The organism is Rhodococcus sp. SJ-3 (assembly GCF_051918125.1).
GTDB lineage: Bacteria > Actinomycetota > Actinomycetes > Mycobacteriales > Mycobacteriaceae > Rhodococcus.
This window is the reverse complement of record NZ_CM123306.1, coordinates 5,786,157-5,833,229: the sequence shown is the minus strand read 5'-3', so window position 1 is coordinate 5,833,229 and position 47,073 is coordinate 5,786,157. Positions and strand designations below refer to the sequence as shown.

The window sequence follows — 47,073 nt, the reverse complement described above, 5'->3', positions numbered from 1 at the left end:
TCGGCGGACGCACCGCGTAGCATGCCGTAGCGATCTTCGAGCGTCACGGTCGGCGCGGCCGTCACAGCACCCGTTCCGGGATCGATCGGCAGTACTGCCACGGCCTTCCCTCTCGTGAGTGACACGGCGAGACCTTCGGGGGACGCGGCACATCCTGCGACTCCGGGCTTCTCCGGCCAGGTCCACGCGGGCCCGGCTGCTACCGCGCCGTCCATGCTCACCCGCTGCAACCGGTCCTCGAGCACGGTGCGGTCGGTGATCCACAGGTTGCCGCTCGGGTCCCGGCACACGTCTCCGCTTCCCCCAGCCCCGACAGTGTCACCGTCGGGCTGCCGACGCGCCGGGTGTGGGCAGTGGAAGCGACAGCAAGCTTGCCGGACAGCGACGAAGCATGTCTGCTGCGGCCGGATCTCCCGCATTGCCGGTGAGTACCGCGAGTTCGGTCGGCGAGACGAATTCGAGCGCACCTGCGTTCCCGGTGGTGCCGCGCGGATTCCGGTCAGGATGTCCTTGGGTACATCGCCTGCCGCGATCCGCACCACCCGATTGTCGGATGGCGTGGTGATGTAGGCGTAGAGCAGGCGGTCCTCGTTGAAAGTGGGCGACAGAACGACGTCGTGCAGCCCGCCGTCTCCCGAGCCGTCGACGGGCACGGTCGCCACTTCGACGGGTTCCTCACCGACGGTGACCCGCAGAATACGGCCCGTGCGACGTTCGGTCACGAGCGCGGAATTGCCGTCGGGGAGGGCGATCAGACCGCCGGTGGTATCGAGGCAGGTCGCGATCACTGCGGGATCGGGATCGACACACGGTCCAGGAGGGACCGGCGGTGTGCTCGGTGTGGTGGTCGTGCTCGGCGATTGCTCCGGCGCTACGCCCCCCGCGTCGAACGACGGCGCGGATGTGAACGGGGTGGTGGCTGCGTCGTCGAATCGTGCGCATGACGGAACGAGAAGCACCCCGATCGCCAGGGCCACCGCACTCGTACGCATCTTCCACGAACCTGCCGACCGCGCGCCCCTCGTCATGCAGCAGACGTTACCGGGACGACGCGCGGCGGCGCGTATGCCGGGTGGGAGGGGCACCGGGGACCTACGCTGGAGAGGTGACCCGCAATCCTTCGGCGCAAGTCCTGTCGTTCGCGGCCGGGACAGCCGATCTGTCTTTCTGGTGGTGTCGGTGGGTGCCTGTACGTTACGAACATGCAGCTCAGATACCGGTACCGGGTCTATCCGACGCCTGGCCAGCGGGACATGCTGGCCCGGTCGTTCGGGTGTGCACGGGTGGTGTTCAACGATGCGCTGCGCGCGCGGCAGGACGCGTGTGCGTCCGGGGTGAGCCTCTCGGACACCGACGTGCAGAAACAGGTGGTTACCGCAGCGAAGAAGACCCCGCAGCGGGCATGGCTTGCCGAGGTGGCGTCGGTTGCGTTGGTGTAGGCCTGCCAGGACGCGCGTCGCGCCTACCGGAACTGGTTCGACTCGATATCCGGCACACGCAAGGGCCGCAAGGTCGGTCCGCCTCGTTTCCGGTCCCGCAAGGACAACAGGAAGGCAATCCGGCTGACCCGCAACGGGTTCTCGCTGCGTTCGAACGGGAAGCTGTATGTGGCGAAGGTCGGCGAGCTGAAGGTCGCGTGGTCGCGGGACCTGCCGTCGGAGCCGTCGAGCGTGTCGATCATCAAGGACGCTGCGGGACGGTACTTCGCGTCGTTCGTGGTGGAGACGTCCGATGTACTACTGCCGGAGTGCGATGCGGAGGTGGGGATCGATTTGGGTTTGACGACGTTCGCCGTGCTCTCGGACGGGAAGGTCATCGAGTCCCCGAAATTCTTCCGCCGCGCCGAACGCAAGCTCCGCAAGGCGCAACAGAGCTTGTCGCGCAAACAGAAGGGCAGCAGGAATCGGGCCAAGGCCCGCCTCGAGGTCGCCAAAGCTCACGCGAAGGTGGCCGATGCCCGCGCCGAGTGGGCGCACAAGCAGTCCACGATGATCATCCGCGAGAACCAAGCGGTGTTCGTCGAGGATTTGTGTGTCGCGGGGTTGGCGCGGACTCGGTTGGCGAAGTCAGTGCACGATGCGGGGTGGGGCTTGTTCACCCGCTTGTTGGAGGAGAAGGCCGCTCGGTTCGGGCGGGTGTTTGTGAAGGTGGACCGATTTTATCCGTCGAGTCAGCTCTGCTCCGCGTGCGGGGTGCGCGACGGTCCGAAGCCGCTCTCTGTTCGCCGGTGGCAGTGCGCGGCGTGCGGGGTGGTGCACGACCGCGATCTGAATGCTGCCAAGAATGTCCACGCCGCGGGACGTGCGGAGTGGTTAAACGCTTGTGGAGGGGCGGTAAGTCCTTCCGTCTGATGGGAGGCGAGTCCCTGTGAATCAGGAACCCACCGGAGCGGCGCGTAGCGCTGCAGGAGGAATCCCGGATGTTCACGGCCGGGAGGACGTCAACGACAAGGAGACCGGCCGCACGCCGGACACAGGCTCGAGTCCCTTCGATGAACCGACGCTGCAGATGCGTCGGGAGCGTCCGTCGATGCTCGAATCCGAGGACGATCTCGGGTTCGACAATTCTGCGCTCACCCCTGGATTCGACAGTTCTGCATACGACAGTTCTGTGTACGGGGGCGCGGCGTACGCCGCACCCACCGAGCAGATCTATCGGCCCGATCAATCGGGAACTGCGCCCGCGGAGACCGCACCGGTCGTCGAAGCGCGTCGCGGAACCCTCGACCTGGGGCTTCTCGTCCTGCGGCTCGCGGTCGGCGGAATCCTCATCGTCCACGGGCTGCAGAAGCTGGTGGGACTGTGGGGAGGTCCCGGCTTGGACGGGTACGAGGAGTTGCTCCGAGAGGCGGGCTACCAGCAACCGGGCATCCTTGCGATCGTCGGTGCGGCCGGTGAGCTCGCGGCCGGAGCATTCCTCGTTCTCGGTCTGCTCACGCCGCTCGCCGCGGCGGCGATCGTGGCAATCATGATCAACGCAGTGTTGTTCAAACACGAGCTCGAACCCGGTGTCCAGTTCTTCGCGAGCGAACAGTCGGGGTTCGAATTCGAGGTGCTACTCGCGGCAGCCGCGGTGTCGCTCACACTCACCGGCCCGGGCCGGATCGCCGTGGACGGCCCGCGTAAGTGGGCGACCCGGCCGTTCGTCGGGTCGTTCGTCGCGCTGCTTCTCGGTGTCGCGGCGGGCGTGTGTCTGTGGATCTTCGGTCGCTGACACCGGCCGGACGAGACAGGCCGCCGCAATCGGATGATCGCGGCGGCCTGTTCTTCTGCGGAGTGGCCTACGGCACCTGTCGGACGGCGCCCTTGTCTGCGGACGTGGCCAGCGCCGCGTAGGCGCGAAGTGCCTTGGATACCGTGCGCTCGCGATTCACGGGCTGCCACGGACGCTCGGAGGCCTCCATCTTCGCGCGCCGCTCGGCGAGCACATCGTCGTCGACGAGCACCTCGAGGGCTCGGGTCGCCACATCGATGCGGATCCGGTCGCCGTTCTCGATCAGGCCGATGACACCGCCCGACGCTGCCTCGGGGGAGACGTGACCGATCGACAGTCCCGACGTACCGCCGGAGAAGCGTCCGTCGGTGATCAGAGCGCACACCTTGCCGAGCCCGACACCCTTGAGGAACGACGTGGGGTGCAGCATCTCCTGCATGCCCGGGCCGCCGGCCGGTCCCTCGTAGCGCACGACGACGACGTCGCCGGGCTTGATCTTCTTACCCAGAATCACCGAAACCGCTTCTTCCTGGGATTCGACGACGAAGGCGGGACCCTCGAAGTGGAAGAGGTCTTCGTCGATGCCCGCGGTCTTGAGGATCGCGCCGTCCGGGGCGATGTTGCCGCGCAGCACGACGAGTCCGCCCTCGACGGTGTAGGCGTGTTCGATGTCGTGAATGCAACCGCCGACGGCGTCGGTGTCGAGCGACGACCAGCGGTTGTCGGTCGAGAACGGTTCGGTGGTGCGCACTCCGCCGGGGGCGGCGTGGAAGAGTTCGAGTGCTTCATCCGTCGCCTTGCCGGAGCGGATGTCCCAGTCGTCGAGCCACTGATCGAAGCTCTCGGTGTGGACGGTGTGCACGTCGGTCTCGAGCAGTCCGCCGCGGCGGAGTTCGCCGAGGATCGCGGGGATTCCGCCGGCCCGGTGCACATCCTCCATGTGATAATCGGAGTTCGGCGACACCTTCGCCAGGCACGGCACCTTGCGGCTGATCGCATCGATCGTGGAGAGATCGAAGTCGACCTCACCTTCCTGCGCTGCGGCGAGGGTGTGCAGCACCGTATTGGTCGAACCGCCCATGGCGACGTCGAGGGCCATCGCGTTGCGGAACGCAGCGGGCGTAGCGACGTTGCGGGGCAGGACCGATTCGTCCTCGTCGCGGTAGTAGCGCAGCGCCGCCTCGACGACGGTGGTGCCCGCGCGCTCGAACAGTGCGCGGCGCGCCTCGTGGGTCGCGAGAGTCGATCCGTTGCCCGGCAATGCGAGACCGAGTGCCTCGGTAAGGCAGTTCATCGAGTTCGCGGTGAACATCCCCGAGCACGAACCGCACGTCGGGCACGCACTGCGCTCGACCTCGTCGAGACCGGCATCGTCGACAGCCTCACTCGCGGACGCGGAGATCGCGGTGATCAGGTCGGTGGGTGCCTGCGCCACACCGTTCACGACAACGGCCTTGCCTGCCTCCATCGGCCCGCCGGAGACGAACACCGTCGGGATGTTCAGGCGCATGGCCGCGTTGAGCATTCCGGGTGTGATCTTGTCGCAGTTCGAGATACACACGAGTGCGTCGGCGGTGTGTGCGTTGACCATGTATTCGACGGAGTCGGCGATGATCTCGCGGCTCGGAAGCGAGTACAGCATTCCGCCGTGGCCCATGGCGATGCCGTCGTCGACGGCGATCGTGTGGAACTCGCGCGCGACGCCGCCCGCTGCCCGTATGGCGTCGGCGACGATCTCGCCGACGTCCTTGAGGTGGACGTGGCCGGGAACGAACTGGGTGTACGAGTTCGCGATGGCGACGATCGGCTTGCCGAAATCGGAATCGGTCAGGCCGGTGGCGCGCCACAGGGAGCGCGCGCCGGCTGCATTACGTCCGACGGTGGTGGTGCGTGACCTCAACGGGGGCATGGGCTGACTTCCTTGACGGGGCTTGTGGTGCGGCGCATTGACCTGGTGCGCCCCGATTGCCGGGCTGTGACGGGGCCGGGGCGCGACGAATTCGAATCTACTCTCGTGCTATTTGCTACCCGGATCCGACTCGGGCTCGGCCGGTGTATCGGATATCACGTCGTCGTCCTCCGGTTCCTTGCCCGCTTCTTCCTTGTCCGCTTCGGCGAGCTGAGCCGCCCGGGCCGCCGCGTACGGGTCGGTGATCCGTCCGCCGCTGGCCTCGGCGAGTTGAGGCAGGCGCCCGAAAGTGACCACGGGAAGCGCTACCTCGGTGTCGTCGGTGAGGGTCGCACGCGCCCAGCCGCGTTTGGGGAATCGGATGCCTTTCAGCGAATCCCAGCCGATTTTCGTCGTCGAGAACGTCGCGCGCGCGACGATGCCGTCGGGGCCGATGACGGTGCGTACCCGCAGTACCCATGCGACGACGAGGAGTGGGATCACCAGCATCCACGAGAAGGCGGCGGGCCACGCCATTGCAGGGGACAGCACCGCGAGGAACAGGAGACCGCACGCGAGGAATGAAAGCCGCGAGATCTGGATGACCTGCGTCGTCGGTTCGGTCGTGGGCTCGGGAGTGTGGGAGGATGGGCTCGGTGGCACGGGCTGCTGTGGAGATGACACCTCACCATCTTCTCACCGCAGCCATGGCATCTCACATTCTGGGACAGTGACCGAACCAAGTTGACTGTTCTACTCCACGCGCCTACCGTCGACCGCGTGAATCAGAATGGGTTGCTCGTAATCGGCCGGCGCGTCGTCGCCTGAGCCGCTTATAGCAACTCGCCCACGACGCGCCACCCTCGTACAGCACCATGCTGACGAGGGTTTTTTGTTGCCCGGAGCCAGAATCAGAGGAATTCGTAGTGAGCGCACCAACCGCACGTCCTCAACCCTCGCCGCGGAAGCCGGGGTCTGCAAGCCCGACTTCCGCAGCGGCCGCGACGCAGCCCGCCGGCCGACGCTCGGTAGCCCCCGAGCGGGTCACCGGCGCCCAGGCCGTAGTCCGGGCTCTCGAAGAGCTCGAGGTCGACACGGTATTCGGTATTCCCGGCGGTGCGATCCTTCCCGTCTACGACCCGCTCTTCGACTCGAAGGGCGTGCGCCATGTGCTCGTCCGTCACGAGCAGGGTGCAGGCCACGCCGCGACCGGATACGCGCAGGCAACCGGCAAGGTCGGTGTGTGTATGGCGACGTCCGGCCCGGGCGCGACCAACCTGGTCACCCCGCTCGCCGACGCCCAGATGGACTCGGTCCCGGTCGTTGCGATCACCGGCCAGGTCGGGCGTCCGCTGATCGGTACCGATGCGTTCCAAGAGGCCGACATCTCGGGCATCACGATGCCCATCACCAAGCACAACTTCCTCGTCACCGAAGGCACCGACATCCCCCGCATCCTCGCGGAGGCGTTCTACCTGGCGTCCTCGGGCCGACCGGGCGCGGTGCTCGTCGATATCCCGAAGGACATCCTGCAGGCGCAGACCACGTTCAGCTGGCCGCCGGAGATGCACCTGCCCGGTTACCGCCCCGTCACCAAGCCGCACGGCAAACAGGTCCGCGAGGCCGCGCGCCTGATCGCCGATTCCAAGAACCCCGTCCTGTACGTCGGCGGCGGCGTGATCAAGGCCGACGCCTCCGCGGAGCTGCTCGAGCTCGCTGAGCTGACCCGGATCCCCGTGGTCACCACACTCATGGCGCGTGGTGCATTCCCCGACAGTCACGAATTGCACTGCGGCATGCCCGGCATGCACGGCAACGTCGCAGCCGTGGCGGCGCTCCAGAAGAGCGACCTGCTCATCACTCTCGGTGCCCGGTTCGACGACCGCGTCACCGGTCAGCTCGACACGTTCGCTCCCGACGCAAAGGTCATCCACGCCGACATCGATCCGGCGGAAATCGGCAAGAACCGGCACGCCGACGTGCCGATCGTCGGCGACTGCAAGGAAGTCATCGTCGAGCTGCTCGAAGCGGTCCGTGCCGACCTCGCGACAGGCACGAGGCTCGAATACGAGCAGTGGTGGGCCTACCTCGACGACCTCCGCAGCACCTACCCGCTGTCCTACGACCGGCACACCGACGGCACTCTGTCGCCGCAGTACGTGATCCAGGCCGTCGGCAAGCTCGCCGGACCCGACGCGATCTACTGCGCCGGCGTCGGTCAGCATCAGATGTGGGCTGCGCAGTTCGTCGACTACGAGAAGCCGCGTACCTGGCTGAACTCCGGTGGCCTCGGCACGATGGGCTACGCGGTGCCCGCTGCGATGGGCGCCAAGATGGGCAAGCCGGAAGCCGAGGTCTGGGCGATCGACGGCGACGGCTGCTTCCAGATGACCAACCAGGAGCTCGCAACCTGCGCGGTCGAAGGTGTGCCGATCAAGGTCGCGTTGATCAACAACGGCAACCTCGGAATGGTGCGTCAGTGGCAGACGCTGTTCTACGAGAAGCGGTATTCGAACACCGATCTGTCCACGCACAGCCTGCGTATCCCCGATTTCGTGAAGCTGGCCGAGGCTCTCGGCTGCGTCGGCATCCGTGTCGAGCGCGAGGAGGACGTCGAGGACGCGATCCGTCAGGCCCAGGCCATCGACGATCGTCCCGTCGTCATCGACTTCATCGTCGGCAAGGACGCCCAGGTGTGGCCGATGGTGGCTGCGGGCACCAGCAACGACGAGATCATGGCCGCCCGCGACATCCGTCCGTTGTTCGACGACGACTCCGCCGACGACCCCACTGTGATCCACGAGACCATCGAGCGCGACCGCGCGCGCAGCGAGCAGGCTGCCGCCGAGGAGGAAACCAAGTGAGCACGAGCCACACCCTCAGTGTTCTCGTCGAGGACAAGCCGGGCGTGCTGGCCCGAGTCGCATCGTTGTTCTCGCGGCGCGGCTTCAATATCGAATCGCTCGCCGTCGGCGGCACCGAAGTCCCGGAGATCTCCCGGATGACGATCGTCGTGACGGTCGACGAGTTCCCCCTCGAGCAGGTCACCAAGCAGCTCAACAAGCTCGTCAACGTCATCAAGATCGTCGAACAGGAGGACGAGGCATCTGTTGCCCGGGAACTCCTGCTGATCAAGGTGCGCGCCGACGCCAGCGTGCGCACGCAGGTCATCGAGACGGTGAACCTGTTCCGCGCCAAGGTGATCGACGTCTCGCCCGAGTCGCTGACCATCGAAGCCACCGGAACCCGGTCCAAGCTCGATGCGCTGTTGCGCATGCTCGAACCGCACGGCATCCGCGAGATCGTGCAGTCCGGAGTCGTTGCGGTCGGACGCGGTCCGAAGTCCATCACGGCGACCCGTTAGCCTGAACACACCCATATTTTCTGAAAGAGGTAACCACTGTGGCAGTCGAGATGTTCTACGACGACGACGCCGACCTGTCGATCATCCAGGGCCGTAAGGTCGCGGTCATCGGATACGGCAGCCAGGGGCACGCGCACTCGCTGAGCCTGCGCGACTCCGGCGTCGAGGTTCGTATCGGCCTGAAGGAGGGCTCCAAGTCGCGGGCCAAGGCCGAAGAAGCGGGCCTGACCGTCGGCACCCCCGCCGAGGTTTCGGAGTGGGCCGACGTCATCATGGTGCTCGCTCCCGACACCGCGCAGGCGTCGATCTTCAAGGACGACATCGAGCCGAACCTGAAGGACGGCGACGCGCTGTTCTTCGGCCACGGCCTCAACATCCACTTCGACCTGATCACGGCTCCGGCGAACGTCACCGTCGGCATGGTCGCGCCGAAGGGTCCCGGTCACCTCGTGCGTCGCCAGTTCGTCGACGGCAAGGGTGTTCCTGCTCTGATCGCAGTGCACCAGGATCCCAAGGGCGAGGGTCAGGCGCTGGCACTGTCCTACGCCAAGGGCATCGGCGGCACCCGCGCAGGCGTCATCAAGACCACGTTCAAGGAAGAGACCGAGACCGACCTGTTCGGTGAGCAGGCCGTGCTCTGCGGTGGCACCGAAGAACTGGTCAAGACCGGTTTCGAGGTCATGGTCGAGGCGGGCTACGCCCCCGAGATGGCCTACTTCGAGGTTCTCCACGAGCTCAAGCTCATCGTCGACCTCATGTACGAGGGTGGCATCGCCCGCATGAACTACTCGGTGTCCGACACCGCGGAGTTCGGCGGCTACCTCTCCGGTCCGCGCGTCATCGACGCCGGCACCAAGGAGCGCATGAAGGAGATCCTCGCGGATATCCAGTCCGGTGAGTTCACCCGTCGTCTCGTCGCCAACGTCGAGAACGGCAACACCGAGCTCGAAGGCCTGCGCAAGGCCAACGCCGAGCATCCGATCGAGGTCACCGGCAAGAAGCTGCGCGACCTGATGAGCTGGGTCGATCGCCCCATCACCGAAACCGCGTAGTCGGTCCGGTCTTCTCCGGCGGCCCGGTGCACCACGCGGTGCACCGGGCCGCTGTCTTTCTGCACCGCTGCCGATCCGGTACCGCTCTCGCGCATGCCGCGCGGAGGAGATACTGAGTTGATGTCGCTCTGGACCGCTCCCGGCAGGCTCCCTGGCGTAGCCGTGGCGCGCACCTATCAGCGTCGGTGGTTGCGCAGCGACATCACCGCCGGCCTGGTTCTGAGCGCACTCCTGGTGCCTGCCGGGATGGGATACGCGCAAGCTGCAGGCCTGCCTCCCTACACCGGTCTGTACGCGACGATCGTGCCGATGCTCGTGTACGCGCTCGTGGGACCGTCCCGAATTCTCGTTCTCGGACCGGATTCCGCACTCGCCCCATTGATAGCAGCCGCGGTGATTCCGCTCGCGTCCGGTGGCGATCCGCAACGTGCGATCGCCCTTGCCGGCGTCCTGGCGATTCTTGTCGGCCTGATATCGCTGCTCGCGGGGATCCTGCGTTTCGGGTTCGTCACAGAACTGCTGTCCAATCCGATCCGCATCGGTTTTCTCAATGCGATCGCGGTCATCGTCATCGTGGCGCAACTGCCGTTGCTGCTCGGCACAGAAGACGACGAATCCGGTGTGCTGCCCGAGCTCGCGGATGTCGTCGACGACGTGATCGAGGACGGCCCACAGCTGTTCGCGCTGTCGATGGGCCTCGCCTGCATCCTCACGATCGTCGCGGTGCGCAGATTCGTTCCGGTGATACCGGGCGTCCTCATCGCTGTCGTCGGGGCAGGGACGGTGACCGCGGTGTTCTCCCTGACCGACCGGATGACGATGGTGGGAGAACTACCCGCGGGCTTTCCCGCACCTGCGCTCGGTGGCGTCGGATGGGGCGACGTGGCCGAACTGCTCGGCCCGGCGGTTGCCATCGCGCTCATCGCGTACGCCGACACGGCGGTCCTGTCCCGGACGTTCGCGTTGCGGCACGGTGACGACGTCGACGGAAGTTCGGAGATGCGTGCCCTCGGTGCGGTCAACGTCGCGGCGGGCCTCACGGGCGGCTTCCCCGTGTGCGGGAGTGGCAGCCGAACGCCGGTCGTCGAGCATGCCGGGGGCCGCACACAACTCGTAGGGGCGGTGGGAGCGCTCACGGTTCTGGCTTTTCTTCTGATGGCGCCGGGATTGACGGCGTACCTTCCGCAGGCCGCGCTCGGTGCAGTGGTGATCGTCGCGGCGAGCGCTCTGATCGACGTGAGGGCCGTCCGGCATCTGTGGAAGGTCAGCAAGGTCGAATTCGGGTTGTCCATCGCGGCGTTCGCCGGCGTCGCATTCGCAGGAGTCCTGCAGGGCGTCCTCGTCGCAATCGGCCTGTCGCTGATCGTCGTCGTCGTGCGGGCCTGGCAGCCCCACCGCACCGAACTCGTGGAACTTCGCGACGTCGCTGGGTATCACGACATCGATCGGCACCCCGAGGGGCATCGGATCGAAGGGCTGGTGCTGGTCCGTTTCGATGCGCCTCTGTTCTTCGCCAACGGGGCGATTCTCACGCGATACGTGCGCGAGCGAGTCTCCTGCGCCGAACATCCCGTGAAATGGGTCATTCTCGCGGCCGAGCCCATCACCGATCTCGATACCACCGCCGTGGAGGCCCTCGAGGAACTCGACGAAGATCTAGAGCGCAAAGGGATCCGACTCGATTTCGCAGCAATGAAAGGACCGGTCAAGGACCGACTGCGGAGAATGGCCACCGGCGGTCGCTTCGGCGACGACCGGTTCCACCCGACGGTCCGGGCCGGAGTCATCGCGTTTCGTCACCGCAACGACGAGGGTGTCGGCCGCACCGAAGTCGACGCACCGCCCCGCGATGTTGTCGACGGTAGTCCTGTATCAGGGGACGGCAGCGCCGAATCCGGTGACGGCCAGGAGTGACCCGATGGATCATCGGTGTCCGGATTGTGACCGATGTTATTGGTGTGGCGTCGTTGTTACGGGCGCGCACGACCCTACGGTATCGCCATGGGACGAACTTCGAGAACTGTCGCGGGAGCAGCGATTCTTGCAGTGTTGTGCGCAAGCGGCACTGTGGTCACGGCACATGCCGGGCCCACGGTACCCGGTGTCGTCATACCCGGGATCGAGGTCCCCGAGATCGGCGGCCTCGTTCCCCCGGCGCAATCGGAGTTGTTCGGTGGTGGACGAAATCTGTTCCCCGACAAGCGATTCGTCGCGCTCTACGGCCACCCCAGCGGGCCGGCGCTCGGCGCCTTCGGGGAGCAGGACACCGCTGGTGCGATCGCACGGGTGCGCGACCTCGCGGCGCAATACCAACAATATTCGGCCGAGCCGGTGTTGCCGGCCTTCGAGATCATCGCGACGGTCGCGTCCGCCGATCCCGGTACCGACGGGCGTTTTTCGCGCATCACCCCGCTCGAGCAGCTTCGTCCGATCATCGACGAAGCGGAAGCGTCAGGCATCTACGTCGTTCTGGATCTGCAGCCCGGCCATACACACTTCCTCGAGCAAGCCCGGATCTACGAAGAGTTCCTCGCGCGGCCGAATGTCGGTCTCGCGCTCGACCCGGAATGGCGGCTTGCGCCGGGGCAGCAGCACATGGTGCAGATCGGTTCGGTCGATTCGTCCGAGATCAACGAAGTGGTCGCGTACCTCGCCGACCTCGTGCAGCGGCACGATCTGCCTCAGAAGATGCTCGTTCTGCACCAGTTCCGTAGTTCGATGATCACCGGGCGCGAACTCGTCGACGCAGGCAGGCCGGAGGTGTCGGTGGTACTGCACGCGGACGGACACGGCTCGCCTGCTCAGAAACTCGATACGTGGGGTGCGCTGCAGACCGGGCTCCCCCCGCAGATCCACATGGCGTGGAAGAACTTCTACGACGAGGATGTGCCCACATTCACACCCGAGCAGACCATGACTGTCGAGCCGAAACCGGTGTTCGTGTCGTTCCAGTGAGTACCGGCGAGTACTGCGGCATCCCCGTGGGCCCGCTGAGACCGCAGGGGCACTAAACTATGGGCGGTCACGGCTTGAACACGCCTACCGTCAGGTGCCCGCGCCGTCGACTGTTCACCACATACACGACACAGGGAGTTTGCACGTGAGCCAGAATGGCCGTCCAGTTGTCCTGATCGCCGACAAGCTTGCGCAATCGACCGTCGATGCCCTCGGTGACGGAGTCGAGGTGCGCTGGGTGGACGGCCCGGACCGCCCGGCCCTGTTGGCCGCGGTGCCCGACGCGGACGCATTGCTGGTGCGGTCGGCCACGACCGTCGACGCCGAAGTCCTCGCCGCAGCTCCGAAGCTGAAGATCGTCGGCCGCGCCGGTGTGGGTCTCGACAACGTCGACATCGCTGCCGCCACCGAGCGAGGCGTGATGGTGGTCAACGCTCCCACTTCGAACATCCACTCCGCCGCCGAGCACGCCGTTGCGCTGCTGATGTCGGCTGCACGCCAGGTGCCCGCAGCCGACCGCACGCTGCGTGAGCGCACCTGGAAGCGCTCGAGCTTCAACGGCACCGAGATCCTCGGCAAGACGGTCGGTGTCGTCGGCCTCGGCCGGATCGGTCAGCTCTTCGCGCAACGTCTCGCCGCGTTCGAGACCCACGTCATCGCGTACGACCCCTACCTGCCCGCTGCACGCGCAGCGCAGCTGGGCATCGAACTGGTCGACATCGACGAACTCGTCTCGCGCGCCGACTTCATCTCGGTTCACCTGCCGAAGACGAAAGAAACCGCGGGCCTGATCAACGCGGAGCGTCTCGCCACGGCGAAGGACGGCGTGATCATCGTCAACGCTGCGCGCGGTGGGCTCATCGACGAGGACGCGCTGTACGACGCGCTCACCTCCGGCAAGGTCCGTGCTGCCGGACTCGACGTGTTCAACACGGAGCCCTGCACCGATTCGAAGCTGTTCGACCTCGACAACGTGGTCGTCACCCCGCACCTGGGCGCCTCGACCGCAGAGGCGCAGGATCGCGCCGGCACCGATGTCGCCAAGAGCGTCCTCTTGGCTCTCGCCGGCGAATTCGTCCCCGACGCCGTCAACGTCTCCGGTGGCCCGGTCGGTGAAGAGGTCGCGCCGTGGCTCGAGCTCGTCCGCAAGCTCGGCCTGCTAGCAGGCACCCTCTCGCCCGAGGCCGTGCAGAACGTGCAGGTCGTGGCGAGCGGTGAGCTGTCCGTCGAGAACGTCGAGATCCTCGGTCTGGCTGCGCTCCGCGGCCTGTTCTCGGCCAGCAGCGACGAACCGGTCACCTTCGTCAACGCTCCGCAGCTCGCAGAGCAGCGCGGTGTGAGCATCGAGGTCGAGAGCATCAGCGAGGCCCAGACGCACCGCAGCGCTGTCGAGGTGCGCGCTGTGGCGGCCGACGGTGGCATCACCACCGTCGCGGGCGCGCTTACCGGCCTGCAGCAGGTCGAGAAGATCGTCAACATCAACGGACGCAGCTTCGACCTGCGTGCCGAAGGTCACAATTTCATCGTGCACTACCAGGATCGTCCCGGCGTTCTCGGCACCCTGGGCACCGTTCTCGGCAACGCGGGCATCGACATCCAGGCCGCAGCGCTGAGCCAGGACGCCGAAGGCCCCGGCGCGACGGTGATCCTGCGTGTCGATCGCGTCGTCGCCGACGCCGAGGTCGCGCAGATCGTCGACCAGCTCGAGGCACGTGTGGCGCAGGTCGACCTGTCCTGATCATCGCTTTGCACCGTTCGGTGGCCGCGACCGTCTGGCACGGTCGCGGCCACTGTCGCACAGGAAGAGAGCACAAATATGAAACTTGCGGTCATCCCCGGTGACGGCATCGGTGTCGAGGTCACGGCCGAGGCGCTGAAAGTCCTGAACAAGCTTGTTCCGGACCTCGAGACCACCGAGTACGACCTCGGCGCGCGCCGGTACCACGAGACCGGTGAGCTTCTGCCCGAGGCCGATCTCGCGGCGATCCGTGGGCACGACGCGATCCTGCTCGGCGCGATCGGTGACCCGTCGGTCACCCCCGGGATCCTCGAACGCGGCCTCCTGCTGAACATGCGCTTCGCGCTCGATCACCACGTCAACCTGCGCCCCTCGCGGCTGTACCCGGGGTCGAAGTCCCCGCTTGCTGCAAACCCCGACATCGACTTCGTCGTGGTGCGCGAGGGCACCGAAGGTCCGTACACGGGCAACGGCGGCGCGATCCGCGTCGGTACTCCGCACGAAATCGCGACCGAGGTGTCGATCAACACCTGGTTCGGCGCAGAGCGCGTCGTGCGCTACGCGTTCGAGCTCGCACAGACCCGCCGCAAGCACCTCACACTGATCCACAAGACCAACGTGCTGTCCAATGCCGGCGCGATCTGGACCCGTGCCGTCGAGACCGTCGGCAAGGATTTCCCGGAGGTCGAGACGGCCTACTGCCACATCGACGCGGCGACCATCTACATGGTCGACAACCCGTCTCGGTTCGACGTCATCGTTACCGACAACCTCTTCGGCGACATCATCACCGACCTCGCCGGTGCGGTCACCGGAGGCATCGGCCTGGCCGCCAGCGGCAACATCGATGCCTCGGGGACGAATCCGTCGATGTTCGAACCGGTTCACGGTTCCGCACCGGACATCGCGGGCAAGGGCATTGCCGACCCGACGGCAGCGATTCTGTCCACCGCGCTGCTGCTGCGTCACCTGGGCCGCGACGAGGACGCAGCGCGCGTCGAGGCCGCCGTCGAGGCGGATCTCGCCTCGCGTGGTGATTCGCCGATCGTGACCACGGAGATCGGCGACCGCATCACCGCGGCACTCTGATCACCTGTGCGCGGTTCCGGTAGTGCGTACTACCGGAACCGCGCACGACGTCAGTCCTGCTTGGGCACCACCGGTACCGCTGCCGCAGGGGCGATCGCCGAGAGTGCGAACGCTGCGGGAAAGCCGACCGCGGCGATGAGGGAACCGAACACCGGGCCCACAGCGGCGGCGAAGACGAACTGGCCGGTGTTCTGGATGCCGAGCGCCCGCCCACCCCAATACGGTCCGGCGATCTCGGCGACGGCGGTGAAGGCCAGGCCGTTGGGACTCGACGAGGCGACCGACGCGACGAGCAGCACGGCAACGGCGACGGGGGAGTCCGTGAGGGAGGTCGCCGCGAGCGCCACCATCGACACCGCAGTGATCACCGACACGCTCCTCAGCGGGCCCAACCTGCTCCCGACGCGATCCGACCACGCTCCGGCGACGACCCGGCCGAGCGCGCCGAGGATCTGTGCCGCGGTGATCACCAGTCCGGCACCGGTCTCGTCCCAGCCGCGGTCGACGATCAACCACACCAATGCGTATGTCCACACGACGTATTGGGGAATCACCAACAGGATCGACGCGACGTGGATGCGCGTCAGTGCAGCGCCGGTCCGATACGGATTCACCAACGCTCCGGTGCGCGCGGCCTCGGCCCTGTCGGGACGTGGCGGGTCGACGATCCCGATCGCGCACGCGACGGCAGCGATGCCGCACACGATCGCGGGAAACGCGAGGGCCCAAGAGATTCCGTGATCGCGTGCCAGTTGTGGCATGACGAGCGCGGAGGCTGCAACTCCGAGTGGCACCGACATCTGACGGATGCCCATCGCGAGTCCGCGCTGATGCACCGGAAACCAGCCGACGACCACGCGTCCGCTGGCGGCGTTGGCACTCACGGCGCCGGCGCCGCCGCACGCGAGCAGGACCGCGAGCGCGGCCGGTGACGTGGTGAAGGTCGCACCGGTGATCGCGGTGGCGGTGATCGCCATGCCGGCGGACAGGGCGAGGCGTTCGCCGAAGCGATCGGCAATTGCCCCCCACGCTACGAGGGTGAACATTCCGCCGAACAGCGGTGCGGCGGCAAGGGTCCCCGCTTGCGCCAGGGTGAATCCGGCATCGTCGTGCCAGGTCGGGATGAGAAATGCGGCACCGTTGACCACTGTCGCCTGCGCGGTTTGAGCGAAGACGCCCAGCGCCAGAATCAGCCATCGTCGGTTCCCGATCGTGAGCGTATCCATTGCTTCTCACTATCTGAGATATTAATCCCGTACTTTGAAACGTGAGCGAACTCTATACCCGCGGGGGCTGCGCGTCGATCGGAGGAGTCGGGCGACCGATAGACTCCCCGCATGCGCCTTGGTCGAATCGCTAGTCCGGACGGTGTCGCTTTCGTCAGCATCGAAGGGGAGGGAGACTCCGCGATCGCGAAAGAGATCGCCGAGCACCCGTTCGGTACCCCCACGTTCACCGGCCGGAGCTGGCCGCTCGCGGATGTGCGGCTACTCGCACCGATCCTGGCCAGCAAGGTGATTGCGGTCGGACGCAACTATGCGGCCCACGCGGAGGAGATGGGCAATGATGTCCCCGAGGAACCTGTGATCTTCCTCAAGCCCAACACCTCGATCATCGGACCGGGTGCGCCCATCGTGATTCCGCGGAACACGTCGCTCGTGCACCATGAGGCCGAGCTCGCGGTGGTCATCGGCCGCCCGTGCAAGGACGTCACCGCGGCGAAGGCCCGGGAAGCGATTCTCGGTTACACGGTCGCCAACGACGTCTCCGCCCGCGACCATCAGGCGAAGGACGGCCAATGGACGCGCGCCAAGGGGCACGACACGTTCTGCCCCCTCGGCCCGTGGATCGAAACCGACCTCGACTCGTCCGATCTCGAGATCTCCGCGGAGGTCAACGGTCGGCCTCGGCAACGCAGCCGGACTTCGATGATGGTGCACGACATTCCCGCACTCGTGGCGTGGGTATCTGCGGTCATGACACTGCTGCCGGGCGACGTGATCCTCACGGGCACTCCCGAGGGTGTCGGACCGATCGAAGCGGGCGACACCGTGTCGGTCACGGTCGAGAAGATCGGCACGCTCACCAACCCGGTTGTGGCGAAGGGCGCCTGAGCAGCCGGTCCGGCGTCTCCGCGGCGGTCGTGGGGTCTAGCCTGAGAGGGTCTTGAATCCCGTCCCTCGACCCGAGTGAGCCGATGACCACCAGCGAAGTTCGCGTCCGTTTCTGTCCGTCCCCGACCGGCACCCCGCATGTCGGCCTCGTGCGTACCGCCTTGTTCAACTGGGCTTTCGCGCGGCATCACGGCGGCACATTCGTCTTCCGAATCGAAGACACCGACGCAGCCCGGGACAGCGAGGAGTCCTACCAGGCCATCCTCGACGCGTTGCGCTGGCTCGGTCTCGAATGGGACGAAGGCCCGGAAGTGGGTGGCCCCTACGCCCCGTACCGGCAGTCGCAGCGACGGGATCTGCATCTCGACGTCGTCGCGAAGCTCCTCGCGGCCGGTGAGGCCTACGAGTCGTTCTCGACCCCGGAAGAGGTCGAGGAGCGGCACAAGGCGGCGGGTCGCGATCCCAAGCTGGGATACGACAATTTCGACCGCGACCTGACCGCCGAGCAGAGGCAGGCCTACCTCGACGAGGGGCGCAAGCCGGTCGTGCGGCTCCGGATGCCTGCCGAGGATCTGGCCTGGAACGACCTCGTGCGCGGTGAGACGACGTTCAAAGCGGGTACCGTGCCCGATTTTGCGCTCACCCGAGGAAACGGGATCCCGCTGTACACGCTCGTGAACCCGGTCGACGACGCTCTGATGAAGATCACCCACGTGCTGCGTGGCGAGGATCTGCTCTCCTCCACGCCTCGTCAGCTCGCGCTGTACGCCGCACTGCAGCGCATCGGTGTGGCTGATTTCACGCCGGAGTTCGGGCATCTGCCGTTCGTGATGGGCCAGGGCAACAAGAAGCTGTCCAAGCGCGACCCGGAGTCGAATCTCTTCCTTCACCGGGACCGCGGATTCGTTCCCGAGGGCCTGCTCAACTACCTTGCGCTCCTCGGCTGGGGTCTGGCCGACGACCGTGACGTGTTCTCGCTCGAAGAGATGGTCGCGGCGTTCGACATCTCGAAGGTCAACTCGAATCCGGCCCGCTTCGACCAGAAGAAGGCCGATGCGATCAATGCCGAGCACATCCGGTTGCTCGCGCCCGCCGACTTTGCGACCCGCCTGAAGGCATTCCTTGTCGAGCACGGGCACATCACCGCGGACGTCGACGACAGACTCTTCGCAGTGGCCGCAGACCTCGTCCAGACTCGCATCGTTGTCCTCAGCGATGCGTGGGGCCTGTTGAAGTTCCTGTTCGTCGACGAGGCGGACTTCGAACTGGACGAATCGTCCGCGGCGAAGAACCTCAAAGACGATGCCGCTGCGGTGCTCGACGCGACGATTGCGGCCATCGAGGGCCTCGACGCGTGGACCACCCCCGAGCTCGAGGGTGCGCTCAAGACGACACTGATCGACGATCTCGGCCTCAAGCCGCGGAAGGCGTTCGCGCCCGTCCGTGTCGCCCTGACGGGCTCGCATGTGAGTCCGCCGCTTTACGAGTCGATGGAACTGCTCGGTCGCGAGCGGTCGCTCGGGCGTCTGCGTGCGGCTCGCGCCACTATCGCTTGATCGGTCAGGCCTGACCGGATACGGCCTGATCGGTTCACGCTACGAGGAGGGCGCTCGCCATCACGGTGGGTGCCTTCCTTGCTTGCGTGCCGGGCGACCGGTCTTCGATAACTTAGCGAACTTATGGCTCTGACCAGGCGATTTGTAGTTCTGTACCCCCTTGGTGTTAATCTTCTTCTCGGTTCGGAACGGAGGCCGAGCGCGAACAGCGCAGGCCGAAGGAACAAGCCATTGGGGTATGGTGTAATTGGCAACACAGCTGATTCTGGTTCAGCCATTCTAGGTTCGAGTCCTGGTACCCCAGCTGCGATGCGGTGATTTGCTATCGTATCTCGGCCGGTTTAGGCTGGCTGAGCTTCCTCCAGGAAGCGCAAACAGAAGAAGATCCTGGCCCCGTCGTCTAGCGGCCTAGGACGCCGCCCTCTCACGGCGGTAGCGTGGGTTCGAATCCCATCGGGGCTACCATGGATCTCCTCCGACCTCCGGGTCGGAGGGATTCTTCTTCTGTAGGGTTCGATTGCCGGACACGGTCGATCGAGTCCGGGTAAGTTCTCGGCCCCGTCGTCTAGCGGCCTAGGACGCCGCCCTCTCACGGCGGTAGCGTGGGTTCGAATCCCATCGGGGCTACAACGAAGAAGACCCTCCGGATTCCCGGAGGGTCTTCTTTCATGTTCCATCACCCACTCTTGCGCCGGAACTGCCGATGATGATCGGCGTTCGCGTGCGGGCCGTGCGCCTTCGACGTCGCGTCGAGGTGTGCGGTACCGCCGTTCTTGTTCTGCTTCTTGCGCTCGAGTGCCGCGAGGAACTCTGCCCTGATGCGTTCTTTTGCCGGGTCGGTCATTGTTGTCCTACCTCCCTCCTGATGGCGAATGTAGCGCGACGGGAGCGGACTTGTCGCGTGAATATTGCCGTCAGCGACCGGCGTGAGGAAGATGCGCGGCAGTCGTGCCACCGAGGGGAACAGCAGGCATTCCGAGCTTGCGGTGGTCCCAGGACCGAACGCGTTGCGGTACCACCCGTACCACCACCCTCTTGTACATCATCTGTTCGACGGCTTGGCGCATCGCGTCGGTGTACGGGCCGGTGTAGCGCTCCCAGACATCTCGGCAGACGTCGAACAGCACGTCGTGGTCCTCGACGATCTGGGCGCGACCTTCGATCGAAACGCCGCGTAATTGGTCGTAGGTGTCGCCGGCTTCGACGAGTGCGGTGATGCGATCGTCGCGACGAAGATTTACGACCTTCTGCGATTTCGCCTTCGTCTCGAACCAGATTTCGCCGCCACGCACGGCGTACCACATGGCCACCAGATGCGGTGCGCCGTGCGGGCCCAGCGACGCCAGTGTGGCAATACGGCTCTGGTGTAGGAAGTCGTTTATTTCCGGTTCTGTCATCGCGATCTCTGCGCGGCGATTCGTTCCCATGCGCAGAACTGTGGCACACCCCGCCGGGGTGTGCCACCAACGCATCCAGCGTTGCGGCGACGCGAAACCCGCGGATTACAAACGCTTGTGCAGTGCCTCTGCGGCGGCGAGAAGGTCGGCGGCCCAGCGGGCTCCCGGCCGACGTCCCATTCTGTCGATCGGGCCGGAGACCGAGATCGCTGCCACCACTGTGCCATTGCCGTCACGTACCGGCGCAGCCACGGACGCCACGCCCGGCTCGCGTTCGGCTGCACTCTGCGCCCACCCCCGCCGACGGACCTCGGAGAGCACGCGTTCCCCGAATGCGGCATCGGGGAGGAGGGTGCGCTGGGTAGCCGTATCGGCCCATGCAAGCAGAACTTTGGCACCTGATCCGGCCGTCATGGGCAGACGCGCGCCGACGAGAACGCTGTCGCGTAGACCGGTCGGAGGCTCGAGCGCGGCGATACAGATGCGTTGGGTGCCGTCCCGGCGGTACAGCTGCACGCTCTCTCCCGTGATCTCGCGAAGGCGGGGGAGCACCAAGGAGGCCGCTTCGAGGAGCGTATCGCCCGCGCCCGCAGACAGTTCGGCCAGTCCGGGCCCCGGTCGCCATTGGCCGTCGCCGTCACGCATGAGCAGGCGATGGACCTCGAGCCCGACCGCGAGGCGGTGGGCAGTTGCGCGCGGTAGACCCGTGCGCGCACACAGCTCATTGAGGTTGCATGGCTGCTCTGCCACCGCATGGAGCACCGCCATAGCTTTGTCCAGCACACCGATCCCGCTATGCTGTCTCATAGGTCGATACATCCGTCTCGCATAGTGGGAAGCATAGCGCATCCGATTCGAGGCGGATACGGCACCAGGCGCGACTCGGGCAGCCCCGAGATCCGGGTTCGCGTACGGCACGTACGACAGGTGGAGAAGATGGCTGGAAAGACTCTGGCAGAGAAGGTGTGGGACCAGCACGTGGTTGTGCGCGGTGAAGGGGAGGGATCGGCGCGTAGGCCCGACCTGATCTACATCGACCTGCATCTCGTACACGAGGTCACGAGCCCGCAGGCGTTCGACGGTCTGCGGCTGGCCGGACGAGGCGTGCGTCGTCTCGATCTGACGATTGCGACCGAAGACCACAACGTCCCGACGATCGACATCGACAAGCCGATTGCTGATCCGGTGTCACGCACGCAGGTCGAGACGCTTCGCCGAAACTGTGAAGAGTTCGGCGTGCGTTTGCATCCCATGGGCGACCTCGAGCAGGGCATCGTCCACGTGGTCGGACCTCAACTCGGACTGACCCAGCCCGGCATGACGGTGGTGTGCGGCGACAGCCACACCGCCACCCACGGTGCGTTCGGCGCGATCGCGATGGGCATCGGTACCAGCGAGGTCGAACATGTTCTGGCGACACAGACGTTGTCGCTGCGCCCGTTCAAGACGATGGCGATCAACGTCGATGGCGAACTGCCACCCGGCGTCACGAGTAAAGACCTGATTCTCGCGATCATCGCTCAGATCGGCACCGGCGGTGGACAAGGTTATGTGCTCGAGTATCGGGGCGAGGCGATCCGCAAGCTTTCGATGGAATCTCGGATGACGATCTGCAACATGTCGATCGAGGCGGGTGCCCGCGCAGGAATGATTGCACCCGACGGCATCACCTACGAATTCCTCCAGGGGCGTCCGCACGCACCGCAAGGTGCCGACTGGGACGCTGCGGTGGCCGAGTGGGAGCAGTTGAAGACGGACGAGGACGCCGTTTTCGACGCCGAGGTCCACATCGATGCCAGCGCATTGACCCCGTTCGTCACGTGGGGAACCAATCCGGGGCAGGGGCTTCCGCTCGGCGGAGCGGTGCCGATTCCGGATGAGATCGCCGACGAGACGGAACGCCTGGCAGCCGAGAAGGCAGTGCGCTACATGGACCTCGAGCCGGGGATGCCTCTGCGCGAGATCAAGATCGACACAGTCTTCGTCGGATCGTGCACCAACGGCCGTATCGAAGACTTGCGGGCGGTTGCGGACGTTCTGAAGGGCCGCAAGGTCGCTGAGGGTGTTCGGATGCTCGTCGTACCCGGATCGATGCGTGTTCGTGCTCAGGCCGAGTCCGAAGGTCTCGGTGAGATCTTCGTTGCGGCAGGCGCGGAATGGCGTCAGGCCGGTTGCTCGATGTGCCTGGGAATGAACCCTGACCAGCTTGCGCCTGGCGAGCGCTCCGCATCCACGTCGAACCGCAATTTCGAAGGCCGCCAGGGCAAAGGTGGGCGAACGCACCTCGTGTCCCCGGCTGTGGCAGCCGCCACTGCCGTTCGCGGCACACTGTCCGCCCCGGCGGATCTGGACTAGAGCACGGGACGAGGAGAGAATTCGATGAAAGCCTTCACCACCGTAAAAGGCATCGGCGTTCCGCTACGCCGATCCAATGTCGACACCGATCAGATCATCCCTGCGGTGTATCTGAAACGGGTCACCCGCACGGGATTCGAGGACGGACTGTTCGCCGGATGGCGCACCGATCCGGCGTTCGTCCTCAACACGCCACCGTTCGACCGCGGAAGTGTTCTCGTGGCAGGCCCGGATTTCGGAACGGGATCTTCTCGGGAGCATGCCGTCTGGGCCCTGTCCGATTATGGGTTCCGGGTGGTGATCTCGCCGCGTTTCGCCGATATCTTCCGCGGCAACGCCGGAAAGGCCGGATTGCTCGCCGCTCAGGTGAGCCAGGACGATGTCGAATTGCTCTGGAAACTCATCGAACAGCAGCCGGGTCTCGAACTCGAGGTGAGTCTGGAGAACAGGACTGTGACCGCTGGAACAACCGTGGTGCCGTTTACCATTGACGACTACACGCGGTGGCGTCTGATGGAAGGTCTTGACGACATCGGCCTGACATTGCGCCAGGTAGAAGCGATTTCCGAGTACGAGAAGGCAAGGCCTTCTTGGAAACCGCGCACCATCTCAGCGCCCTGATCGAAGGCTTTCGACGCCGCATCACGAGCCCGAGCCGAACCGTTGTTCGGCTCGGGCCTGCCGTGTATTTGCATGAGAATTGGCGTGGCACATAGACTCTTGACCGTTTGCGGGGCTACCGTGGACTCGAGTCGGTCTGACGGTGGACCGTGATATGCGGAGGAAATCAATGAACAAGGCAGAATTGATCGATGTTCTGACCGAGAAGCTCGGTTCGGACAGGCGCACCGCGACGGACGCTGTCGAGCACATCGTCGACGCGATCGTTCGCGCCGTGCATGCCGGCAACAGCGTCACCATCACCGGTTTCGGTGTCTTCGAGCAGCGTCGTCGCGCGGCTCGTGTTGCTCGCAACCCGCGGACGGGTGAGACCGTCAAGGTCAAGCCGACGTCGGTTCCGGCGTTCCGTCCGGGTGCTCAGTTCAAGGCGGTCATTGCCGGGACGCAGAAGCTTCCGGCGAGTGGTCCGGCAGTCAAGCGTGGTGCCGCTGCTGCAGTGAAGAAGGCCGCTGCGGCGAAGAAGGCTGCCAAGAAGACCACGGCGGCCAAGAAGACCACGGCGGCCAAGAAGACCACGGCGGCAGCGAAGAAGACCACCGCGGCCAAGACCACTGCGGCCAAGACCACTGCGGCCAAGAAGGCTCCGGCCAAGACCACGGCGGCAGCGAAGAAGACCACCGCGGCCAAGAAGGCTCCGGCCAAGACCACGGCGGCAGCGAAGAAGACCACCGCGGCCAAGAAGGCTCCGGCCAAGACCACGGCGGCAGCGAAGAAGACCACCGCGGCCAAGAAGGCTCCGGCCAAGACCACGGCGGCAGCAAAGAAGACCACCGCGGCCAAGAAGGCTCCGGCCAAGAAGACCACGGCGCGCAAGGCCGCAGGCAAGAAGTAGGCCTGTCCGGTATCTGATCGGCCCGTACACTGTGGGCCGAGCACTCCGGCGGCTATCGGAAGTTCCGATAGCCGCCGGAGGTGTATCCGGCGGAAGTCGATCATCGGGATTCGCGCCGGCGAATTCCAGTAGCGCTCAGGGGCGATCGGATGCGAATGGAGTGTCCAGGTATTCGGCTGCAACGAGCTTCCCGTCGTGGAACGACAGGACCCACGTGCTTGCCTTACGGGTACGTCCCTCGGGGAGATCGAATCCCGACTGTTCCGACCACCACTGGAGCAGGCCCGGAATTACACCGCCCTGGCTGCACAGGACGAGTACCCTCCCGTTCTCGATGACGTCCGCAATCCGTTTGTGAGCGAGCGAGGGATCGGCTGCGTAGTCCTCCTCCGAGAGCATCGGCTCCAGAGCGATATCGAGGTCGAGGTGATCAGCGAGCGGCTCGATGGTTTCGATGCACCGCGTGCGGTCTGCGGAGAAGACGACGTCGGCGCCGAACGCGGACAGCTGGGGTACAAGTGCCGCGGCCTGTCTCAGACCCTTCTCCTCGAGCGGGCGGGACCGGTCGTCACCCTCGTAGTCCTTACGACTACCCGCCTTGGCGTGGCGCACCAAGAGCACTGTCCGAGTATCGGGAGGCAACTCCAGGAACCGGCGCAATACAGTGTGATCCATCGAGTACGACAGCTCGTCGAAGGCGATATCGGGCGAAACCCATCGGAGTATGTCCACTTCGTCGTTCGGGACGAACTCGCCCGAGGTACACCGCGCGGTCCAGTAATCGACCTGCTTGCGCTGATCCGTACCGGGCATCGGATAGGTGACTCGTCCGAGGCCACGTCCGAGCTCGGCCCGGAATCCGGTCTCCTCCTCGGTTTCCCTCAGCGCCGCAATGATCGCTGTCTCCCCGGGGTCGAGTTTGCCCTTCGGGAGAGTCCAGTCGTCGTACCTCGGCCGGTGGACCATGGCCAACTCCACGCCGCTCGCGCTGGGTCTCCAGAGCAGCGTCCCTGCCGCGAAAATGTCCGTGGGTGACGATTTGTCCGATGCCTTGGTCACCTGTCCTCCATTCACGAGGTGCGAATTCTCATGAGCTCGACCTGATGGTCGCGCGCGGCAGTTCCCCGCGCTGGGCTCGCGGACCAGACACCATCGGATTCCAAAGTCCAGCATCGAGTTGCAGGATCCAGCGCCGAGTCGAAGATCTGACCCAGCTGCAAGCACAGCTGGGGATCCTTCACCTGGACCATGACTTCGACGCGACGGTCGAGATTGCGGTGCATCATGTCGGCGCTGCCGATCCAGAACTCGTTGCTGCCACGGAAATGAAGGATGCGGGAGTGTTCGAGGAATCGTCCCAGAATGGAGCGCACGGTGATGTTCTCGCTCAGCCCCGGTACCCCCGGCTGAAGCGCGCAGATACCGCGAACGACGATCTCCACGGAGACGCCGGCACGTGAAGCGCGGTACAGCGCGTCGATGACCTGTTCGTCGACGAGCGCGTTGGCCTTGAGGCGGATTCCGGTGGGCTTGCCTGTCGCGTGATGCTCGATCTCGCGCTCGATGCGCTCGATGATGCCCTTCCGAACGCCGTGCGGAGCAACGAGAAGGTTGCGGTACCGCGCCTTTCGGGAGTACCCGGTGAGCGTATTGAACAGATCGGTCAGGTCGGAACCGATCTCGGGTGAGCATGTGAGAAGACCCACATCCTCGTACAGACGAGCAGTTTTCGGATTGTAATTGCCCGTGCCGATGTGGCAGTAGCGCCGGATCGTCGACCCCTCGCGGCGCACCACGAGCGAGGTCTTGCAGTGTGTCTTGAGCCCCACCAGCCCGTACACCACGTGCACGCCCGCCTGCTCGAGCTTGCGAGCCCACTGGATGTTCGCCTGCTCGTCGAACCTCGCTTTGATCTCGACGAGCGCGACGACCTGCTTGCCTGCCTCCGCAGCGGCGATGAGTGCGTTGACGATGGGGGAGTCGCCGGAAGTGCGATACAACGTCTGCTTGATGGCCAGCACCTGGCTGTCGGCAGCCGCCTGTTCGATGAAGCGTTGCACGCTCGTCGAGAACGACTCGTACGGATGATGAACGAGCACGTCGCCCTCACGCAGTGTCGAGAACACGCTCTTCGGGGTTTCGCGTTCGCCGAAGGCCGGGTGGGTCGCGGGCACGAACGGAGCATCCTTGAGATCCGGGCGGTCCACGGCGTGCACCTGCCAGAGACTGGACAGATCGAGCAGCCCCGGCAGTTGCACCACATCGGACGGATCCACATCGAGCTCTCGCAGCAGCAATTCGAGCATGTGCTCGGTCATGTCGTCGGAGACCTCGAGGCGCACGGGAGACCCGAAGCGCCGACGCGCGAGTTCACGTTCGAGGGCCTGCAGCAGATCTTCGTCGCGATCCTCCTCGACATCGAAATCCGCGTTACGGGTGACTCGGAAGGCATGGTGCTCGACGACCTCCATCCCGGGGAACAGAACGTCGAGGTGCGCAGCGATCAGTTCTTCGAGAGGGAGGAAGGCCGGAATCCGCTGTGTCGCGTCGACCTGGTCGACCCGGACATAGCGGTCGACGTTGTCGGGGACCTTCACGCGTGCGAAATGCTCGCCCGCTGAATTCAGGTCTTTCACAGTGACAGCAAGATTCAAGCTCAACCCACTGATATACGGGAACGGGTGGGCTGGGTCCACGGCGAGCGGAGTCAGGACGGGAAAGATCTGCTCGGCGAAATATCGTGTCAACCGTGTCTTCTGGGGCTCGTCGAGATCCGACCAACGGATGATCGAGATGCCTTCGGTGGCAAGGACGGGAAGCACCGATTCGAGGAAGACCTGGGCCTGGCGGCCGGCGAGCTCCTGTGTGCTGGACGCGATCAATGCGAGTTGTGCCCGCGGCGACAGGCCGTCGGCGGAGCGTACCGACAGACCTGTTTCCGCGCGCCGTTTGAGGCCTGCGACACGCACCATGTAGAACTCGTCGAGATTGGACGCGAAGATCGCCAGGAACTTCGCTCGCTCGAGAAGCGGTATCGACTTGTCCTCGGCGAGTGCGAGTACGCGCGCATTGAAATCGAGCCAGCTCAGTTCGCGGTTGAGGTATCGGTCGGCCGGGAGCCCCTCCGTGCCGAGGGTGCGATGTTCGGCTGCGGCGGGCGGGGCAGCGGGTGTAGCGGTGCCTCGCACTGATCGGGAAACGGCGCGGGCAGGGACTGCATCTTCGAATCCGACATTCGAGTCGGTGGTATCGCCGTGGGTCACTACCTCATTGTTGCAGGAACATCGTGGATCCGTGACCACACCGTATTCGGCGCGAGCCCGGTCGTTCACGACCGAGCTCGCCGATCCGTCGATCGTGTGCCGCCGGTGGTGTCGGTGCAGTGTGTCGCAAGGACAATCGGCAGTCGATCCGGCTCACCCGCAACGGGTTCAGCATCCGAGGCAACCGGAAGCCGTGTTCGGTGGGGAGTGCGACTCGTCGGAGGAGGAACTCACCGAGATGGCGTGTGACGCTGCGGCAGGGATCCGGTTGTTCGAGGCCGGGAGGACGTCACTCAGTGGACGCCGGGAGATCGCTCCGTGAGCGCGAACCCGATCCGGCCCAGAATTCGGCTCGTGGCGTCGCCGGTGCCGAGCCGGACGGCAGCCTCGAGATCGTCGAGGGTGTCGACGTCCATGCGCAATCCGTCCAGAGGTTGCGTCAGAGCCCTCGCCCCCGATCGGACGTGCCGTCGTGCGGAGTCGATGCCGAACATCGGCCCGAGCGGGCGACCAGGCGTGCATTGGAACAGCGCAGCAGTTCCGTCGCCGGTGTGGTCTGCGACGATCGCTCTGCCGAACCGCCTTGCTTCGGTGAGCGCAGCCGACAGTTCCGATGATCGCAATGCCGGAAGATCCGCGTGGAGCGCGACGAGCTCGGCTTCGGGTGATTGCGCGCGGATGCGTGCCGCTGCGACCCCGAGCGCCGCGTTGAGGGGATCGGATTCCCCCCGATACGCGGGATCGGGCAGGACTCGTGCGCCGTGTGCGAACGCGACCTCGGTTGCGACCGGGTCCGACGTCACCACGGTCGCGACGGAACCGGGTAACCCCAGTGCTGCAGCAAGGGTATCGATGAGCATCGCGACCACCAGGTCGGAGCGCGTGGCCGGGTCGAAGACGTGCGCGAGCCGCGTCTTCGCCAGGCCCAATGCCTTGACGGGGACGAGCACGTGCACAGCGGTCATGTCGTGGATTCTGCCAGTTCTGCCACCGGATGCATTCCGGCGTCCCGTCTCGCGGTGCACCCATCCCGTTTGGGCGATACTGGACGCACCCGTGGTGGAGACATGCATCCGGCGGGGCCGTGATGCGGTGAGACGACAGCGCAGCGAGACGACTGCACAACGAGACGAATGAGGGGGACCGTGTGACCAAAGCGGCGATTCTGGGGGCGGGCTCATGGGGTACGGCATTCGCGAAAGTTCTCGCCGAGGCGGGTACCGACGTGACCGTCTGGGCGCGCCGGGAGGAGATGGCACGTGCGATCGACGAGCGGCACGAGAATCCCGACTACCTCCCCGGTGTCCGTTTGCCCGCGACCCTGTCGGCGACCTCCGATCACCGGGTGGCGCTGGACGGAGCCGACTTCGTTGTCCTCGCAGTCCCGTCCCAGGCGCTACGCAGCAATCTCGCGCAGTGGCGGGACGACATTGCCTCCGGCACGACCCTGCTCAGTCTCGCGAAAGGGATCGAGAGCGGCACCCTGATGCGGATGAGCCAAGTGATCGGTCAGGTCACGGGGGCGGACCGGAACCGGATCGCGGTGCTGTCCGGGCCGAATCTCGCGCGTGAGATCGCCGCGGGTCAACCCGCAGCCACGGTGATCGCGTGCCCCGATTCCACCCGCGCAATGCAGATTCAGAAGTCCTCTGCCACAGGTTATTTCCGTCCCTACACGAACACGGACGTCGTCGGGTGCGAGATCGGGGGCGCGTGCAAGAACGTAATCGCACTCGCGTGCGGTATGGCTGCGGGTGTGGGGCTGGGAGACAACACGGTGGCGAGCATCATCACCCGCGGTCTGGCCGAGATCATCCGCCTCGGAACCGCGCTCGGGGCGAAGCCTGCGACGTTGGCGGGTCTGGCGGGGGTGGGCGATCTCGTTGCCACCTGCACCTCGCCGCTCTCGCGCAATCGAACCTTCGGTGAGAGGCTCGGTCGGGGAGGGACCCTCGAGAGCGCGCAGGAGGCGACGCACGGCCAGGTGGCCGAAGGAGTCAAATCCTGCACATCGGTGCGGGAACTCGCCGCCAGTTACGATGTCGAGATGCCTCTCACGGATGCCGTGCATCGCGTCTGTCACGAGGGTATGTCGGTTCAGGACGCGATCGGGTTGCTGCTCGGCCGCCGCGTGAAGCCGGAGTGACCCGATGCTCGGAGATTCGACCCGCTGTGTCGAAGCTGTTGCTGTAGCCGGTGTTCCGGGAGATCCGTTGCAGCCCGGCCCGGTGCTCGCGGCGCCCTATCGACTCGGTGAGGACGAAAGCGCCGCGTCGGATACCTACGCTCGCGCATCGAACCCCGGGTGGCGAGACCTCGAACGGGCGCTCGCGACCCTCGAGGGCGCCTCGGCGGCTCGCGTCGTCGGCTCCGGAATGTCCGCGATCACCGTCGCGCTCCGTTCGCTCGCGTGCCCCGGCGGAGTGGTCGTGGTCCCGTCGGACGGGTACTACCAGGTCCGTAAGTATGCGCGTGACTGTCTTGAGCCGTTCGGTGTGATGGTCCGCGAACTATCTGTGTCCGAGTTCGGTGACGGCACACTCAGCGCAGTGCTCGCGGACGCGCCCGCGGGTGCGCTGGTTCTCGTCGAGACTCCGTCCAACCCGGGTCTCGACACCGTGGACCTCACTGCGACCGCGGTGACGTGCCGTGCGGCAGGCGCCCTTCTCCTCGTCGACAACACCACCGCCACACCGCTCGGACAGCAGCCGCTCGGTCTCGGTGCCGACGTCGTGGTGGCGAGCGGTACCAAATCGCTCAGCGGGCACAGTGATCTCCTGTTCGGATACATCGCGGTGCGTGACGATGCGCTGCTTCCACGGCTCGACCGTGAACGGTTGCTGTCGGGGACGGTGTTGGGGCCGTTCGAGACCTGGCTCGCCCATAGGAGTCTCGGAACGGCAGGTTTGCGCTTCGAGAGGCAGTGCGCCAACGCGCAGGCCATCGCACAGATGTTGGCCGAGCATCCCGCTGTCGCGGACGTGCGCTATCCGGGCCTGCCGACGGATCCGGCCCACCCGATTGCTGCGGCGCAGATGCGCAGGTTCGGCCCGCTCGTGACCTTCCTGCTGGACGACGCCGACTGCTTCCACCGGTTCGTTCGAACGTCGGAGTTGGTGGTCTCTGCAACCAGCTTCGGCGGCATCCATACAACAGCGGATCGGCGTGCCCGCTGGGGCGATCCGGTACCTCCGGGGTTTGTGCGCCTATCGTGCGGTATCGAGGACACCGAGGATCTTCTCTCCGATCTCGACGCGGCGCTACGCGCCTCGTGAACGACGGGAAACCGGCTGGGGCGAGGACCGGTCCTACCGGTACCGTGTGTGCCGTGAGTAACCCCCGCACCCGGGTGGCTGTCGTGTTCGGCGGCCGCAGCAACGAACATTCCGTCTCCTGCGTCTCAGCAGGCAGCGTCCTCCGTAACCTGGACCCTGACCTCTACGAAGCCGTCCCGGTCGGGATCACCGAGGATGGTGCCTGGGTACTCGCAAGCTCGGATCCGGAGAAGCTCGCGATGGCCGGGCGGGAACTGCCCGTCGTCGACACGACCGGTTCCGCTCTTGTGCTCACTGCCGACCCGACCCGAAACGGCGACCTCGTGGCCCTCGACGAAGGTGACTTCGGCAAGGTTTTCGCATCGGTCGACGTCGTTTTTCCCGTGTTGCACGGCGCCAACGGCGAGGACGGCACCCTCCAGGGTCTATTGGAGCTTGCAGGAATTCCGTACGTAGGGCCGGGTGTCCTCGCCAGTGCGGCGGGTATGGACAAGGAATTCACCAAGAAGTTGCTCGCAGCCGAAGGTCTGCCGGTGGGCTTTCAGATCGTCCTCCGCCCCGGGGTCGCGACGCTCACCGACGAGCAGAAGGACCGCCTCGGCCTGCCTGTGTTCGTCAAGCCCGCGCGTGGCGGATCATCGATCGGTATCAGCCGCGTAACCGACTGGTCGTCGTTCGATGCCGCGGTGGACAAGGCACGCCTGCACGATCCGAAGGTCATCGTCGAGTCGGCGATCGTCGGCCGCGAGGTCGAATGCGGCGTCCTCGAGTTCCCCGATGGAGAAGTCCGGGCCAGTGTCGTCGCCGAAATCCGTATGCCGGATTCGTCGGGCAACCACGAAGCGTTCTACGACTTCGACACCAAGTACCTCGACGACGTGTGTGAATTCGACGTCCCGGCCAAGCTCGACGACGAGATGTCCGCCGAGATCCGCGACCTGGCGGTGCGTGCCTTCCGCGCACTCGACTGCCAGGGACTCTCCCGGGTGGACTTCTTCGTCACCGAGGACGGTCCGGTGATCAACGAGATCAACACCATGCCCGGATTCACCTCGATCTCGATGTATCCGCGGATGTGGGAGGCTGCAGGCATCGACAACCGCGAACTCGTCTCGACGCTGATCCGCACTGCACTCGCTCGGGGAACCGGGCTGCGCTGACCATCGACCTGGATTCGATACGGCCGGCGATCCGATACGGCCGGCCTGTCGGCTCCGTCACCGACGCGACTACGCTGTGGTCATGACTGCCGTGACCCCTGACTCCACCGCATCCGATTCCGCGGAAGCCCAGGCGATCGACACTCGCGAAGCGGTACACGCTGCCGCACGCGACGCCCGTGTCGCCTCCCGGCGTCTCGCCCTTCTCACCACCGCGCAGAAGGACGCTGCGCTCCACGCCGCAGCCGATGCGGTTCTCGCGGCATCGGACGCGGTTCTCGCCGCCAACGCGGCCGACATCGACGCGGCGCGTGCGGGCGGTACCGAAGAGTCGCTCCTCGATCGACTCCGCCTGACCGAGGCTCGTATAGAGGGCATCGCATCGGGTCTGCGCAACGTCGCCGCCCTGCCCGATCCGATCGGGGAAGTCGTGCGCGGATCCACATTGCCCAACGGCCTCGAGCTCCGCCAGCTCCGCGTGCCTCTCGGCGTGGTCGGCATGGTCTACGAGGCACGCCCGAACGTCACCGTCGACGCGTTCGGTCTCGCTCTCAAGTCGGGCAACGCAGCATTGTTGCGCGGCTCGTCGTCCGCAGCACATTCGAATGCGGCACTCGTCGAGGCGCTGCGGAGTTCGCTCGCCTCGCAGGGACTCCCCGAGGATGCCGTGCAGTTGCTGCCGAGCGCCGACAGGTCGTCGGTGACGCATCTGATCCAGGCCCGCGGGCTCGTCGACGTGGTCATCCCGCGTGGCGGCGCCGGACTGATCTCGGCCGTGGTCCGCGACGCGACGGTGCCCACCATCGAAACAGGTGTGGGCAACTGCCACGTGTACATCCACTCCGCCGCCGACCTGGAGATGGCCGAGAAGATCGTCGTCAACGCGAAGACACGGCGTCCGAGTGTGTGCAACACCGTCGAGACGATCCTCGTGGACAAGGCCATCGCCGACACCGCGGTGCCGAAGCTGCTGCAGGTGCTGCAGTCCCACAGCGTCACCGTCCACGGCGACCTTCCCGGACTGGTACCCGCAACCGAGGACGATTGGTCCCAGGAGTACCTCACACTCGATGTGGCGCTCGCGCTCGTCGACGATCTCGACGCCGCAGTCGGGCATATCGACACGTACGGCACCGGCCACACAGAAGCGATCGTCACGTCGGATCTCGCTGCGGCCCGAGAGTTCACCGCTCGGGTCGATGCGGCAGCCGTGATGGTCAATGCGTCCACCGCATTCACCGACGGTGAGCAGTTCGGGTTCGGTGCGGAGATCGGCATTTCCACTCAGAAACTGCATGCTCGGGGTCCCATGGGTCTGCCCGAACTGACCTCTACGAAATGGGTGGTGTGGGGCGACGGCCACACGCGTTCCGCCTGACCAGACCGATCAGCACGACGAAAGGACACAGCGTGGATCGTGCGCTGCCGACCACTCCGCCGATCTTTGCGGACGTCCAGGACGTGATCGACCGGCTCGCCGAGACCGGCTACCTCGCCGACAAGGCCACGGCCACGTCGGTGTTCCTCGCCGACCGGCTCGACAAGCCCCTGCTCATCGAAGGCCCCGCCGGCGTCGGTAAGACCGAACTGGCGAGGGCGGTTGCGCAGACCTCCGGTGCCGAACTGGTGCGGTTGCAGTGCTACGAGGGCGTCGACGAATCCCGCGCGCTCTACGAGTGGAACCACGCGAAACAGATTCTCCGTATCCAGTCGGCGGGGGCCGGCGCCGCAGCAGGCGAATCGTGGGATTCGACGAAGGAAGACGTCTTCTCCGAGGAGTTCCTTCTGTCGCGTCCTCTGCTCACCGCGATCCGGCGCGACGACCCGACCGTGCTACTGATCGACGAGGTCGACAAGGCCGACGTCGAGATCGAGGGGCTGCTCCTGGAGGTGCTCAGCGACTTTGCCGTGACGGTTCCCGAACTCGGCACCATCCGGGCGTCCCGTAAGCCGTTCTCGGTCCTGACGTCCAACGCGACCCGCGAATTGTCCGAGGCCCTCAAACGGCGATGCCTCTTTCTCCACCTGGATTTCCCGGATGCCGATCTGGAACGAAGGATCCTCGCGAGCCGGGTCCCCGAGCTGTCCGAAGCGATCGCCGAACAGCTTGTCCGCACCGTCCATGTGTTGCGCGGCATGCAACTCAAGAAGGTGCCGTCGGTCGCCGAGACGATCGATTGGGGCCGGACGTTGCTCGCACTGGGAATGAACACCCTCGATGATGCGGCCGTACGCACCACTCTCGGGGTCGTCCTCAAGCATCGGTCCGATCAGGACCGTGCGGCAGCCGAGCTCCGGCTGAACTGACATGGCCGACGCACCGACATCCGGTCCGGGTGCAGCGCTGAGGGCCCCGTACGGCATTCCAGGTCATCTCGTCGGTTTCGTCGAGGCGCTGCGCCGTCGCGGTATCGCGGTGGGTCCGTCCGAAACTGTCGATGCAGGGCAGGTCATGTCGGTGATAGACCTGCTCGACCGGGATATCCTCCGCGAGGGACTGGCGTGCACACTCTTGCGCAGGCCGACCCACCGCCCGACCTTCGACGCGTTGTTCGATCTGTGGTTCCCCGCGGCGACCGGCAGGCGTGGCGCCGACGGTGCAGAGTTCACCTTGCCTCGAACTCCCTCCGGCGAGATCGACCTCGAGGCCGTCCGCGACCTGATCGCCGAACTCCTCGCCGACGATTCCCCGGACGCGCTTGCCGCGACCGAGATGCTCACCGCACAGCTCGTCGAAGCGCTCGGCCAGTACAAGTCGTCGAACGGGCCGTCGTTCTCGGCGTACCAGACTCTGCGTGACGTCTCCCCGGAGACCCTGCTCACTCGAATTCTCGAGGGGCTCCTCGGCAACGGGTCGCGCGACGACCGCGACAGCGGTGACTACGAGACCGAGGTTGCGCGGCAGACCGCCGCACGCCGGATCGCCGACTTCCGGGCGATGATCGAACGGGAAACGCGTCGCCGCACCGCTGAACAACTCGGTCGCGAGCGAGTCGAGAAGTACGGGGTTCCGAAACTCGCGGAAGAAGTCGATTTCCTGCGCGCTTCCGACTCGGAGCTCGTTGCGTTGCGCCGACAGGTGATGCCGCTCGCTCGTCTTCTCGCGAGCCGGCTCGCCGCGCGGCGCCGCCGGAGCCGCGCCGGTGCCATCGATCTGCGACGCACGCTGCGCAAGTCGATGTCGACGGGTGGTGTGCCTATCGATCTGATCAATCGCAAGCCCCGCCCTGCGCGGCCGGAGCTCGTCGTCCTGTGTGATGTCTCAGGCTCGGTCGCGGGGTTCTCGCATTTCACGCTGCTGCTGGTCCACGCATTGCGCGAGCAGTTCTCGCGCGTCCGGGTGTTCGCGTTCATCGACACCACCGACGAGGTGACCCATCACTTCGCCACAGGCATCGACCTGGGGACAGCGATGTCGCAGATGCTGCGTGAAGCGGAGTTGATCACATACGATGGCCACTCCGACTACGGGAACGCCTTTGCCACCTTCAACGAGAGGCACGCGCACAGCCTGACCAGCCGCAGTTCCCTCCTGATTCTCGGAGACGGGCGCAACAACTACCGCAATCCCAACCTCGATGCCCTCGGGCACATGGTCCAGGTGGCGCGGCACGCGCACTGGCTCAACCCGGAGCCGCGTGGGCAATGGGGTGCCGGGGACTCTGCAGCGCGGGTGTACGGCGAGGTCATCACCATGCACGAATGCCGTTCGGCCAAACAACTGGCCGAGGTGGTGGCTGCTCTGCTTCCGGTCTGATCGGAAGGCCCGCGGGCGCACGCCGGTCGTTCACAGCCGGGGCGACCGGCCCCTCGCACCGCCGGCCGCGGGAGAAATCCCCGGTCAGTCATAGCGTGGTGGACGTCAACCCGTAAGCTGGACAACCGTGCCTCAGCCATCCGACCGACACCCGGGGTCCCCGCGACGCCTGGGCGTGATGGGCGGAACCTTCGATCCCATCCACAACGGTCACCTTGTCGCCGCCAGCGAGGTTGCCGCCAGATTCGGTCTCGACGAGGTGATCTTCGTACCGACCGGCCAGCCATGGCAGAAATCGGGTCGGCGAGTCAGCGCCGCTGAAGACAGGTACCTGATGACCGTGGTCGCGACCGCGTCGAACCCCCGATTCACTGTCAGCCGCGTCGATATCGATCGCGGTACTGCGACCTACACCGTCGATACCCTTCGTGACCTGCGAGAGCAGTATCCGGACTCGGAACTGTATTTCATCACCGGCGCTGATGCCCTCGCCTCGATCCTGTCATGGCAGGACTGGCCGACGTTGTTCGAGCTCGCGCGTTTCGTAGGGGTCTCCCGCCCCGGCTACGACCTCAGCGTCGAGCACCTCGCCCCGCACCTCGAGGGACTTCCGGCCGAAGCGGTGAGCCTCGTCGAGATCCCGGCGCTGGCAATCTCCTCGACGGACTGCCGTACCCGAGTCCACAATCACCGTCCGGTCTGGTACCTCGTGCCCGACGGTGTGGTGCAGTACATCAGTAAGCGTCACCTCTATGTGGATGCACCCACATCGAACCACGTGAACACCGAGAGAAAGAGCACGTAGTGAGCGCAACGGCAGAAGCCCTCGAGATGGCCCGGATCGCGGCCCTCGCCGCAGACGAAAAGCTGGCGACCGACGTCGTAGTGCTCGACGTGTCGGAGCAACTGGTGATCACCGATTGCTTCGTCATTGCATCGGCACCCAATGAGCGCCAGGTCAACGCCATCGTCGACAACGTCGAGGAGAAGCTGCGCGACGCCGGGCACAAGCCGGTCCGTCGCGAGGGCACGCGTGAAGGACGCTGGACCCTGCTCGACTACATCGACGTCGTCGTTCACATCCAGCACGAGGAAGAGCGCAACTTCTACGCCCTCGAGCGTCTGTGGAAGGACTGTCCGACGGTCCCGGTCGACGGAGTCGGCGGCCCGCGTTCCGCGGCGGACGATGAGACGGCGGACGATGATACGGAGCGTGGGTGAGTGCGCCGGTGCGGGTGCGGCACCTGATCCTGCTGCGCCACGGGCAGACCGAGTACAACGCGACCAGCCGCATGCAGGGCCAGCTCGACACCGACCTGTCGGACCTCGGTCGTCGCCAAGCACTGGCGGTGTCCCACACGGTCGCCGATTTCGACCCGATCACGATCGTCTCGTCGGATCTGCGACGTGCGTACGACACCGCAACGACAATCGGCGATCGCGCAGGTCTGCCGGTCGAGATCGATCCCCGGTTGCGTGAAACACACCTCGGACAGTGGCAGGGGATGACCCACGCCGAGGTCGATGCGAGTCACCCGGGCGCGCGTGCGCAGTGGAGAGGAGATGCGACCTGGGCGCCGCCGGGCGGTGAGAGCCGCGAGGACGTCGCCCGACGAAGCAGGCCCGTCGTCGACGAGTTGCTCGCCAAGCACGAGCAGTGGAGCGACCGGCCGATCGTGCTCGTCGCACACGGTGGGTTGATCGCCGCGCTGACCGCGTCGTTGCTCGACCTGCCGGTCGAGCGATGGCCGGTTCTCGGGGGGCTGGGGAACACCGGCTGGGTGCAGCTCAGCGGCTACGGTGATTCGCCGGCCTGGCGGCTCGATGTGTGGAACGCGTCGGCAACGGTGTCGCCCGATGACGCTCTCTGAACCCGGAACAGCCGCGCCGAGGCCCTCGCTGCTGGTGATAGGTGACTCCCTCAGCTATTACGGGCCCAAAGGCGGCCTGCCGGCCGACGATCCGCGAATCTGGCCCAATCTCACGGCAGCCGCCCTCGGGTGGGATGTCGACCTCATCGCCCGTATCGGCTGGACCACCCGCGACGCATGGTGGGCGATGACACAGGATCCACGTGTGTGGGCTGCCATTCCACGGGCGGGGGCGGTCGTGATCGCTGTCGGCGGAATGGACACCTTGCCCTCGCCGTTGCCCACAGCCCTGAGGGAAAGCATGCGGTACCTGCGGCCTGCCTCGCTGCGGAGAACCGTACGTACCGCGTACGGCTGGGCCCAGCCGCGGTTGTCGCCGCTGGGGTGGCCGGTCGCGCTCCCGCCGAAGGTGAGCGTCGAATATCTCGAAACCATCCGGGAATCACTCGCCTACATGCGACCAGACCTGCCGGTGGTCGGGACGTTGCCGTCCGTGCACGACAGTGAGCAGTACCGGTCGGTGCATCGTGGGCGGCGTCCTGCTGCCCGTGCGATTTCACAGTGGGCCGACGAAAAGTCGGTTCCCCTTGTCGATCTCGGCGAAGCTGTGCGCGAGAACATCTTCTCGGACGAGGCGAACCCCGATGGAATCCATTGGGGATGGGACGGACATCGCAAGGTTGCCGATGCGATGATCGACGCGGTGCGAATGGCTCGTCCGGATGCGCAACCCGCCTCCGACGGCATACGGTAGGTGCCGTGTCAGTAGTGGTGGTCACCGACTCGTCGTGTTGTCTCGATCCGAAGATGGCGGAGCGATACGACATCCGGATCGTTCCCCTGCACGTGATCTCCGAGGGGCGGGACTTTCGCGAGGGTATCGATGAGCTTCCCGAAGATCTGTCGGGGGTGACCACGTCCGGTCCGTCGCCGGCCGAACTGCTCGAGGTCTACTCGCGTGCGCTCGACGACAGCGACGGCGACGGCGTGGTGGCGGTACACCTGTCGCGACTACTGTCGGGCACCTGGGAGGCTGCGAAGCACGCCGCCGACTCGCTCGGCGATCGGGTGCGGCTGATCGATTCACAGAACACCGCGATGGGCTTGGGATTTGCCGCACTCGAAGCGGCGCGTGCGGCCGAATCCGGCGCCGATCTCGACGAGGTGTACTCGCGTGCCGTCGAGGTGGCCGCGTCCGGACGGACCCTGCTGGTGGTCGACCGACTCGACCATCTGCGCCGCGGCGGTCGAATCGGTACGGCCACCGCACTGCTCGGCACGGCTCTTGCGATGAAACCGGTTCTCCATCTCGTCGACGGGAAACTCGTGCTGCGTGAGAAGACGCGGACGATGACGAAGGCGCTTTCGAAACTGGTCGATGGAATTGTCGCCGAGGCCGGGCCTGCCCCACTCCTCGCGGTGCATCATCGCGGAGCACCTGAACGCGCAGATCTGCTGGCGGAGCAACTTTCCGGGCGGATCCCCGATGCGTCCGAACTTCTCATCTGTGAGATCGACGGAGTGCTCGGTGCGCACGTCGGTCCGGGGGCGATCGGAATCGTCGTGGCACGGCGCTGAACGGGAGGTTATCCACAGCCGCTCCATCCATCCACAGATTTCGCGTCACGGTGGTCCGCGAGCGCTTCACCGCCCGGGTCGGCGCTAGCGTCACGGCATGGGCAGCGACGGAGACCTCGCGAGAACGCGGCTGGACGCCATCGTGCGATCCGAGACGATCGGTCGGGTCGGGAACGACGAGCCGGACGAGTTCGACGACCTGCTCCCAGACCGTTCGCGACCTGATGAGGCCGGCGAGTCACTGAGCGTCCTCGAACGGATGCGTACCGCGCGCTGGGACGCCGGCCGCGGCGGTGGTAAGGCGCTCGCCGCGGTGGCTGTCGTGGCAGTTCTCGTCGCAGTCGTCGTCGTGTGGCGGGACCGTCCGGTACCCGAATCCGTTCCTCCGCTGCCTGCTGTCGAAGTGCTCGCGACATCGTCGCGTGCTCCGGTGCCCGAGCCGCAGGCGGAGGTGGTGGTCAGTGTGGTCGGGCTCGTGACCAAGCCGGGATTGGTGCACCTGCACCAGGGCGCGCGAGTCGCGGATGCACTCGACGCGGCGGGCGGAGCCGGTGACGGCGCAGACCTGCTCGGCCTGAACCTCGCTCGGCGGGTGGCCGATGGCGACCAGATCATCGTCGGAGTGGCGCCGCCGCACCCGGCTCCTGAAGGCAGCGCGGTGTCCGGGACGGGAGGCGGTGTTGCGGGTGGGGACGATGGTGGCCCTGGGCAGGGCCAGAATCCGTTGAATCTCAACACGTCCGACGAAGCTGCCCTCGATGCGCTGCCCGGTGTGGGTCCCGTTACCGCAGCGGCGATCGTCGCCTGGAGACGCGACAACGGACCGTTCACCGACGTCGAGCAGCTCTCCGAGGTGGATGGGATAGGCCCCGCCAGACTGGCCCGGTTACGCGAGTTGGTGGCCGTGTGACCCCACCGGTCTCAGTGGACGCCCGACTCCTGCCGTGCACCCTCGCAGTGTGGGCTGCAACCCTGGTCGGTCTCTGTTGGGGTTGGCGGATCTCGGTTCTCGTGACCGCGCTTGCCGTGGTGGGGGCACTGGTCGTCGCACTATGGGCGGCGGGTACGGGAGCCCCGTGTCGGCGAAAGCGCAGGGGGCATTCGTCGACACGGGGCTCGGTGATGCGGGGAGTGGTCGTCGTTCTGGTCGTCACTGCGGGATGCGGCGGTGCTGTCGCCGTGCGGATGTGGTTCGTCGAGAACCATCCGCTCGCGACGGCACCGGCCGATGCGTGGACCACCGCAGTGGTGGAACCGTCCGATGATCCACGGTTGATTCGGAGTTCACCGTTCGGTGGTGAACCACAGGTGCGTATTCCTGTCGCGATACGACACGTGACGCTGGGCGGTGAGTCGATGGCAGTCGGGGGCACTGCGGTGGTATTCGCACCCGCCGGCGGTTGGGAACATTTGTTGCCGGGGCAGCGAGTCACCATGCGGGGCAGGATATCCGAGAATGTGGCCTCGGGAGACATGGATCCGGGGACCTCGGTGGCGATCCTCCGGGCCGACGGCGCACCGCGCGCGACGGAAGCGCCTTCGGCTCTTGCAGAATGGGCAGGAGGAATCCGGGAGGATCTCGCCGAGGTGTCGGCACGAGCACTGGGTCCTTCTGCGGCCGGATTGTTCCCAGGACTGATCGTCGGTGATACGAGCCGACTTCCGGACGACGTGCGCGAGGACTTCCGAGTGTCGGGTCTGACACACCTGACCGCGGTGTCCGGCGCGAACGTCAGCATCCTGCTGGGGGCGATCCTGTTGCTGGTCAGGTTCGTCGGAATAGGCCCGCGGACGGGCGCTGTCCTTGCGGGTACGGCACTGGTGCTGTTCGTGATCGTTGTGCGTCCGTCGCCGAGCGTGTTGCGTGCCGCCGCGATGGGAGGGGTCGCGCTCCTGGCGCTCGTCGCCGGGAGACAGAGACAGGCACTTCCCGCACTGTGCACGGCAATCGGGTTTCTGGTCCTGGTGTGGCCGGACCTCGCGGTCGACGTGGGATTCGCGTTGTCTGCATCGGCCACCGCCGGACTCGTGCTCATTGCGCCGGTCTGGGTCGCGTCGATGCAGGCGCGTGGATGGCCTCGCGCGGTGGCCGAGGTGTGCGCGGTGTCGTGCGCGGCGTACATCGTGACCGCACCGATCCTTGCAGCTGCGACGGGGACCGTCAGTATCGTGGCGGTGGCAGCGAATATTCTGGTGACGCCGGTGCTTGCACCACTGACCGTTCTCGGTTCGCTCGTGGCGCTGTGTGCGTCGGTGGTCCCAGATGTCGCCGAGTTCGTCGCGCGCGGCGCAGCACCGATGCTGTGGTGGCTCATTGCCGTCGCCGCTCGCGCAGCATCGGTGCCCTCGGCGGAGTTCTCGCTACCGGACGGGCCTTGGGGAGCGGCGGTGATCTGCTGCGCGGCTATTGCTGGCTGTGTCCTCATGCGTTACAGGAGAATTCGGGATCTTGCCGGTGTCGCGTCGGTCTCGGTGCTCGCGGTGTGGATTCCACTACGCCTGTTCGCCCCCGGCTGGCCGGCGAACGAGTGGGTGTTCGCGGCCTGCGATGTGGGGCAGGGTGATGCAGTGGTGCTCGCGGCCGGTGACGGGAGTGCGGTGGTCGTGGACGCAGGACCGGAGGCCACACCGGTGGATCGGTGCCTGCGACGATTGCATATCGACTCGGTGCCGGTCGTGATCGTCTCGCACCTGCACGCCGATCATATGGGTGGTTTGCGCGGGGTGCTGCAGGGTCGCCGGGTGGGGGAGGTGATCGTGGGCCCGGGCGCGATGGGCCGAGACACGATGGGAGACCTTACCGGCCGGGCCACCGAGTTCGGAGTGCGAATCCGGGAAGCGGCAGCCGGGGAGGTACTGCGCGTCGGGTCGGTGACGATCCGGATCCTCGGTCCCCAGGCCGAACGCTCCGGCGACTCGGAGAACGACCTTTCGCTGGTGATGGTCGCCGAGACAGCAGTGGGACGCATCCTGCTTCCGGGTGACGCGGAAGCACCCGCTCTCGACGCGTTGATGCGCAGCGGGGTCGACGTGCGCGCCGATGTCCTCAAGGTTCCTCACCACGGCTCGCGGACGACGTCGGAAGCCTTTCTGGCTGCGGTGCGCCCCCGGGTGGCGGTGATCAGCGCGGGACGCGACAACACCTTCGGGCACCCGCACCCGGAGATCGTCGAGGCCCTGCACGAGGTGGGCTCCCGGATACTGCGTACCGACCTGCACGGAGATATTGCCGTGGTGCGCGCCGGGTCCGGGGCGCTGGCCGTCGTGTCGGACTCACGTGGCACGATCGGTCCGTGAGCGACACACCCCTGCACCTGGTTCTCGGCGACGAAGAACTCCTGGTGGACCGCGCTGTCACGAAGATCATCGCGACGGTACGTGCCCGCAGTGGTGCAGGCGCCAACCTTCCGGTCTCGCGGTTGCGCGCAGGGGATGCAGGTGTCCCGGAACTGGCCGAACTTCTGAGTCCGTCGCTGTTCGCAGAAGACCGGGTCGTCATTCTCGAATCCGCCGCCGACGCAGGCAAAGATGCGGTGGCCTTGATTCTCGACGCGGCTGCAGCACCCCCCGACGGGGTCACCTTGGTCATCCTGCACACCGGTGGAGGACGCACGAAGGCGATGGTGGGGGCGCTGCAGAAGTGCGGTGCCGAAGAGCACGCATGCCAGGCGCCCGACAAGGCAGGGGAGCGCGCGAAATGGGTGCGCGCGTTCGTGCACCAGGAATTCCAAGCAGCCGGTGTGCGGGTCGCAGGCGACGTCGAACAACTCGTGATCGACGCGGTCGGCTCGGATCTACGCGAACTCGCGGCGGCATGCAGTCAGCTGGTGGCCGATACCGGCGGCAAGATCGACGCGAACGCGGTCCGTCGTTACTACTCGGGCAAAGCCGAGATCACCGGATTCGACGTAGCCGAGAAAGCAGTGGCGGGAGATGTCCCCGGAGCGATGGAAGCGTTGCGATGGGCGATGCACCGGGGCGTCGCACATGTCCTGCTGGCCGATGCCCTCGCCGATGCCGTGCACACGATCGCGAAAGTGGGATCGGCCGGGCGGGGAGATCCGTTCTCCATGGCGTCGGGGCTCGGCATGCCGCCGTGGAAGGTCAAGAAGGCGCAGGGGCAAGCGCGTCGATGGGCACCGGAATCGATCGGAACCGCACTCGGTGTGGTCGCGGCACTCAACGCCGATGTCAAGGGTGCGGCGGCCGACGCCGACTATGCGGTGGAGTCCGCCGTCCGTACCATCGCGGAATTGGTCGCCTGACGACCCGTCATCGATACGACAGAAGGCCGCACCTCCGAAAAGGTGCGGCCTCGTGTCAGCAGAGCTTGCGTCCTCTACCTCGGAGCTGAGGGCTCAGAGCTTGTTGGCAAGCTTCGCGAGAGCAGACTTCTTGTTTGCAGCCTGGTTGGCGTGGATGACGCCCTTGCTGGCTGCCTTGTCGAGCTGACGGCTGGTGGCGACGAGGAGCTCGTTGGCCTTGTCCTTGTCTCCAGCGGCCGCGGCCTCGCGGAACGAACGGATCGCAGTGCGCAGCGAGGACTTCACCGACTGATTCCGGAGCCGGTTGCGCTCGTTGGTGCGAATCCGCTTCACCTGGGACTTGATGTTGGCCACGCGTAAAATCCTGTCGTCTTGCTGGTAGTTGATAGGAAAGCTCTGGGTGCGCTAGGGCACGACGGTCGACGATACCAGCGTTGGCCGTCAATGCCCAAACAGAGCCGGCGGTATCGCACTCGTGCGCCGGCAATCCGTGGGCCCGAAAATGTTGGCTATCTCACAACAATGTTGCGAGTCGGCCCCGCGTCACAGACATCGGCATGACACTGACGGCATGACGTCAGAACATGAAACTGCCCAGGAGGCGGCAGGTCCGAACGACTTCTCGGATATCAGGAAGTGCGTCGCCGAAGCCATCGGCACATTCGTGCTCGTATTCTCCGCAGTCGGAACTGCAGTGTTCGCCGGAGCGAAAGTCGGCAACCTCGGCGTTGCGCTCGCGTTCGGTCTGACGCTGCTCTTCCTCGTCTACACGATCGGCCCGATCTCGGGATGCCACGTCAATCCGGCGGTCACGTTGGGCCAGCTCATCGTCGGGCACGTCACGCCCGTTCGCGCTGTCGGCTATTGGATCGCTCAGGTCGCCGGAGGACTCATCGCCGGTGTCACGATCTTCGCGGTCGCGTCGTCGCTGCCGTCCTACGACCGGGCAGCCGACGGACTGGGAGCAAACGGATGGGGCCCGCACAGTCCCTCCGCGATCGAGGGACCACTCGGCGGAGTCATCGAGAACGGATACGGAATCGGCGCCACGATGATCATCGAGATCCTGCTCACCGGCCTGCTGGTCTTCGTGGTGCTTGCCAGCACCGATCAGATCTCCGATGTGCTCAACGCGGGACTCGCGATCGGATTCTCACTCGCGGTGATCCACCTGATCGCCATCCCGATCGACAACACCTCCGTCAACCCGGCGCGCAGTCTTGCAGTGGCGTTCTATCAAGACGGTGCGCTCGCGCAGCTGTGGCTGTTCATCGTGTTCCCGCTCATCGGAGGCGCGCTCGGTGCGCTCGTCTACACGTTGTTGTTCGGCCGTAACCAGGGATTGCGCGCGTCGTAGAGCAGCAGCCGGCTGGCCCGCACTGTATGTCCGGCTTTCTACGTCCAGTCGAAATCCGCGCGGAGGCGTGATGCGACCCGATCGAAACGGGAACGCTCGAGGATCGCGCCTTCGCGGCGGATGCCGTCTTCCGGAACATCCAGGATGCGATCGAGTCGGATCCAGCTCGGTCGGTTCTCGCGATCCCACGGGCCTGTGCCGATCCCGACCCAATCGGGGTGTCCGTCGCGGTCGCCGTTGGACGAGAGCATCAGGCCGAGCAGCGTCGAACCTTCGCGTCCCACGACGAGGACGGGACGGTCCTTGCCTTGGCTCGCATCTTCTTCGTACTCCACCCACGTCCAGACGATCTCGCCGGGATCGGCATTTCCGTCGAGATCGGGCGAGTACTCGATCGTGCGCGCACGCTGCGCCGTCGGGGTGGTGCGAGAAGCCACGGGGCGACCCGGAACAGGTACGGGCGCAGCCCGGCCGGAGTCCTGAGCCAGTGCGCCCTTCGCGCGGTCGAGTGCTCCCGACTGCTGCAACTGCTTGTACAGCCGTGGGCCGTGTTCGACCGCAAGACGCCCGAGTTGCTTGCCCATTTCCATCCACTTGCCAGCCACGATCGGCCAGTGTAACCACGCTTCCCGCGCATGAGCAGCCGTGCGGGTGCGCACGCGGTACCCACCTGTCGGCACAGCCGACGACCCGGCGATTGCGAGTCTTGGATATTCTTCAAGATGACCGCGGCCCCAGGCCGCTGCCGGCCCGAGTCAGGAGCACGACATCACCACGTTCGCCGACACCACCTTCACGGATCCCGCGAAGATCCGGAACTTCTGCATCATCGCGCACATCGACCACGGCAAGTCGACGTTGGCGGACCGGATGCTGCAGCTCACCGGCGTGGTCGAGGAACGGCAGATGCGCGCCCAGTACCTCGACCGGATGGATATCGAGCGTGAACGCGGCATCACGATCAAGGCGCAGAACGTGCGCCTGCCGTGGAAACTCGACGGTGAAGATTACGTCATGCACCTGATCGACACACCTGGCCACGTCGACTTCACCTACGAGGTCTCGCGCGCGCTCGAGGCATGTGAGGGAGCCGTGCTGCTCGTCGATGCCGCACAGGGAATCGAGGCGCAGACCTTGGCGAATCTCTACCTCGCACTCGACAAGGACCTCACGATCATTCCGGTTCTCAACAAGATCGATCTGCCCGCCGCCGATCCCGATCGGTACGCGGGTGAGATAGCCAACATCATCGGATGCGAACCCTCCGACGTCCTGCGTGTCTCCGGTAAGACCGGCGAAGGAGTCCCCGAGCTGATCGACGAGGTGATCCGGCAGATACCCGCGCCTGTCGGTGATTCCGATGCACCTGCCCGCGCGATGATCTTCGACTCGGTGTACGACACCTACCGCGGTGTCGTCACCTACGTTCGCGTCGTCGACGGCAAGATCATGCCGCGCGAGAAGATCAAGATGATGTCGACCGGTACGACCCACGAACTGCTCGAGGTCGGCATCGTGTCACCGGAGCCGAAAGCGACGACCGGCCTCGGTGTCGGCGAGGTCGGCTACCTGATCACGGGCGTGAAGGACGTGCGCCAGTCGAAGGTGGGCGACACGGTGACGCTCGCGCGCGGTGGAGCCTCGCAGCCGCTCACCGGCTACCGCGAACCGCGGCCCATGGTCTATTCCGGCCTGTACCCCGTGGACGGTTCCGATTACCCGGTACTGCGCGACGCCCTCGACAAGCTCCAGCTCAACGACGCCGCGCTCACCTATGAACCCGAGACCTCCGTTGCGTTGGGCTTCGGATTCCGGTGTGGATTCCTCGGTCTGCTGCACATGGAGATCTCCCGTGAGCGGCTCGAACGCGAATTCGGGCTCAACCTGATCTCCACTGCCCCGAACGTGGTGTACCGCGTCGTCCTCGAGGGTGGTGAGGAGGTCATCGTCACCAACCCGTCGGTCTGGCCCGAAGGCAAGGCCCGCGAGATCTACGAGCCCATCGTCAAGTGCACGATCATCGCGCCGAGCGAGTTCATCGGCTCGATCATGGAGCTGTGCCAGTCACGGCGCGGTGAGCTCGGGGGCATGGACTATCTGTCCGAGACCCGCGTGGAGTTGCGCTACACCCTGCCGATGGCCGAGATCATCTTCGACTTCTTCGACTCCCTCAAGTCGCGCACGCGCGGATACGCGAGCATGGACTACGAGGAAGCGGGTGAACAGGAAGCGGCCCTGGTCAAGGTCGACATCTTGCTGCAGGGAGAAGCGGTCGACGCCTTCAGTGCGATCGTGCACAAGGACGCCGCAGCA

At 65.7% G+C, this 47,073-nt stretch carries 41 protein-coding genes, 3 tRNA genes and 2 pseudogenes (1 of these 46 cut by a window edge); 34 read left to right on the top strand and 12 right to left on the bottom strand.

What is annotated here, in order from left to right:
• Nucleotides 1-545: 545 nt before the first annotated feature.
• Nucleotides 546-992: pseudogene (locus ACTDXD_RS27130) on the bottom strand (PQQ-dependent sugar dehydrogenase); the annotation flags it as partial.
• Between the two features lie 210 nt (nucleotides 993-1,202).
• Between ACTDXD_RS27130 and ACTDXD_RS27125 the strand changes: the two are divergent.
• The 3 genes and pseudogenes from ACTDXD_RS27125 to ACTDXD_RS27115 all read left to right on the top strand — a co-directional run bounded on the left by ACTDXD_RS27125 (nucleotide 1,203) and on the right by ACTDXD_RS27115 (nucleotide 3,213).
• Complete coding sequence (locus tag ACTDXD_RS27125) at nucleotides 1,203-1,439, top strand: helix-turn-helix domain-containing protein (protein WP_440125203.1); 237 nt, start codon at nucleotides 1,203-1,205, stop codon at nucleotides 1,437-1,439.
• A gap of 12 nt (nucleotides 1,440-1,451) precedes the next feature.
• Nucleotides 1,452-2,351, top strand: a pseudogene (locus ACTDXD_RS27120) (RNA-guided endonuclease InsQ/TnpB family protein); the annotation flags it as partial.
• 157 nt (nucleotides 2,352-2,508) lie between these two features.
• Nucleotides 2,509-3,213 (top strand): DoxX family protein, encoded by a 705-nt coding sequence (locus ACTDXD_RS27115; RefSeq protein WP_440127823.1) that lies wholly within the window; start codon nucleotides 2,509-2,511, stop codon nucleotides 3,211-3,213.
• Between the two features lie 67 nt (nucleotides 3,214-3,280).
• Here the strand turns inward: ACTDXD_RS27115 and ilvD are convergent, their stop codons facing one another.
• Nucleotides 3,281-5,122, bottom strand: a complete 1,842-nt coding sequence (gene ilvD, locus ACTDXD_RS27110) for a dihydroxy-acid dehydratase (RefSeq protein ID WP_440125202.1) — start codon at nucleotides 5,120-5,122, stop codon at nucleotides 3,281-3,283.
• A gap of 108 nt (nucleotides 5,123-5,230) precedes the next feature.
• The gene (locus tag ACTDXD_RS27105) at nucleotides 5,231-5,764 is read right to left on the bottom strand and encodes a PH domain-containing protein (RefSeq protein ID WP_440127822.1); all 534 of its coding nucleotides are present in this window, start codon (nucleotides 5,762-5,764) and stop codon (nucleotides 5,231-5,233) included.
• 263 nt (nucleotides 5,765-6,027) lie between these two features.
• Between ACTDXD_RS27105 and ACTDXD_RS27100 the strand changes: the two genes are divergently transcribed.
• From ACTDXD_RS27100 to ACTDXD_RS27070, 7 genes are all read left to right on the top strand, one after another.
• On the top strand, nucleotides 6,028-7,965 hold the full coding sequence (locus ACTDXD_RS27100) for an acetolactate synthase large subunit (RefSeq protein WP_440125201.1): 1,938 nt from the start codon (nucleotides 6,028-6,030) through the stop codon (nucleotides 7,963-7,965).
• On the top strand, nucleotides 7,962-8,465 hold the full coding sequence (gene ilvN, locus ACTDXD_RS27095; protein WP_169686092.1) for an acetolactate synthase small subunit: 504 nt from the start codon (nucleotides 7,962-7,964) through the stop codon (nucleotides 8,463-8,465). The genes ACTDXD_RS27100 and ilvN overlap by 4 nt, the downstream gene beginning before the upstream one ends.
• Nucleotides 8,466-8,515: 50 nt before the next feature.
• Entirely contained in the window at nucleotides 8,516-9,517 is a 1,002-nt protein-coding gene (ilvC, locus tag ACTDXD_RS27090) for a ketol-acid reductoisomerase (RefSeq protein WP_206039570.1), read from the top strand.
• A gap of 120 nt (nucleotides 9,518-9,637) precedes the next feature.
• Complete coding sequence (locus tag ACTDXD_RS27085; protein ID WP_440125200.1) at nucleotides 9,638-11,431, top strand: SulP family inorganic anion transporter; 1,794 nt, start codon at nucleotides 9,638-9,640, stop codon at nucleotides 11,429-11,431.
• Between the two features lie 87 nt (nucleotides 11,432-11,518).
• On the top strand, nucleotides 11,519-12,472 hold the full coding sequence (locus ACTDXD_RS27080; RefSeq protein ID WP_440125199.1) for a hypothetical protein: 954 nt from the start codon (nucleotides 11,519-11,521) through the stop codon (nucleotides 12,470-12,472).
• A gap of 145 nt (nucleotides 12,473-12,617) precedes the next feature.
• Nucleotides 12,618-14,210, top strand: coding sequence for a phosphoglycerate dehydrogenase (gene serA / locus ACTDXD_RS27075; RefSeq protein WP_440125198.1), 1,593 nt, complete (start codon nucleotides 12,618-12,620; stop codon nucleotides 14,208-14,210).
• A gap of 78 nt (nucleotides 14,211-14,288) precedes the next feature.
• A complete protein-coding gene (locus tag ACTDXD_RS27070) occupies nucleotides 14,289-15,299 on the top strand; it encodes a 3-isopropylmalate dehydrogenase (RefSeq protein ID WP_440125197.1) in 1,011 nt (336 codons plus the stop codon).
• Between the two features lie 50 nt (nucleotides 15,300-15,349).
• On the opposite strand, the gene ACTDXD_RS27065 is transcribed toward ACTDXD_RS27070, so the two are convergent.
• Entirely contained in the window at nucleotides 15,350-16,525 is a 1,176-nt protein-coding gene (locus ACTDXD_RS27065) for an MFS transporter (RefSeq protein WP_440125196.1), read from the bottom strand.
• Nucleotides 16,526-16,636: 111 nt separating this feature from the next.
• Here ACTDXD_RS27065 and ACTDXD_RS27060 point away from each other — a divergent pair, with 111 nt between their 5' ends.
• From ACTDXD_RS27060 to ACTDXD_RS27040, 5 genes are all read left to right on the top strand, one after another.
• Nucleotides 16,637-17,413, top strand: a complete 777-nt coding sequence (locus tag ACTDXD_RS27060) for a fumarylacetoacetate hydrolase family protein (RefSeq protein ID WP_440125195.1) — start codon at nucleotides 16,637-16,639, stop codon at nucleotides 17,411-17,413.
• Between the two features lie 83 nt (nucleotides 17,414-17,496).
• Nucleotides 17,497-18,969: a glutamate--tRNA ligase gene (gene gltX / locus ACTDXD_RS27055; protein WP_440125194.1), complete on the top strand. Its 1,473-nt coding sequence runs from the start codon at nucleotides 17,497-17,499 to the stop codon at nucleotides 18,967-18,969.
• 232 nt (nucleotides 18,970-19,201) lie between these two features.
• A tRNA-Gln gene (locus tag ACTDXD_RS27050) sits at nucleotides 19,202-19,273 on the top strand.
• A gap of 85 nt (nucleotides 19,274-19,358) precedes the next feature.
• Nucleotides 19,359-19,434 (top strand) — tRNA-Glu (locus tag ACTDXD_RS27045).
• An 89-nt stretch (nucleotides 19,435-19,523) separates the two neighbouring features.
• A tRNA-Glu gene (locus ACTDXD_RS27040) sits at nucleotides 19,524-19,596 on the top strand.
• A 49-nt stretch (nucleotides 19,597-19,645) separates the two neighbouring features.
• Here the strand turns inward: ACTDXD_RS27040 and ACTDXD_RS27035 are convergent.
• The 3 genes from ACTDXD_RS27035 to ACTDXD_RS27025 form a co-directional block, all read right to left on the bottom strand.
• Nucleotides 19,646-19,813, bottom strand: a complete 168-nt coding sequence (locus tag ACTDXD_RS27035) for a DUF5302 domain-containing protein (RefSeq protein WP_169686107.1) — start codon at nucleotides 19,811-19,813, stop codon at nucleotides 19,646-19,648.
• Between the two features lie 70 nt (nucleotides 19,814-19,883).
• Nucleotides 19,884-20,396 (bottom strand): pyridoxamine 5'-phosphate oxidase family protein, encoded by a 513-nt coding sequence (locus ACTDXD_RS27030; RefSeq protein ID WP_440125193.1) that lies wholly within the window; start codon nucleotides 20,394-20,396, stop codon nucleotides 19,884-19,886.
• A 75-nt stretch (nucleotides 20,397-20,471) separates the two neighbouring features.
• The gene (locus tag ACTDXD_RS27025) at nucleotides 20,472-21,173 is read right to left on the bottom strand and encodes an IclR family transcriptional regulator (protein ID WP_440125192.1); all 702 of its coding nucleotides are present in this window, start codon (nucleotides 21,171-21,173) and stop codon (nucleotides 20,472-20,474) included.
• 129 nt (nucleotides 21,174-21,302) lie between these two features.
• Between ACTDXD_RS27025 and leuC the strand changes: the two genes are divergently transcribed.
• The 3 genes from leuC to ACTDXD_RS27010 all read left to right on the top strand — a co-directional run bounded on the left by leuC (nucleotide 21,303) and on the right by ACTDXD_RS27010 (nucleotide 24,234).
• Nucleotides 21,303-22,721: a 3-isopropylmalate dehydratase large subunit gene (gene leuC, locus ACTDXD_RS27020; RefSeq protein ID WP_440125191.1), complete on the top strand. Its 1,419-nt coding sequence runs from the start codon at nucleotides 21,303-21,305 to the stop codon at nucleotides 22,719-22,721.
• Between the two features lie 24 nt (nucleotides 22,722-22,745).
• Complete coding sequence (gene leuD, locus ACTDXD_RS27015; protein ID WP_440125190.1) at nucleotides 22,746-23,342, top strand: 3-isopropylmalate dehydratase small subunit; 597 nt, start codon at nucleotides 22,746-22,748, stop codon at nucleotides 23,340-23,342.
• 169 nt (nucleotides 23,343-23,511) lie between these two features.
• A complete protein-coding gene (locus ACTDXD_RS27010) occupies nucleotides 23,512-24,234 on the top strand; it encodes an HU family DNA-binding protein (RefSeq protein WP_440125189.1) in 723 nt (240 codons plus the stop codon).
• A gap of 135 nt (nucleotides 24,235-24,369) precedes the next feature.
• Here ACTDXD_RS27010 and ACTDXD_RS27005 read toward each other — a convergent pair whose 3' ends face one another.
• From ACTDXD_RS27005 to cofC, 3 genes are all read right to left on the bottom strand, one after another.
• Entirely contained in the window at nucleotides 24,370-25,293 is a 924-nt protein-coding gene (locus ACTDXD_RS27005; RefSeq protein WP_440125188.1) for an NUDIX hydrolase, read from the bottom strand.
• 11 nt (nucleotides 25,294-25,304) lie between these two features.
• A complete protein-coding gene (locus ACTDXD_RS27000; protein ID WP_440125187.1) occupies nucleotides 25,305-27,497 on the bottom strand; it encodes an RNA degradosome polyphosphate kinase in 2,193 nt (730 codons plus the stop codon).
• A 293-nt stretch (nucleotides 27,498-27,790) separates the two neighbouring features.
• Entirely contained in the window at nucleotides 27,791-28,462 is a 672-nt protein-coding gene (cofC, locus tag ACTDXD_RS26995; RefSeq protein WP_440125186.1) for a 2-phospho-L-lactate guanylyltransferase, read from the bottom strand.
• Nucleotides 28,463-28,644: 182 nt separating this feature from the next.
• Here cofC and ACTDXD_RS26990 point away from each other — a divergent pair, with 182 nt between their 5' ends.
• The 14 genes from ACTDXD_RS26990 to holA all read left to right on the top strand — a co-directional run bounded on the left by ACTDXD_RS26990 (nucleotide 28,645) and on the right by holA (nucleotide 43,403).
• Nucleotides 28,645-29,643 (top strand): NAD(P)H-dependent glycerol-3-phosphate dehydrogenase, encoded by a 999-nt coding sequence (locus ACTDXD_RS26990; protein WP_440125185.1) that lies wholly within the window; start codon nucleotides 28,645-28,647, stop codon nucleotides 29,641-29,643.
• 4 nt (nucleotides 29,644-29,647) lie between these two features.
• Nucleotides 29,648-30,772 (top strand): cystathionine gamma-lyase, encoded by a 1,125-nt coding sequence (locus ACTDXD_RS26985; protein WP_440125184.1) that lies wholly within the window; start codon nucleotides 29,648-29,650, stop codon nucleotides 30,770-30,772.
• Nucleotides 30,773-30,825: 53 nt separating this feature from the next.
• Nucleotides 30,826-31,932, top strand: a complete 1,107-nt coding sequence (locus ACTDXD_RS26980) for a D-alanine--D-alanine ligase family protein (protein ID WP_440125183.1) — start codon at nucleotides 30,826-30,828, stop codon at nucleotides 31,930-31,932.
• An 82-nt stretch (nucleotides 31,933-32,014) separates the two neighbouring features.
• Complete coding sequence (locus ACTDXD_RS26975; RefSeq protein ID WP_440125181.1) at nucleotides 32,015-33,310, top strand: glutamate-5-semialdehyde dehydrogenase; 1,296 nt, start codon at nucleotides 32,015-32,017, stop codon at nucleotides 33,308-33,310.
• 32 nt (nucleotides 33,311-33,342) lie between these two features.
• Nucleotides 33,343-34,239, top strand: a complete 897-nt coding sequence (locus ACTDXD_RS26970) for an AAA family ATPase (protein WP_440125180.1) — start codon at nucleotides 33,343-33,345, stop codon at nucleotides 34,237-34,239.
• 1 nt (nucleotide 34,240) lies between these two features.
• A complete protein-coding gene (locus tag ACTDXD_RS26965) occupies nucleotides 34,241-35,689 on the top strand; it encodes a vWA domain-containing protein (protein ID WP_440125179.1) in 1,449 nt (482 codons plus the stop codon).
• Nucleotides 35,690-35,816: 127 nt separating this feature from the next.
• The gene (nadD, locus tag ACTDXD_RS26960) at nucleotides 35,817-36,494 is read left to right on the top strand and encodes a nicotinate-nucleotide adenylyltransferase (protein ID WP_440125178.1); all 678 of its coding nucleotides are present in this window, start codon (nucleotides 35,817-35,819) and stop codon (nucleotides 36,492-36,494) included.
• Nucleotides 36,494-36,910: a ribosome silencing factor gene (gene rsfS / locus ACTDXD_RS26955; protein ID WP_440125177.1), complete on the top strand. Its 417-nt coding sequence runs from the start codon at nucleotides 36,494-36,496 to the stop codon at nucleotides 36,908-36,910. The genes nadD and rsfS overlap by 1 nt, the downstream gene beginning before the upstream one ends.
• Before the next feature lie 71 nt (nucleotides 36,911-36,981).
• Nucleotides 36,982-37,560 carry a histidine phosphatase family protein gene (locus ACTDXD_RS26950; RefSeq protein ID WP_440127821.1) on the top strand — a complete coding sequence of 193 codons (579 nt, stop codon included), beginning with the start codon at nucleotides 36,982-36,984 and terminating at the stop codon, nucleotides 37,558-37,560.
• Complete coding sequence (gene octT, locus ACTDXD_RS26945) at nucleotides 37,547-38,314, top strand: diglucosylglycerate octanoyltransferase (protein WP_440125176.1); 768 nt, start codon at nucleotides 37,547-37,549, stop codon at nucleotides 38,312-38,314. Before ACTDXD_RS26950 ends, octT begins: the two co-directional genes overlap by 14 nt.
• A 5-nt stretch (nucleotides 38,315-38,319) precedes the next feature.
• Complete coding sequence (locus ACTDXD_RS26940) at nucleotides 38,320-39,138, top strand: DegV family protein (protein WP_440125175.1); 819 nt, start codon at nucleotides 38,320-38,322, stop codon at nucleotides 39,136-39,138.
• A gap of 97 nt (nucleotides 39,139-39,235) precedes the next feature.
• Nucleotides 39,236-40,048 (top strand): ComEA family DNA-binding protein, encoded by an 813-nt coding sequence (locus ACTDXD_RS26935; protein ID WP_440125174.1) that lies wholly within the window; start codon nucleotides 39,236-39,238, stop codon nucleotides 40,046-40,048.
• Nucleotides 40,045-42,435, top strand: a complete 2,391-nt coding sequence (locus ACTDXD_RS26930; protein WP_440125173.1) for a DNA internalization-related competence protein ComEC/Rec2 — start codon at nucleotides 40,045-40,047, stop codon at nucleotides 42,433-42,435. The genes ACTDXD_RS26935 and ACTDXD_RS26930 overlap by 4 nt, the downstream gene beginning before the upstream one ends.
• On the top strand, nucleotides 42,432-43,403 hold the full coding sequence (gene holA, locus ACTDXD_RS26925) for a DNA polymerase III subunit delta (protein ID WP_440125172.1): 972 nt from the start codon (nucleotides 42,432-42,434) through the stop codon (nucleotides 43,401-43,403). Before ACTDXD_RS26930 ends, holA begins: the two co-directional genes overlap by 4 nt.
• Before the next feature lie 93 nt (nucleotides 43,404-43,496).
• On the opposite strand, the gene rpsT is transcribed toward holA, so the two are convergent.
• Nucleotides 43,497-43,757 (bottom strand): 30S ribosomal protein S20, encoded by a 261-nt coding sequence (gene rpsT / locus ACTDXD_RS26920; protein WP_169686152.1) that lies wholly within the window; start codon nucleotides 43,755-43,757, stop codon nucleotides 43,497-43,499.
• Nucleotides 43,758-43,974: 217 nt separating this feature from the next.
• Here rpsT and ACTDXD_RS26915 point away from each other — a divergent pair, with 217 nt between their 5' ends.
• Nucleotides 43,975-44,760, top strand: a complete 786-nt coding sequence (locus ACTDXD_RS26915; protein ID WP_440125171.1) for an aquaporin — start codon at nucleotides 43,975-43,977, stop codon at nucleotides 44,758-44,760.
• A gap of 38 nt (nucleotides 44,761-44,798) precedes the next feature.
• Here the strand turns inward: ACTDXD_RS26915 and ACTDXD_RS26910 are convergent, their stop codons facing one another.
• Complete coding sequence (locus ACTDXD_RS26910; protein WP_440125170.1) at nucleotides 44,799-45,365, bottom strand: type II toxin-antitoxin system PemK/MazF family toxin; 567 nt, start codon at nucleotides 45,363-45,365, stop codon at nucleotides 44,799-44,801.
• Nucleotides 45,366-45,528: 163 nt separating this feature from the next.
• On the opposite strand from ACTDXD_RS26910, the gene lepA reads away from it, so the two are divergent.
• A protein-coding gene (lepA, locus tag ACTDXD_RS26905; RefSeq protein WP_440127820.1) for a translation elongation factor 4 crosses the window boundary here: on the top strand, nucleotides 45,529-47,073 show its 5' portion. The gene runs 297 nt beyond the window's last position; 1,545 of the gene's 1,842 nt are visible here — the first part of the coding sequence; the start codon lies at nucleotides 45,529-45,531; the stop codon falls past the right edge of the window.

Bases quoted from the DNA above. Each gene is read 5' to 3' on its own strand.
- ACTDXD_RS26985 (WP_440125184.1), top strand. From the start codon at position 29,648: ATGCTCGGAGATTCGACCCGCTGTGTCGAAGCTGTTGCTGTAGCCGGT.
- leuC (WP_440125191.1), top strand. From the start codon at position 21,303: ATGGCTGGAAAGACTCTGGCAGAGAAGGTGTGGGACCAGCACGTGGTT.
- ACTDXD_RS26965 (WP_440125179.1), top strand. From the start codon at position 34,241: ATGGCCGACGCACCGACATCCGGTCCGGGTGCAGCGCTGAGGGCCCCG.
- ACTDXD_RS26950 (WP_440127821.1), top strand. From the start codon at position 36,982: ATGCAGGGCCAGCTCGACACCGACCTGTCGGACCTCGGTCGTCGCCAA.
- octT (WP_440125176.1), top strand. From the start codon at position 37,547: ATGACGCTCTCTGAACCCGGAACAGCCGCGCCGAGGCCCTCGCTGCTG.
- ACTDXD_RS27125 (WP_440125203.1), top strand. From the start codon at position 1,203: ATGCAGCTCAGATACCGGTACCGGGTCTATCCGACGCCTGGCCAGCGG.
- ACTDXD_RS27035 (WP_169686107.1), bottom strand. From the start codon at position 19,813: ATGACCGACCCGGCAAAAGAACGCATCAGGGCAGAGTTCCTCGCGGCA.
- ilvC (WP_206039570.1), top strand. From the start codon at position 8,516: ATGTTCTACGACGACGACGCCGACCTGTCGATCATCCAGGGCCGTAAG.
- ACTDXD_RS26935 (WP_440125174.1), top strand. From the start codon at position 39,236: ATGGGCAGCGACGGAGACCTCGCGAGAACGCGGCTGGACGCCATCGTG.
- leuD (WP_440125190.1), top strand. From the start codon at position 22,746: ATGAAAGCCTTCACCACCGTAAAAGGCATCGGCGTTCCGCTACGCCGA.
- ACTDXD_RS26975 (WP_440125181.1), top strand. From the start codon at position 32,015: ATGACTGCCGTGACCCCTGACTCCACCGCATCCGATTCCGCGGAAGCC.
- ACTDXD_RS27070 (WP_440125197.1), top strand. From the start codon at position 14,289: ATGAAACTTGCGGTCATCCCCGGTGACGGCATCGGTGTCGAGGTCACG.
- ilvD (WP_440125202.1), bottom strand. From the start codon at position 5,122: ATGCCCCCGTTGAGGTCACGCACCACCACCGTCGGACGTAATGCAGCC.
- ACTDXD_RS27025 (WP_440125192.1), bottom strand. From the start codon at position 21,173: ATGAGACAGCATAGCGGGATCGGTGTGCTGGACAAAGCTATGGCGGTG.
- ACTDXD_RS26915 (WP_440125171.1), top strand. From the start codon at position 43,975: ATGACGTCAGAACATGAAACTGCCCAGGAGGCGGCAGGTCCGAACGAC.
- ACTDXD_RS27010 (WP_440125189.1), top strand. From the start codon at position 23,512: ATGAACAAGGCAGAATTGATCGATGTTCTGACCGAGAAGCTCGGTTCG.
- ACTDXD_RS27065 (WP_440125196.1), bottom strand. From the start codon at position 16,525: ATGGATACGCTCACGATCGGGAACCGACGATGGCTGATTCTGGCGCTG.
- ACTDXD_RS27030 (WP_440125193.1), bottom strand. From the start codon at position 20,396: ATGGGAACGAATCGCCGCGCAGAGATCGCGATGACAGAACCGGAAATA.
- gltX (WP_440125194.1), top strand. From the start codon at position 17,497: ATGACCACCAGCGAAGTTCGCGTCCGTTTCTGTCCGTCCCCGACCGGC.
- cofC (WP_440125186.1), bottom strand. From the start codon at position 28,462: ATGACCGCTGTGCACGTGCTCGTCCCCGTCAAGGCATTGGGCCTGGCG.
- ACTDXD_RS27080 (WP_440125199.1), top strand. From the start codon at position 11,519: ATGGGACGAACTTCGAGAACTGTCGCGGGAGCAGCGATTCTTGCAGTG.
- ACTDXD_RS27085 (WP_440125200.1), top strand. From the start codon at position 9,638: ATGTCGCTCTGGACCGCTCCCGGCAGGCTCCCTGGCGTAGCCGTGGCG.
- ACTDXD_RS27060 (WP_440125195.1), top strand. From the start codon at position 16,637: ATGCGCCTTGGTCGAATCGCTAGTCCGGACGGTGTCGCTTTCGTCAGC.
- ACTDXD_RS27115 (WP_440127823.1), top strand. From the start codon at position 2,509: ATGCGTCGGGAGCGTCCGTCGATGCTCGAATCCGAGGACGATCTCGGG.